The organism is Pseudomonas sp. A125 (assembly GCF_055409485.1).
Window position 1 is genome coordinate 55,338 of sequence record NZ_JBUZVP010000017.1, and the last position, 56,320, is coordinate 111,657.

Consider the following 56,320-nt stretch of genomic DNA (forward strand, 5'->3'; position numbering starts at 1 on the left):
GTCCCGCAGGTCGGCGATCACCGCTTCGCGCTCGTGGGTCTTCTTGATCTCGGTACGGGCACCGTCGAAATCATTCAGCGCCAGCAGGTTCAGGGCCATTTGCGTGGTGAGCATGACTTTTTCGTAGTCGTAGCCTTCATAGCGGCGGACCTTGTCATTGACCAGAAAGGCGCCGAACTGCGCGAGGTACTTGTCGGTGTCGAACTTGACCGACTCTTCCCATTTGTAGACTTGCAGGTCGGCACTGCGCCAGGCGTTCTGGCTGCCAGTCAGGTCGCCTTTGGCGCGCAGCAACTCACCTTTTTCGAAGTAGTAGAGCAGGTCCTTGTCGTCGCCGGTGTTGTTCTTCTCCAGCAGGGTCAGTGCGCCGTCGACATTGCCGGTGGCCAACTGCTGATTGGTGGCTTGCAACTCGGTGTCGTAGCTGCGAAACATCGAACAACCGGACAGCGCGGTGACTGCCGCGAGCGCGAGCGAGGTAAAGGCGCGAGATGCCATCGAGGAGCTTCTTCCCTGAACGTAATCGGCCGAATGTGCTGGCTGGGCCGAATCACCAATGGCAGGAATAGGTTGCGGTCCTGTCAATTCCTCATAAAAAGAGGAGCATAGATGCCAATTCGCGATAACGAAGGCGCGGCATTATAAGCTGCATTGCTGGCAAAACAATGGCCTTTTGGTTCCATTTTTTAGAGGTGGTGCCACTATCCAGGCCTTGGGATTCCCTGCGCCAAATCACTAACGCCTTGAGTCAAAACCCTTAAGGTTTGACAATGTGTTACTTCGTATTTCCCTTTGAGATTCATTCATGATTGCCCCGTCCCGTTTTCTTGCCTGGCTGGTGCTGCCGGCGTTGATGTCGTGCAGCTTCAACCTGCTGGCCGCCACAGCCGAGGGTGCGCCTCAAGCCCTGCATTTGCTGGACTACATCGGCGCGGACTATCCACCGACGGTGAAGGCGGGCAACGTCATTGATGATTCGGAATATCGCGAACAGGTGGAGTTTCTCGGGGTTCTGCAAGGCTTGGTGGCTGAACTACCGGAGAAACCCGAGCGCGCCGAGTTGATAACGGGCGTGGATGAACTGCTGGCAGCCGTGACGGCCCATCAGGATGGGGTGGCAGTTGCGCACCAGGCCCGGCAATTGGGCGCCCGGCTGGCGGTGGCCTATGAGGTCAGCCAGGCCCCGGCCATTACGCCCGACCCAACCCGTGGCGCGCCGCTATACGCCCAGAACTGCTCGGTGTGCCACGGCGCCACCGGCGCCGGCGATGGCCCCGCAGGCGTCGGCATGACCCCGCCGCCCGCCAACCTGCGGGACGCTGCTCGCCTGGACCGCCTGAGCCTCTATGCGATCTACAACACCCTTGGGCTGGGCGTCGAAGGCACCGACATGCCGTCTTTCGCCGATCAACTGGACGACCGTCAGCGTTGGGACCTGGCCACCTACATCGCCGGCTTCACCGCCGACCCGGCTGCGGCAAAAAGCGAAAAGTCCTTCAACCTCGCCGACCTCGCGCGCCAGACCCCCAACGAAGTGCTGGCCGCCGAAGGCCCGGACGCCGTCGCGACCTTCCGTGCCCAGCGCGCCCAACCGCCACAGGTCAAGCGTGGCCCGGCGCAGTTGCTCGATTACACCGCCGCAACCCTGGACAAAAGCCTCGCCGCCTTTCGCAATAACGAACACGAGCAAGCCTATGACCTCTCGGTAGCGGCTTACCTGGAGGGTTTCGAGCTGGTCGAAAGCTCCCTCGACAACGTTGACGCCAACGTGCGCAAGGACACCGAAAAGGCCCTGATGGCCTACCGGCAGTCGTTGCAGGACGGCTTGCCGATCGAACAAGTGCAGCAGCGCCTGGACGTGGCCAAGGGCAAGCTCACCGAGTCGGCCGGCCTGCTGGGCAGCGATGGCTTGAGCTGGTCTTTGAGCTACATCTCTGGCTTGTTGATCTTGCTGCGCGAAGGCCTGGAAGCGATCCTGGTGCTGGCGGCGATCCTCGCGTTCCTGCGTAACACCGGGCAGCAATCGGCGGTGCGCAGTGTCAACGCCGGCTGGGGCCTGGCGCTGTTGGCGGGCTTGGCTACCTGGGCGTTGGCAGCTTATGTGATCGATGTGAGCGGCGCCCAGCGCGAATTGCTCGAAGGCTGCACCGCGCTGTTTGCCAGCGTAATGGTGCTGTGGCTCGGGGTGTGGATGCACGACCGTCGCCACGCCGCGGCCTGGCAGGACTACATCAAGAGCAGCCTGGTGGGCGGTGGCGGGCGCTTCGGCTTTGCAATGCTGGCGTTCTTCTCGGTGTACCGCGAGCTGTTCGAAGTGATCCTGTTCTACGAAACCCTGTGGCTGCAGGCAGGTCCCGCCGGGCATAACGCGGTTTTGGCCGGTGGCGCCACGGCGCTGGTGCTGTTGGTGGGCCTGGCCTGGGTGATTCTGCGGGGCTCGGCGAAACTGCCGTTGGCGCTGTTCTTCGGTATCAATGCCGCACTGCTGTGTGCGCTGTCGGTGGTGTTCGCCGGGCATGGCGTCAAGGCGTTGCAGGAAGCCGGGATCTTCGGCACCCGGCCGGTGGCGTTCTTTGACTTCGACTGGCTGGGCATTCACGCCGATGCGTATTCGTTGAGCGCCCAGGCTGTGGCAATCCTGGCAATTGTGGTGCTGTACGGCCGCAGCCGGCTGGCAGAAAAGCGCCGGGTGGTGGCATAGCCATGCGCGTGTGGATCGATGCGGACGCATGCCCACGGGCAGCCAAGGATCAGGTGGTGAAGTTCGCCCTCAAGCGCCAGTTCGAGGTGGTGCTGGTGGCCGGGCAGAGCCAGATCAAGCCGAGCTTTGCGTGTGTGAAGCTGATCGTGGTACCCAGCGGCCCGGACGCGGCTGATGACTACCTGGTGGAACACGCGGTGCCCGGCGAATTGGTGATTTGCAGCGATGTACCGCTGGCCGACCGTCTGGTGAAGAACGGCGTGGCGGCGCTGGACCCGCGAGGCAAGGAGTTCAGCCCGCAGAACATGAGCGAACGGCTGGCGGTGCGCAACCTGTTCACCGATCTGCGCGAGCAAGGCCAGATGGGCGGCGGCCCGCCGCCCCATGGGGACAAAGAGAAGCAGGCGTTTGCCAACTCACTGGATCGGATTCTGACCCGGCTGATGAAGGCCTAATCGTTCTCGTGGGTCAGTTCCAGTACCCGGTCCACCAGCTTGTTGATGCCTGATGCCACGTCGCTGATGCGCTTGCCCAGCATGTAGGCCGGGGTACTCACCAGTTTGCGCGCCTTGTCTTCGACGATGTCGTCGACCGCGCATTCCTGGTGGGTGGCGCCCATCTTGTCCATGGCGGCTGCGGTGTCGGCGTCGTTGCCGATGGTGCAGGTCACGCCCGGGCCATAGATCTTCGCCGCCAGGGCCGGCGAGATGCAGATCAGCCCGACCGGCTTGCCGGCTTCGGCAAACGCTTCGGCCAGTTCGAGCACCTGCGGGTTGACGCTGCACCCGGCGCCTTCGACGGCAAAGTTCGACAGGTTCTTCGCCGCGCCAAACCCCCCGGGCACGATCAGCGCATCGAAATCCTCGGCGTTGGCGTCGCGAATGTCCTTCACCGCACCACGGGCAATGCGCGCCGACTCCACCAGCACGTTACGCGACTCGGGCATTTCTTCGCCCGTCAGGTGGTTGATCACATGCAGTTGGGCGATATTCGGTGCAAAGAACTGCACCTCGGCGCCGCGCTGGTCCAGGCGCAGCAGGGTAATCACGCTCTCATGAACTTCTGCACCGTCGTACACGCCACAGCCGGAAAGTATCACTGCAATCTTTTTGCTCATGGGCATTTCTCCTGATTCATGGCGTTAAATGTCTACTCATTTGTCACTCATTGCCAATGGGATATCCAGCCTCTCCACCTACTCTAGATGTAACAATAATTGACCGGACTTGCCCATGGACTTCGTCCCTTACGCGGTACCGTTTTTCATTGCCTTGATCGTGGTCGAGCTGCTGGCCGACTACCGGCGCGGCCAACGCAACTACCGGGTGGCCGACGCCATCAACAGCCTCAGCACCGGCGTGCTGTCCACCACCACGGGGCTTTTGACCAAAGGTGTGGGTATCCTCACCTACGCCTTCGCCCTCAAGCACCTGGCGATCATCGAACTCTCGGCCCAAAGCGTCTGGACCTGGGTGTTCGCCTTTGTGTTCTACGACTTCTGCTACTACTGGCTGCATCGCTGTGGCCATGAGCGCAATATCCTCTGGGCCGCGCACTCGGTGCATCATCAGAGTGAGGACTACAACCTCAGCACCGCACTGCGTCAGACCAGCACGGGCTTTCTGCTGAGTTGGATCTTCTACCTGCCGCTGGCCGTACTGGGTGTGCCGCTGGTGGTGTTTATCAGCGTGGCATCCCTTAACCTGCTGTATCAATTCTGGGTGCATACGCGTCATGTGCCGAAGCTCGGCTGGTACGAGTGGTTCTTCGTCACGCCGTCCAATCACCGCGCCCACCATGCACAGAACGCTCTCTACATGGATCGCAACTACGGCGGCGTGTTCATTATTTGGGACCGCCTGTTTGGTACCTTCCAGGAAGAAGACGATAACGAGCCGGTGATCTTTGGCGTGACCACGCCGTTGGCCAGCTGGAACCCGCTGTGGGCCAACCTGCAGTTTTATGCACAGCTGTGGAGTGACGCGCGGCGCACCGAGAGCGGGTGGGACAAGCTGCGTATCTGGTTCATGCGCACCGGCTGGCGCCCGGCGGACGTGGCGGCGAAGTACCCGATGGCCAAGCCCGACTTGAGCCAGTTCCGCAAATTCGAAGTACCGCTGGATGGGCGCCAACAGATTTACGTCGCGCTGCAGTTTGCCGCGTATGTAGGGTTTGGCAGCTACCTGATGAATTTCGGCGAGGGCCTGCCAACCGCCGCCCTGGTAGTGGGCTGGAGTGCGATGGCATTGGGGTTGTTCACCCTTGGGGTAGCGCTGGAGAATCGCCCGTGGGCGTTGAAGGCTGAACTGGTGCGCCTGGCGCTGAATGTGCCACTGGTGTGGCTGGCGCCGCTGCTAGGGCTGTGGCCGGCCAGCTCGTTGGGCTGGCTGGGCCTGGTCAGTTACAGCTTGTTCAGCGGCATCGGCCTCTACTGTTGCAGAGGCCGGCTTACTCGGCTGGCGTCGTAGGTTTTTCGGCTTTTTCAGGTTCGCCTGCCGCCAGGCGAACCTTTTCAGCGGCGCAGGCTTCGCGGGTCAGGCGGGCGTTCTTGATGCGCCGGCGGATCCACAGGCCCAGGCCCAGCACCAGCAGTGCGCCCAGCACCCACAGCTCATACTTCTTGACGCTGCCCAGCATGCCTTCCAATACCGCGCCGAAATGGTAAGCCGCAGCCCCCAGCGCAGCGGCCCACACAGCCGCGCCAATCCCGTTGAGCAACAGGTAGCGCCCCGGTGGGTAGCCCGACAGGCCAATGGCTACCGGCATCACCGTGCGCAAACCGTAGACGAAACGGAAGCTCAACACCCAGATGTCCGGATGCTTGCGGATATGTTCCAGGGCCTTATCGCCCAGCAGTTGCCAACGCGGCTTGCGCGCCAACAGTTTGCGGCCGTGCTTGCGCCCCAGGAAGTACCACAACTGGTCGCCGGCGTAGCTGCCGAAAAAGGCAACGACCACCACCAGGTTGATATCCATGTATCCACGGAACGCCAGGAAGCCTGCGAGAACCAGAATGGTTTCGCCTTCGAAGAAGGTGCCTAGGAACAGCGCAAAGTAGCCGAAGTCATGCAGAAATTGTTGAAGCATGGTCTGGGTGCTGGCGAAATGAACGCGCAGCCTACGCCTTCGCGAACATTCATGAAAGTATCGAGATGTGTCACGAAGTGAACAATTCCTACATAAACGACGAATGCGACTACAAGTCGCACGGCGGTTGCCTTACCGCGTATGAGCTAACCACAACTGTAATTCCTTCGTCATAATGGCCGCTTATAACTGTCACGCTCGCCCGTCAAGCCGGGCTCAGGAGTCTGCCGTGAGCTTTACCCCCGCCAACCGCCTGTTTCCCGCCACCCGTCTGCGTCGCAACCGTCGTGATGATTTTTCCCGTCGCCTGGTACGTGAAAACGTCCTGACGGTGAATGATCTGATCCTGCCGGTGTTTGTGCTGGACGGTGAAAATCATCGGGAAGCCGTGGCGTCGATGCCGGGCGTGGAGCGCTTGACCATTGATTTGCTGCTGGTGGAGGCCGCGAAGTGGGTCGAACTGGGAATTCCGGCGCTGGCGCTGTTCCCGGTCACGCCCACCGGGCTCAAGTCCCTGGACGCCGCCGAAGCCTGGAACCCCGAGGGTATCGCCCAGCGCGCCACCCGCGCCTTGCGCGAGCGTTTTCCCCAGTTGGGGGTGATCACCGACGTGGCCCTGGACCCGTTCACCACCCACGGTCAGGATGGCATTCTCGACGAAGAAGGCTATGTTCAGAACGACATCACTGTTGATGCCCTGGTGAAGCAGGCCTTGTCCCACGCCGCCGCGGGTGCCCAAGTGGTGGCACCGTCAGACATGATGGACGGGCGCATCCAGGCGATTCGCGAAGCCCTGGAGCTGGCCGGCCACGTCAACGTACGCATCATGGCCTACTCGGCCAAGTACGCCAGCGCCTATTACGGCCCGTTCCGCGATGCAGTGGGCTCGGCGTTGAACCTGGGCAAGGCCAACAAGGCCTCGTACCAGATGGACCCGGCCAACAGCCACGAAGCCCTGCACGAAGTGGCCGCGGACCTGGCCGAAGGCGCCGACATGGTCATGGTCAAGCCCGGGATGCCGTACCTCGACATCCTTTATCGGGTCAAAGAGGAATTCAAGGTGCCGACCTTTGTCTATCAGGTCAGCGGTGAATACGCCATGCACATGGCCGCGATCCAGAATGGTTGGTTGAGTGAAGGGGTGATCCTTGAATCCCTGACTGCCTTTAAACGCGCGGGTGCCGATGGCATCCTGACTTACTTCGCCGCCCGCGCCGCCCAATTGCTTAGAGAGCAACACTAGCCCTCACAGGAACACTCGATGAATACCGAAGGACTCACAGAAGTTGCCGTAAAAGACGCTCACCCGGTGGTCGAACAAGCCACCGAGACCCCGCCGGAGCTGGAGCCGGCACCGCCTGCCGTGGTGGCCGAAGCGCCAGCCGCCGCGCCGGCGCCGGTGGTCGCGATTACCAACCTGGATGACAGCAGCCTGTACATCCACCGCGAGCTGTCACAACTGCAATTCAACATCCGCGTGCTGGAACAGGCGCTGGATGAGTCCTACCCACTGCTGGAGCGGCTGAAGTTTCTGCTGATCTTCTCCAGCAACCTGGACGAGTTCTTCGAAATTCGTGTTGCCGGCCTTAAAAAGCAGATTACCTTCGCCCGTGAACAAGCCGGTGCCGACGGCCTGCAGCCGCATCAGGCGCTGGCACGTATCAGTGAGCTGGTACACGGCCATGTGGACCGCCAATACGCGATCCTCAATGACATCCTGCTGCCGGAACTGGAAAAACATCACGTGCGCTTCATCCGGCGCCGTCATTGGACCACCAAGATCAAGACCTGGGTGCGTCGCTACTTTCGCGACGAGATTTCGCCGATCATCACGCCCATCGGCCTGGACCCGACGCACCCGTTCCCGTTGCTGGTGAACAAGAGCCTTAACTTTATCGTCGAGCTGGAAGGTATCGACGCCTTCGGTCGCGACTCGGGCCTGGCGATCATCCCGGCGCCGCGCTTGCTGCCACGGATCATCAAGGTACCGGAAGAGGTGGGGGGTGCTGGCGATAACTATGTATTCCTTTCGTCGATGATCCACGCCCACGCCGATGACCTGTTCCAGGGCATGAAGGTCAAGGGCTGCTACCAGTTCCGCTTGACGCGCAACGCCGACCTGGCGCTGGACTCCGAAGACGTCGAAGACTTGGCCCGTGCCCTGCGCGGCGAGCTGTTCTCCCGGCGCTATGGTGATGCGGTGCGCCTGGAAGTGGCGGACACCTGCCCGAAACACCTGTCGGACTACCTGCTCAAGCAGTTCAACCTGAGCGAGACCGAGCTGTACCAGGTCAATGGCCCGGTGAACCTGACGCGCCTGTTCAGCATTACTGGCCTGGACAGCCACCCAGAGCTGCAATACACGCCGTTTACCCCGCAGATCCCGAAACTGCTGCAAAACAGCGAAAATATTTTCAGCGTGGTGAGCAAGCAGGACATTTTGCTGCTGCACCCGTTCGAGTCTTTCACGCCGGTGGTCGACCTGCTGCGCCAGGCTGCCAAAGACCCGCATGTGCTGGCCGTACGCCAAACCCTGTACCGCTCCGGCGCCAACTCGGAAATCGTCGATGCGCTGGTAGACGCCGCGCGTAACGGCAAGGAAGTGACGGCGGTGATCGAACTGCGCGCACGGTTCGACGAAGAGTCCAACCTGCAACTGGCCAGCCGCCTGCAAGCGGCCGGTGCGGTGGTGATCTACGGCGTGGTCGGCTTCAAGACCCACGCCAAGATGATGCTGATCCTGCGCCGCGAAGCCGGCGAGATCGTGCGTTACGCCCACTTGGGCACCGGCAACTACCACGCCGGCAACGCCAAGCTCTACACCGACTACAGCCTGCTGACCTCCGACGACGCCTTGTGTGAAGACGTCGGCAAGCTGTTCAGCCAGTTGATCGGCATGGGCAAGACCCTGCGCATGAAGAAACTGCTGCACGCGCCGTTCACCCTGAAGAAGGGCATGCTCGACATGATTGCCCGCGAGACCCAGTTCGCCCTCGAAGGCAAGCCGGCGCACATTATCGCCAAGTTCAACTCGCTGACCGACCCGAAGATCATCCGCGCGTTGTACAAGGCCAGCCAGTCGGGTGTACGTATCGATCTGGTGGTGCGTGGCATGTGCTGCCTGCGTCCGGGCATCGCCGGGGTTTCCCATAACATCCACGTGCGTTCGATCATCGGGCGCTTCCTGGAGCACACGCGGGTGTTCTACTTCCTCAATGGCGGCGAGGAGCAGATGTTCCTGTCCAGTGCCGACTGGATGGAGCGCAACCTCGACAAGCGTGTAGAGACCTGCTTCCCGGTGGAAGGCAAGAAGCTGATCATGCGGGTCAAGAAGGAGCTGGAGAGTTACCTCACCGACAACACCCACAGCTGGAGCCTGCAGTCGGACGGGCGCTACGTGCGCAACACGCCGACCGGCAACCAGAACCCGCGCAGCGCCCAGGCGACGTTGCTCGAAAAGCTGGGCAGTCCGATTCTGACGGTGAATTAAGCAAGGTATACGCGGGCCCATGTGGGAGCTGGCTTGCCTGCGATGCAGACGCCTCGGTGTACCAGTTGCACCGAGGGGATGCTATCGCAGGCAAGCCAGCTCCCACACAATCCCACACATTTGTTTTGTGGCGTTATATAGACCGTTTTAGCGCACGTTCAACGTCAACCCAACCCGCGTCAGCCACTCGGCTTCCTGGGCGAAATCGGCCTGGGTCAGCTGGTTTTCATCCAGCCAGTTCTTCGGGAATACCACGTCCAGGCTGTCGGCATTGGCACGCAGCACCACTTGCGGCATTTCCCGGGTACCACGGATATGGTGGAACAGGATCGCAAAGCGCAGCAGTGCACACAGGCGAATCAACTTGATTCCCTCGGCGCCGAACTCGGCAAACTTGTCCCGGGGGATATTGCGACGGTGGCCGCGCACCAGCAGTGCGAGCATCTGCTGGTCTTCACGGGAGAAACCCGCCAGGTCCGAGTGCTCGATCAGGTAGGCGCCGTGCTTGTGGTAATGGTAGTGGGCGATGTCCAGCCCTACTTCATGGACCTTGGCCGCCCAGCCCAGCAGTTCACGCCATACGCCGTCTTCCAGGTCCCAATCGGCTGCGACCTGGTCGAAGGCGTGCAGCGCCTTGCGTTCAACCCGCGCGGCTTGTTCCAGGTCGACGTGGTAGCGCTCCATCAATGAACTGAGGGTGCGTTCGCGCACATCTTCGTGATGATGGCGGCCCAGCAGGTCGTACAGCACGCCTTCACGCAGGGCGCCGTCGCAGTGGTCCATGCGTTGCAGCTCGAGGGCGTCGAAAATCGCTTCGAGGATCGCCAGGCCCGCCGGGAAAATCGTGCGGCGGTCAGGCTTGATGCCGTCGAAATCGATTTTTTCGGCATCCCCCAGCTTGAACAGCTTGCGCTTGAGCCACGCCAGGCCCTCGGCGTTGACCTCGCCAGTGCCGTGGCCACCAGCCTTGAGCGCCAGGCCGATGGCACGGATGGTGCCGGACGAACCGATGGCCTCATCCCAGGTCAGGCGGTGCAGGGCGTGCTCGATGCTCATGATCTCCAGCCGCGCCGCCGTGTAAGCCTGGGCGTAGCGGGCCGGGGTGATCTTGCCGTCCTTGAAATAGCGTTGGGTGTAGCTGACGCAGCCCATCTGCAGGCTTTCGCGCAGCAACGGTTCGAAGCGCTGGCCAATGATGAACTCGGTGCTGCCACCGCCAATGTCGGCCACCAGGCGCTTGCCCGGTGTGTCGGCCAGGGTGTGGGACACGCCGAGGTAGATCAGGCGCGCTTCCTCACGACCGGAGATGACCTCTACCGGGTGCCCGAGGATCTCCTCGGCGCGGCGGATGAATTCGCCTCGGTTGCGGGCTTCACGCAGGGCGTTGGTGCCGACGATTCGTACGGCGCCCAGGGGCATGCCGTTGATCAGTTGGGCAAAGCGCTTCAGGCAGTCGAGCCCGCGCTGCATGGATTCTTCATTGAGCTGGCGCTCATCGTCGATCCCGGCAGCCAGTTGCACTTTTTCGCCGAGCCGCTCAAGGATGCGGATTTCGCCGTTCTGGGCCTTGGCCACGACCATGTGAAAGCTGTTGGAGCCCAGGTCGATGGCGGCGATCAGGGACAGATTCTTGGCTTGGGATTGCGGCATGGTAAGGGGTCTCGGTCGATAACCTCGCCATCGTGCCACGATCAACCGCTGACGCCAACGCGTAGTGCTTCGGGAATTCTCCTATAGCTGTCTTGGAGCAGGATTTGTAGGAAATGTAGGGCGATTCCTTTTGTGTCTGACGTTAAGTCTTCGAAGCAGATAGGAAATAATTAGTTTTCTAAAACTGGCTATGTTTACTGAATTTGCCTACGTTGGCGTATTACTTGTCTGGCCGATATGTTGTTCTGGACTACCCGCAGGTTGGTTTGGAATGACAATTACTTTTTACTGTTCTGACGATAGTTAAGGTTTGGTCTTATTCTTTCTTTGGGTATTAAAGAGCGAGACTGTCACTCGGCAATCAGGCCGTGGTGTTATTTATTTATGGCTTTGTTGTGTCAGGGAAGAAGACACGTAGGGCAATGGAAGTGCCCGGGTTATATATGAGCAACACCTGATAACTTTTAGTGACAGGTTGAGCATGAAAAAAATATTGGTTTTGACGATGGGTGTTGTGTGTCTGGCTGCAAGTATCGCTGCTCAAGCAACTACTACGGCGCAGTTGTCTGTCCGGGGCACGATCACACCTGCCGCCTGCAATCTGAGCCTGGGCGGTAGTGGCACTATTACCTATGATCCGATTGCTTCCGGTTCGCTGTCCCAGACCGCTTTCAATCCCCGTGAAGAGAAGACCACTACCCTGGTCGTAAACTGCGGCAACTCACCTGCAAAATTCGGCCTGTCCCTAAAGGACCTGCAGGGGCACACCAAGGTCGCGGGCATATTGGGCACGGGCTTCACCGAAGCACAAAATTACGGCCTGGGCGGCGTAGGTAACCGCCACACTGGTGGGTATTCGGTCACCCTTCGGGACTTGAGAGCAGCCGGCACGGTACTGAGCCCGATCGTACGAGTCGGCGCAGGCGCCTGGCAGAACAGTGATGGCCGAGTGGCTCAGTCCCCTAGCCAGTACTCGTGGCGTACTGGCGTCACCGTCGCCCCCGCCTCTATCGCCCAGCTGACGGGTGTTATTGCAGTGAGGGCGGTAATCAACCGTGGCCAGGCTCTGGACCTTACCCGTGACATTACGCTGGATGGGCGCGCCACGCTGGAATTGAGTTACATCTAAACAACTAACAGGCAGCCGATATTGATACAGAAGCATTCAAGGCCTCTGTTTCTTTTCGGCTGCCCTCGTGTGGGTGTTTGTTTGATAACGGTTGGCTTTTATGTCCTGGAGAAAAAGCGGTGAGTGGTCGTTCAAGAATAACTAAGGCGCTACTGTGGTCTGTCGGTTTGTTTTTATATGTGACCACCCCGGTAATGGCAGATGGCATGCAGCCTGAAACAACGGTTGTTGTGCTCTACGAGGAAGATGGCGAGGCAACCATCAACGTCAAGAATACGGACATGGGCCCGGCACTTCTTCATTCGGTTATAGAAAACGTGCCTGAGGACCTCGAGTCGTTATTAATCGTCACTCCGCCGATTACCCGCGTGGAGGCTGGTGATACCCAGCTCGTGCGTTTCATCAGCACCTTGAAGGCACCCCTCAAGACCCAGCGGTTAAAACGGGTTTCCTTCGAAGGCATTCCCCAGGCGCGTGCCCCGGGGGGTGCGACTATTGGTATCAGTATCCGGCAGAATCTGCCGTTGATCCTGCATCCCCAGGGTTTGCCGAGGCACCACACGCCTTGGGAGTTGCTGAAATGGAAGCGCGACGGTGAACAACTGAGCGTTCACAACAACAGCGCTTACGTCGTGCGCCTGGCGCTGGATGTGCAACTGCTGCCGCACAAACGCGTAGCCACGCTGCCGCGCACCTACATCCTGGCGGGCGAAGTGCTGGTGGCCAAGGTCGCCGGCTCCCTTGAAGGTGCGGTGTCGGTCGAGATTCAACCCGCCACGGTCTATGGGTTTTCGGTAGAGCACTACCTGGCACCAGTCATTGCTGATGAACGTTGAACGGCCCATGAAAAAGAAGAACACGGGCCGTGGGCCAAAGGGTGTGTCGGGTTTCAGGGCCGGGGCGTTCATGCCGTGCCGCTCAAAGGTGTTCATGGGGCTTGCGACGTTATGCGGGTTGCCTGCCAGCGTGTCGGCCATGAGCCTGGGTGAAGGCTTTGACCTTGCGGCGCTGACAACTCACGGGATTGACCCGAAGGTCTCCGAATACTTTCGCACGGCGGCGCGCTTTCGCGAGGGTGTGCATGTGGTGGGGTTGCGGGTAAATGGCAGCCCGTTGGGGCTGGTGGATGCGCGTTTCGACTACCAGGGGCAACTGTGTTTTACCCCCGGGTTACTGGAGAAAGCCGGGCTGCTGAAGCCGTCCGCAATCCTTCGTGCCGGCATTACACCGGACCAGGCCTGCCATGATTTTATCGGTGAGTACCCGGCCACCATGGTGAGGCTGCGGCCTGGCAGTGATGAGGTCACACTGGTGGTGCCTACCCAGTCATTGCGGGAGCCTGAATGGGAGGCCGGGCATTTTTCCCAGGGCGGGGCGGCAGCCTTGTTCAACTATGACGTGCTGGGGTTCGATACCCGCTCGCGCGATGCGCCCAGCCGTTTTGTGTCGGCCTACACCGAGGCCGGGTTCAACTTGGGTAACTGGATTGTTCGGAGCCGCCAGTTCCATATCTCCGACAATGGCAAGTCGCGTACCGAGCACGTCCATGCTTACGCCCAGCGTGATATCGCCGGGTTGCGGGCAACGTTTCAGGTCGGTCAGATTTCCAGCAACAACCCGGTATTCGGCGGTATCCAGCTGTCGGGCCTCCAGTTTTCTCCCGACGGTCAGTCGCGAACGCCTGCGGGTAGCAACGACGTGGTGGTCGAAGGCCTCGCCCAGGGTCAGTCCCGTATCGAGGTGCGCCAGGCGGGTGCATTGATTCATAGCACGCTGGTGCCGGATGGCCCTTTCAGGTTGACCGGGCTGCCTTTGCTCAACGGCACCAATGACCTGGATGTGAGCGTGATTGATATCCGAGGGGCAGCCCGCCGCTTTGTGGTGCCGGCGGCCTCCTTTCGCGGAGTGGCTCCGGTAGCGTCCGGCTATTACTTTTCCCTTGGCAAAGTGCGCGAGTCCTCAAGCGATCGTATCGAGCAGCCAGTGGTAGCCATGGGTAGCGGGTCGTGGGGCTTGGGGCGTGGGTCGTCGGTGGGTTTCGGGTTATTGAGCACGGACGACTATCAGGCAGCCGGTGGCGCGATGGGCAGCATTTTTTTCCAGCGGGTCTCGGTGGGCGTACGCCACACCCATTCCCGTGATGCGCTGGCCGGTCTTTCCGGCGGGCGCAGCACGCTGTCCCTGAGCAGCCCGCTGGTTGCCGACATCGACATGAACCTGAGCGCCACGAGCCAGAGCCGTGGGTACCGTGACGTGCTTGAGGCCAGTCAGTCCTCGAAGCTTGATGATTTCGGCGCACGCTTCAAAAACCAGTACACGGCGGGCTTCAGTTGGGTCGAGCCGTCGCTTGGAGGCTTTTCGATCAGTTATACCCTCAGTTCACAATTTGACGGACGTGCCAGCGAGCACCTGTTTGCCTCGTGGAACAAGTCGTTCAGCGGCGCCGATGTGGCGTTGATCGCCGATTCTCGGGTCGGTGGCTCGCGGCCGCGTAGTCAAGACAATCGCGTGGGAAGGGGGCGCAATGAGCGAGAGGACCAGGGTGTGTCCATTCGGCTGCAGGTCAGCGTCCCACTGGGCGGGGACCGCCGCCTGACATCCTATGCCAGCCGCCGGGGTGACAGGCTGGATGCCGGTACGGCGTTCAGTGAACGGGCCAACGAGTATGTGGACTATGAGGTAGGCGTCGAGCGCGACCTGGCAGAGCGCCAGCAAACGGTGCGCGGCCAGGTGAACGTGATGCCGCGCTATACCCGTGTCGGCCTGGGTGTAAGCCGTGCCCCGTCGGGCACCAGTTACACCGGGCAACTTCAAGGCGGTATCGTCGCCCACTCGCGTGGGCTGACGTTCTCGCCTTATGCAGTGCAAGACACCTTCGGCATCCTTTCGGTGGGCGACGTAGGCGCTGCCAGGGTCTCGACCCCTCAAGGCCCGGTATGGACCGACTACCGCGGCCATGCGGTGATTGCCAACCTGCCGGCCTATACCGACAGCCGCATTGAAGTGCAGACCCAGTCTTTGCCCAAGCGCGTTGACCTGAAAAACGGCACCAAAATGCTCACTGCAGGGCGCGGCTCATTCAGTACCGTGGAGTTCGAAGTGGTGAAGGTGCGTCGCGTGTTGCTCGTGGTGCAAGACGAACAGGGCCGCTCCCTGCCTCAAGGCGCTTCAGTGTTCGATAAGGACAACACGTTCATCGCCAGCGTAGTGGGCGAGGGAATGATCTTCCTGAACGACCTGAGCCAGCAGCAAACCCTTAAGGTTTCACTCCCGGACGCCAAGTCCTGCCTGCTGCACCTGAACCCGCAACAAGAGAGCAACGATGACAAACTTTACGAAACCGCCGCGGCGGTGTGCCGTGCCCAGTGAGCCAGGTGGCTTGCGCCTTGGGCTATTGCTGTACCTGCTGCTGGTGGTGGTGACAATGGCAAGTGAAGCGCGTGCCGATACCTGTCGGCTCTCCGTGAGCCAGTCTCGGGTGGAATATGGCGTTATCCGCCAGAGTGAACGAAGCGATGGGGCGCTGGATCTGGGAACGCGCACGCTGCATCTGAGCATCGTCTGTGCGGACCCATCGGTCATGGCGCTACGATTCAACGGTGCGCCGGCAGGAGGCCAGGGCTTCCGCTTCGGGCGGCAGGGGCAGTTCACCCTGAACCTCAAGCACGCCCAGGTTGATGGCCAGGTTGTAGAGTGGGCAGTCGCGCTCTTGCCCGGCGAACCCGTCACCGCGCGCCTGTCGCCTGGCCACACGCTGGTTGCGCGAGTGGCGGGCGTGCCGGTGGCGGGCCGGCGGTTGACTGCCCAGGTTGAGGTTGATGCCCGCCTGCCTTCCGCGGCTCTTGGGGTGCGCAGCGAAACGCTGCTGGAGGGCCTGGGAAACTTTGAGCTGGTCAGCCTGGCTGTTCCACCGAGCCGATGAAGTTGGCCAGCTCGGCAGTCTGAGGGTTGGCAAACAGGGTTTTCGGGTCGCCGACCTCGTGCACTTTGCCTTGGTGCATGAACACCAGCTTGTCACCCACTTCCCGGGCAAAACGCATCTCGTGGGTGACCATGATCAACGTCATGCCATCCTTGGCCAGTTGGCGCACCACGCTGAGCACTTCGTTTACCAGTTCAGGGTCCAGGGCCGAGGTGATTTCATCGCACAGCAACACTTTGGGCGACATGGCCAGCGCCCGGGCGATGGCAACGCGCTGCTGTTGGCCGCCGGACAAGCGATCGGGGAAGGCGTCGAATTTTTCTCCCAGCCCAACCCGCTCGAGCATTTGTCGCGCCAGTTGCGCAGCCTTGGCTTTGGGCACTTTTTGCACCACCTGCGGGGCGAGCATGACGTTTTCGCCCACGGTCAGGTGCGGGAACAGGTTGAACTGCTGGAACACCATGCCGACTTTCTGGCGCAAGGTGCGCAGGTCGGCGCGGGCGGCGTCGAGGTATTCGCCGTCAACTTCAATTACCCCGTCGTTGATCGACTCCAGGCCGTTAAGGGTACGCAGCAAGGTGGATTTACCCGAGCCACTGCGGCCGATGATCGCCACCACCTGGCCTTCTTCGACCGTCAGGTCGATGCCCTTGAGTACATGGTGATCGCCGTAATACTTATGCAGGGCGGAAATTCTAAGCAGAGGCATGCAGTCTCCTTTCCAGGTAGCGCGCACTGAGGGACAAGGGGTAGCAGAGCAGGAAGTAACCGAGCGCCACCAGGCCATAGACCATGAAGGGTTCGAAGGTCGCGTTGGCGAGCATGCCGCCGGTCTTGGTCAGCTCGGTGAAGCCGATAATCGAGGTGACGGCGGTGCCCTTGACCACTTGCACCGAGAAACCCACGGTTGGCGCCACCGCAATGCGCAGCGCCTGGGGCAGGATCACGTAGCGCAATTGCTCCAGCGGGTTGAGGGCCAGGCTTGCGGACGCCTCCCATTGCCCGTGGGCGATGGAGTCGACGCAACCGCGCCAGATTTCAGCCAGATAGGCGCTGGTAAACAGGGTCAAGGCAATCGCTGCCGCAAGCCAGGGCGAAATGTCGACGCCGAGCAAGGCCACGCCGAAGAACACCAGGAACAGCTGCATCAACAGCGGCGTGCCCTGGAACAGTTCGATGTAAGTACGGGCGACGTTGCGCGCGAAGGCCTTTTTGCTGATACGCATGGTCATCACCAGCAAGCCGATCACACTGCCGCCGATAAATGCCACCAGCGACAACAACAGCGTCCACTGCAAGCCGGTGAGCAGGTTGCGCACGATGTCCCAGAAGGAAAAATCACTCATCGAGCGTTCCTCATCACATAGCGCCGGCCGATCCAGTTCAGCAATTGGCGGATCATCAGTGCCATACACAGGTAGACCAGAGTCGTCAGTGCATAGGTTTCAAAGGCGCGGAAGTTACGCGACTGGATAAAGTTGGCGGCAAAGCTCAACTCCTCGGTGGCGATCTGCGAGCACACCGCCGAGCCGAGCATCACGATGATGATCTGGCTGCTCAAGGCCGGCCAGACCTTGCCCAGCGCCGGTAACAACACCACGTGGCGGAACGCCTCGAAGCGCGTCATTGCCAGCGCGGCCGCAGCTTCCAATTGCCCGCGAGGGATCGCCTGGATCCCGGCACGGATGATCTCGGTGGAGTACGCACCCAGGTTGATCACCATCGCCAGCACTGCCGCCTGCCATTCGGTGATTTTCAGGCCCAGGGACGGCAGGCCGAAGAAGATGAAAAACAACTGCACCAAAAACGGCGTGTTGCGGATCAACTCGACGTATACCCCGAAGACCCAACTGAACGGCTGGATCTTCCACGCCCGAACCACGGCGCCGACGATTCCCAGCGCCACACCCAGCACAGCACCGATGGCGGTCAGTTCAAGGGTGAACAACGCGCCGCGCAGCAACAGGTCGGTATTGGCCAGCACCGGCGCAAAGTCGAATTGATAGGCCATGTCTAACCCTCGTAGCCGTGATCAGAGATCAGCCGGCAGCGGCTCTTTAAGCCACTGCATTGCATTTTTTTCCAGGCTGCCGTCGGCCTTGGCCGCGACCAGGATCTGGTTGACCTTGTCCAGAAGCGCAGGCTCGTTCTTGTTCACGCCTACGTACACCGGCGAGTCCTTGAGCTTCACTTTAAGTGCTGGCACACGCTTGGGGTTGCGCTCGCTGATGGCCACCATCACCACGTTGCCGCTGGCAATCAGGTCCACCTGGCCGGCGAGGTAGGCGGCGATGGTTGAGTTGTTGTCTTCAAAGCGCTTGATCGTGGCTTCCTTGGGGGCCACGGCGGTCAGCTCGATGTCTTCGATGGCACCACGGGTCACGCTGATGGTTTTGCCCTTGAGATCGTCAACGGTGCTGATCGGCGCGTCCGGCGGGCCGAACACGGCGAGGTAGAAAGGCGCATAAGCCTTGGAGAAGTCGATGACCTTCTCGCGCTCGGCGTTCTTGCCGAGGCTGGAAATCACCAGGTCGACCTTGCCTGTGGTGAGGAACGGGATGCGGTTGGTGCTGTTGACCGGGGTCAGTTCAAGCTTGACCTTGAGCTGGTCGGCCAGCAGTTTTGCGGTGTCGATGTCCAGGCCGCGAGGCTTCATGTCCGGGCCCACCGAGCCGAACGGCGGGAAGTCCTGAGGCACGGCCACCTTGAGGGTGCCACGGGCGACGATATCGTCCAGACCGTTGGCCTGGGCGGGCGCCAGGTTCAGCATGAGGCTGGCAAACAGGGCAGTGAGCAGGACGCTGCAACGCTTGGTCATGGCAACTCTCCGAAAAGGACGAAAGGATTTTCTGGGTTTTGCCAGTGCACAGCCCATGCCAGTAGCGCCCTAATGCGCTGGGAGGCCGGTAGTTATTGAGTCTTGGCGGTCTTACTGGTCTGAACAGTTGTTGCGCTTTCTGCACCCTTTTCGAGCGCTGCCAAAACCCCGCGAGCCCCTTTGGGGCGTGGCTTGCCGGGCGCCGAGAATAGCTTTACAACTAGCCGCTCAGTTGACTGGAAACTTGAGTTTTTATGAATTCCATCGCCCAAGCCGTACCGGAAGTGGCGCTACAGGCCATCCGCAAATTGATCGCTGACGAGGGCTTCGGGCCGGGCGATGCATTGCCCTCCCAGCGCGATCTGGCGCTGCAATTGGGCGTGAGCCGGGCCTCATTGCGTGAAGCCTTGTCGTCACTCAGTGCGTTGGGCGTGGTGAGTGTGCAGCCGGGCAAGGGCGTGTTCGTCCAGGCCGTGGAAGAACCGCTGGGGTTGGCCTGGCCGTTTACAGCACAGGCCACGCCGCTGGATATCTTTCAGCTGCGCTACGCGCTGGAAGGGTTTGCAGCGGGGCTGGCGGCGGTGACCCTGACCACCGTAGAGCTGGACTTCCTGGAAGATAACGTCGAAGCGATGCGCAAAGAGCTCAAGGGCGGCGACTTTGAGGCGGCGGCGCAGCTGGACTTCGAATTTCACCAGCGCATCCTGCTGGCCAGCGGTAATCAGGCGATGGTGAGCATCCTCAGCGCCAGTGCCGAGGTGTTCCTGGAGAGTCAGAAACTACCGTTCATCCGGCCGGAGCGGGCCATGGAAACCTGGCAAGAGCACCGCAAGATCCTGCGCGCCCTGGCTCGGCGCGCCAGCGGGGCGGCGCAGAAAAACATGCAGGAACACGTGCGCAATGCGGCATTGCGCACAGGCATTGCCTTCATCACTCCCGTGGGGCCGTGAATTGGGCTATACCCAAACTCATGCATCACCATAGCAAGAGTCAATCAGCTGCAGCTTCCTGAACGCGGGAAGGGCGGCTATGATGGGCAACGTTTTTTTTGCTTACAACCCGGAGACATCCATGAGCAACGATCTTATCAAGCACGTCACCGACGCGACCTTTGAGGCCGAAGTACTGAAGGCTCAGGGCCCGGTGCTGGTTGACTACTGGGCTGAGTGGTGCGGTCCTTGCAAAATGATCGCTCCTGTCCTGGACGACATTGCTACCACTTATGAAGGCAAGCTGACCATTGCCAAGCTGAATATCGACGACAACCAGGAAACCCCGGCCAAGCATGGCGTGCGCGGTATCCCTACGCTGATGTTGTTCAAGGACGGCGAAGTCGCTGCCACTAAAGTGGGCGCGCTGTCGAAGTCCCAGCTGCAAGCTTTCCTCGACGCCAATATCTAAGCGTCCTTAAAAGGCCCCGCAAATAGCGGGGCTTTTTCGTGATACAGGGCTAGACGCTCTGAAACTCAGGTGGTACATTCGGCCCCGCACTGGTTTCTCCAATGCCCCCTGCAAGCCGTCGCCGACGCTCTCCTTTTCGATTAGTACGCGATCCTGTCGCCTTCTCTGCGGCGCGGCCTCATTAAGCCAAAAGCTTAATTTCCCCCCCTCCATAAATGATTACGTCATTCCTATATGAATCTGACTGAACTCAAGCAAAAGCCGATTACCGAACTGCTCGAATTGGCCGAACAGATGGGCATAGAAAATATGGCCCGTTCGCGCAAGCAGGACGTGATTTTCTCCCTGCTGAAAAAGCACGCGAAAAGCGGCGAGGAAATCTCCGGTGATGGCGTGCTGGAGATTCTCCAGGACGGCTTCGGCTTCCTCCGCTCTGCAGACGCTTCCTATCTTGCCGGCCCAGACGATATCTACGTCTCGCCGAGCCAGATCCGTCGCTTCAACTTGCGCACCGGTGACACCATCGTTGGCAAGATCCGACCGCCCAAGGAAGGCGAGCGTTATTTCGCCCTGCTCAAGGTCGACACGATCAACTACGATCGTCCCGAGAACGCGAAAAACAAGATTCTCTTCGAGAACCTGACGCCGCTGTTCCCGACCGTTCGCATGAAGATGGAAGCCGGCAACGGTTCCACCGAAGACTTGACCGGTCGTGTCATCGACCTGTGTGCCCCGATCGGCAAAGGCCAGCGCGGCCTGATCGTTGCCCCGCCGAAAGCCGGCAAGACCATCATGCTGCAGAACATTGCAGCGAACATCGCTCGTAACAACCCTGAAGTTCACTTGATCGTGTTGCTGATCGATGAACGTCCGGAAGAAGTGACCGAAATGCAGCGCACCGTGCGCGGCGAAGTGGTTGCCTCGACGTTCGATGAGCCGCCAACCCGCCACGTGCAGGTTGCCGAAATGGTGATCGAGAAGGCCAAGCGCCTGGTCGAACACAAAAAAGACGTGGTGATCCTGCTCGACTCCATCACCCGTCTGGCCCGCGCCTACAACACCGTGATCCCGAGCTCCGGCAAAGTGCTCACCGGTGGTGTCGATGCCCACGCCCTGGAGAAACCGAAACGTTTCTTCGGCGCTGCGCGGAACATCGAAGAAGGCGGCTCGCTGACCATTATCGCCACCGCGCTGGTTGAAACCGGCTCGAAGATGGACGAAGTGATCTACGAGGAGTTCAAGGGTACCGGCAACATGGAACTGCCCCTGGACCGTCGTATCGCTGAGAAGCGTGTGTTCCCGGCCATCAACATCAACCGTTCCGGCACACGCCGTGAAGAGTTGCTGACCGCCGACGACGAACTGCAGCGCATGTGGATCCTGCGCAAGCTGCTGCACCCGATGGATGAAGTGGCTGCCATCGAGTTCCTGATCGACAAGCTGAAAACTACCAAGACCAACGACGAGTTCTTCTTGTCGATGAAGCGTAAGTAACACGACACTTCTGGTCCAAAAAAATGGCGCCCTACGGGGCGTCATTTTTTTTGTGTCTGAAAAAGAAGATTTGGCTTTAGTGTGTGTCTGTTTAGTAACAAAATGCTTTATGTGACTACACTCGCTGTCAATCTGATCAGGCTAATTACAAGATTTATGACCACTCTCGCTTATCGCAGGGACATTGATGGCCTGCGTGCCATAGCTGTGCTTGCTGTTGTGCTGTTCCATTTTGGCGTGCCGGGATTCACCGGCGGTTTCGTCGGCGTCGATATTTTTTTCGTGATTTCGGGCTATTTGATCACCTCGATCATCTGGCGCCAGCGCGAGGCCGGACGCTTCAGTTTCGTGGAGTTCTGGGCCAGGCGCGCCCGGCGGATCCTGCCGGCGCTGTGCGTGATGATGCTCGGCGCCCTGATGGTGGGCTGGTTTTTACTGGCGCCCAAGGACTACAGCGAGTTGGGCCGCTCGGTGCACAACCAGGCGGTGTTTATCTCCAACCTGTTTTTCATGCGCCAGGACGGCTACTTCGATGTGGCCTCCGACCTCAAACCCTTGCTGCATACCTGGTCGCTGTCGGTTGAAGAACAGTTCTACATTATTTTCCCGCTGCTGCTGACGCTGCTGTCCAGCCGGCTCAAATACTGGCGCACGGCGCTGTTTGTGTTGTTGCTGGTGTCGTTCGCACTGAGTACCTGGGCGGTTGCCCATCACCCGGAAAAAGCCTTTTTCCTGCTGCCGATGCGTGCCTGGGAGCTGTTGGCTGGCGCAATGCTGGCGGTCATCCCGGCGCGCGAGTACCGCGCGAGCCTGGCGCTGGCGCAAGGTGTGAGCCTGGCCGGCCTGGGTTTGATCCTGCTGGCGGTCTTCGCCTATGACCCGGGCACTCCGTTCCCCGGCGTGGCAGCCCTGCTGCCGGTGACGGGCGTGGTGTGCCTGATTTGGGCCAACGGCCAGCAAGCAACCCTGGCGGGCAAGCTGCTCGGCAGCCGCCTGCTGGTAGGCGTTGGGTTGATCTCCTACTCCTGGTACCTGTGGCATTGGCCGGTGTTTGTGTTCGGCAAGTACGCCAGTGTCGATGGCCTGGGCCCCTGGGAACTCGGCGCTCTGTTTGTGTTGAGCCTGGTGTTGGGGTATGCATCGTGGCGGTTTGTCGAGGCGCCGTTTCGTGAGCGCCGGGTGTTGCCCGGGCGCAAGCAAATTCTGGCGGCAGCGGGCGTGGCGCTGCTTGGCCTTGGGCTGGTGGGCAAGAGCCTGGTTTGGACGCAAGGCCTGCCCTGGCGCCTGTCGCCTGAGGCGTTGCAATACGCCCAGGCGCGTACATGGAGCCCGGAGTTGATGGCTTGCCTGTCGGATGAGAAGAAAAACGACCACCGCAAGTTTTGTCATTTCGGGCCTGTGTCGGGTGCCAGGCGCGCGTTGGTCTGGGGGGATAGTCACGCCTCGGCGCTGGTGCCGGCGCTGGAAGACGGCGCGAGCAAATACGGGATCAGCGTCACTCAGGCGGGTTACTCGGGTTGCCTGCCGTTCAACCGCAAGGAAAGCACCCCAGGTTGTATAAGGTTTAACCAGCGCGTCGCCCAGACGCTGGCCAAGGAAACGTTCAGTGACGTGGTGTTGGTGGCGCGCTGGAGCCTGTACGTCTATGGGCAGCGTGACGGAGACACCGAGGCCTCGCTGCTGGATCCGGCAACAGGCCAATACGACCGCGCCTTCGCCGAGCAGCGCTTCGCCGAAAGCTTGCGTGCCCTGGTGCAGCAATTGCGCGCAGGCGGCCATCGGGTGTGGCTGGTCAAGGAAATACCCCTGCAGGAATTCAGCGTGCCTTACCGCCTCAGTCGCCTGGCGATGCTGGGTCGGCCCACCGACAAAGAAGGCATGCCGCTGGCAGACCATCTCAAGCGACAGGCCTACATCAGCCAAGTGTTCGAGCAAATAGCTGCTGCTGATCCAGGTGTGAAAATGCTCGATCCTGCACCGAAGTTATGCAGTTCGAACGATTGGTGCCGGGTGGAATTGGACGGGCACGCGCTGTATACCGACGACAATCACCTCTCGGCGGTCGGTTCGCGGTATGTCGAGGCGTTCCTTGAGCCGTTGTTCAAGACCTTGCGCAATCAAAGCCAGGCATCGGCGCTCTGAGTCTGTGTCGTCGGCAATGCTGCTCAATAAGCTGCCAGCGACCGTAAGAGCAGGTAGGATGTACGCCTATTTTACGGGTGGCATGGTTAATGAAATTCAAGGATCTTCGGGATTTCGTGCAGCAACTTGAGCAGCGCGGAGAGTTGAAACGTATCCAGGTGCCGATTTCCCCGGTCCTGGAAATGACTGAGATTTGCGACCGTACCTTGCGCAACAAGGGCCCGGCGTTGCTCTTCGAAAACCCGGTGGGCTTTGATATCCCGGTGCTCGGCAACCTGTTCGGCACCCCCGACCGCGTTGCGTTTGGCATGGGCGCCGAGTCCGTCAGCGAGCTGCGCGAGATCGGCAAGCTGCTGGCGTTCCTCAAGGAACCCGAGCCACCCAAGGGCTTGAAGGATGCCTGGTCGAAGCTGCCAATCTTCCGCAAGATCATCGCCATGGCCCCCAAGGTCGTCAAAGACGCGGTGTGCCAGGAAGTGGTCATCGAAGGCGATGATGTCGACCTCGGCATGCTCCCCGTGCAGACCTGCTGGCCCGGCGACGTCGGCCCGCTGATCACCTGGGGCCTGACCGTCACCAAAGGCCCGAACAAGGACCGCCAGAACCTCGGCATCTACCGTCAGCAAGTGATCGGCCGCAACAAGGTCATCATGCGCTGGCTGAGTCACCGTGGCGGCGCCCTGGATTTCCGTGAGTGGTGCGAAAAGCACCCTGGCAAACCATTCCCGGTGTCTGTGGCCCTGGGCGCCGACCCTGCGACCATCCTCGGCGCCGTGACGCCAGTACCTGACAGCCTGTCCGAATATGCCTTCGCCGGCCTGTTGCGCGGCAACCGTACCGAACTGGTGAAATGCCGCGGCAACGACCTGCAAGTGCCGGCCACCGCCGAAATCATCCTTGAAGGCGTGATTCATCCCGGCGAGATGGCCGATGAAGGCCCGTACGGCGACCACACCGGTTACTACAACGAAGTGGACAGCTTCCCGGTGTTCACCGTCGAGCGCATCACCCACCGCATCAAACCGATCTACCACAGCACCTACACTGGCCGTCCGCCGGATGAGCCGGCGATCCTCGGCGTGGCACTCAACGAAGTGTTTGTGCCGATCCTGCAAAAGCAGTTTCCGGAGATCACCGACTTCTACCTGCCGCCTGAAGGCTGCTCGTACCGCATGGCCATCGTGACGATGAAAAAGTCGTACCCGGGCCACGCCAAGCGGGTAATGCTCGGTGTGTGGTCGTTTTTGCGACAGTTCATGTACACCAAGTTCGTTATTGTCACCGACGACGACATCAATGCCCGGGACTGGAACGACGTGATCTGGGCCATCACCACGCGCATGGACCCCAAGCGCGACACGGTGATGATCGACAACACGCCGATCGACTACCTCGACTTTGCCTCGCCGGTCTCGGGCCTTGGCTCGAAGATGGGCCTGGATGCCACCCATAAATGGCCGGGTGAAACTACCCGCGAATGGGGCCGCGTGATCGTCAAGGACGAAGCGGTAACTGCCCGTGTCGATGCGCTCTGGAAAGAATTAGGAATAGATTGATGCGTGTAACCCTGCAGCCTTCCGGTGCGGTACTTGAACTGACGCCCGGCGAGCGGATCCTCGAGGGCGCGCGGCGCCTGGGCTACGATTGCCCCCAGGCTTGCCGCAATGGCGTGTGCCACGTGTGTGCGGCGCTGCTGGTGGAAGGCCGGGTGCAGCAAGCCGGTGAGGTGCGTGACCATGGTGAGTTCTACACCTGCATCGCCGAACCGCTGGAAGATTGCATTGTGTTGTGGGATGGCGTGCTGGCGCCGGGAGAGTTGCCGTTGCGCAAGTTGTCGTGCCAATTGAGTGAGTGCGTGGATGTCGGTGGCGATGTGTGGCGCGTGCGCCTGCGGGCGCCGGCCGGCAAGGCGGTGCGCTACCACGCCGGGCAATACCTGATGATCGAGCGGGAGAACGGCGAGAAGTCGGCGTTCTCCCTGGCCTCGGCGCCCCATGCTGGACGCGAGCTGGAGCTGCACGTACTGGCCCGGGAAGACAGCGCCCGCAGCCTGCTGGAGCAGTTGCAGCGCAACCAGATGGCGCGCATCGAGCTGCCATTCGGCGATACCCACCTGGCAGAGCTGCCCGACGGGCCGCTGGTGTTGATCGCCGCCGGTACCGGCATGGCGCAGATGCACAGCCTGATCGAGCATTGCCGTGCCAACGGCTTCAAGCACCCAGTGCACCTGTACTGGGGCGTGCGTCGGCCCGAAGACTTCTACGAGATCGAGCACTGGGACCAGTGGCTGCAACTGCCCAACCTGTACCTGCACAAAGTGGTCAGCGACCTGTGTGGCTGGGAAGGGCGCTGCGGGTTGTTGCATGAAGCGGTGTGCGAAGACATCAGCGACCTCAAGGCCGTGCACGTCTACGCCAGCGGTTCACCGGCGATGATCTACGGCACGCTGGATGCGTTGGTCGAGGCCGGCATGGACGCGCACCAGATGCGCGCCGACGTATTTGCCTACGCGCCCCGTCCGTAACGTGTGGCGAGGGAGCTTGCTCCCGCTGGGCTGCGCAGCAGCCCCAAGACAGTTACCGGGGCCTGTCTGAAGGACCGCATGAGCTTTTGGGCCGCTTCGCGACCCAACGGGAGCAAGCTCCCTCGCCACAAAGGCCATTCGGCGGTTCAATCAGAACCGCACGCCCGTCGTCACCATCGCCGCATTGAACCCCAGCAACACCAGCTCGGCGGCGACCGGCCCGTAGTGAGTGCCCACCGACGGGATGATCACCGGCGCCACGCCCAGCCCATTCAGTGGAATCTTGTCGCGGTACTGGCCGCGATAGCCCTGGATCACGCCGCCTGTCAGCTTCAGGTACACCGGGTAATCGGTCATGTCGTAACGCTTGCCGGCATAGGCATAGTACGAGCGTTGGCTGAACGAGTTGCGAAACGTCGCCCCGCCATACACCAGGCCTGACGCTTCATTGCGCTCCAGACCGATCAGATCCTGATGGTTGTTGTGGTCCTTGTCTGGCGCAAAGTGCCGGGTGTAGACGCTAGTCTGGGCGTACCAGAAACCTTTGTCGTCCTGGGTCGGTGTTTCCACCGCCAGGGCGGTAGTGGCCTGTGCCAGGAGCAGCAGGCTGGAAAGTCGGTATTTCATGGTGCGACCTCGATAGTCGATTTGATGGGCGGCTAAGTGGGTCGTGACAAGTGCCTATTTTGAAGGCTCGACGCGCCCTCAGGCTGAACGTGCGCTGAAACTACCGGGATTGAGGCGATCAATCCTGACGAGCGGAGCGGCCCGGGCTTATGCATTCGCTTATTCCTTAAAGGTATTTAATTTGTTACATAAATATCATTAAGCTATATGACAACGGACTACCGACTTTCTGCCAATAACCAATAAATGACCGCCACCGTCCGCCACACGGATCGATCGTACGAGCTCAGAGCATGACGTTCTGGCTTTTGATTCCAAGGGGAGCGGTATGGGGAGCAACAAGCAGCACCTGCTGTACACGGCGATTTTGTCGGCTAATTTGCTGACCGCCGTAGGATTCAGCCCAGTGGCCGCCGCCGAAACGGCCACTGCCGATGTACCCAAGCTCGATACAGTCATCGTCACTGGCACCCGCGCCCAAGAGCGCACGGCCAGCGCTTCGCTGTCACCGATCGATGTGATTTCCGGCGAAACGTTGCGCAGCACCGGCTCCGATGAGTTGGGCGCGGTATTGGCCCGTTTGATTCCTTCCATCAACTTCCCACGCCCAAGCCTGGTAGACGGCGCCGAACTGGTGCGCCCGGCGCAACTGCGCGGGTTGTCACCGGACCAGGTGTTGGTACTGGTCAACGGCAAGCGCCGCCACACCAGCGCCTTCGTCAACCTGGGCGGCGCGGTGGGACGCGGCTCGGCACCGGCAGATTTGAATGCCATCCCGTTGTCGGCGGTCGATCATATCGAAGTGCTGCGTGACGGCGCATCGGCCCGTTACGGCTCTGATGCGATTGCCGGGGTGATCAACGTAATCCTCAAGCATGACGACCACGGCGGCTCGATCACCAGCAAGTTCGGTGAGTACAAGAAGGGCGACGGTATTCAGCGCAATCTCAGCGGCAACACCGGTGTGGCGCTGGGGGATAATGGTTTTATCAACATTTCGGCCGAAGGTGCCGACAATGATTACACCAACCGCGCCGGTGATGACTTTCGTCCCGGCAGCGTCGGTTCGACGACCTATGGCCAGCGGGTGTTCCGTCAGGGCGAACCGGCGACCAATCAGGGCAAGCTGTTTCTCAACTCGGAATATTCCTTCAGCGAAGCGGCTGAAGTCTATGCGTTTGGCGGCTACAGCAAGACTCGCGGCGAGACCGCGGCGTTCTACCGGGCAAGCAACGCGAGCAACAACATTGCGGCTCTCAACCCCAACGGTTACCTGCCACTGATTCGCGGTGACGTGGAAGACACGTCGCTGGCGGTCGGTCTGCGCGGGTTGCTGGCCTATGACTGGCACTACGATGTGTCGGTCAACTATGGCAAGAACCAGTACCAGATCGGTACCGAAACCATCAACACCTCGCTGGGCCTGGCGACGCCGCGCAAGTTCGACAATGGCACCCTGGTCAATGACCAGAAGCAAGTCAGCCTGGACCTGTCGCGCGAATTCAGCCTGGGCTGGTTGCCGTACCCGGTGTCGGTGGCGTTTGGTGGCGAATACCTGGACCAGGGTTATCAAATCAAGGCTGGCGAGCCGGCGTCCTACTACCAGACCGGCAGTTCGGGCCTGGGCGGTTTCCGTGATTCCGACGCCGGCACCAGCACGCGCCATAACTGGGCGCAGTACCTGGACCTGGAAACCAACTTCACTGAAAAACTCAGCGCCTCGGCTGCCGTGCGTCATGAGGATTACAGTGATTTTGGCTCCAACGTCAGCGGCTCGCTCTCGGCCCGTTATGACTTCACCCCGCAAGTGGCCTTGCGCGGCAGTGTTTCCAACGGTTTCCGTGCGCCGTCCCTGGCGCAGCAAAACTTCGCCTACACCTCGTCGCAACTGATCGGCAACACCATTCAGGAGGCGGGCACCTTCCCGGCCAACAGCCAGGTGGCGCGCTTGCTCGGCGCTGACGACCTTAAAGCCGAGAAGTCCCGCAACTACAGCCTCGGCCTGGTACTGGAGCCAACTGACAACCTGACGGTGACGGCCGATGTCTACCGTATCGACATCAGCGACCGCATCAGCCTGTCCTCCAACCTGGACTTGAGCAAAAACCCGGCTGCACTCGCGTACCTGAAGGCCAACGGCGTCGGTGACATCAACTACACCACGTTGCGCTACTTCACCAACGCTACCGATACCACCACCAATGGCATCGATCTGGTGGCCAACTATCGCTACCAACTGGACAACGGTGTGCGCTGGAACAGCACGGTGGGCTACAACTACAACCACACCAAGGTCACCGACGTAAAAGCCAACCCGGCAATCCTCGATAGCCTGGGTGCGAGCCTGGTTCGGGTGGATCGTCGCGAGCGCATCGGCCTGCTGGGCGACACCACGCCCCAGCACAAACTGAGCCTGGGCAACGACCTGAGTTTCGGCAATTGGGCGCTGCACAGTAATTTGGTGCGCTATGGTTCATTCACCAGCTATCAAGCCGACCCGGCTAACGACCAGAGTTTCAAGGCCGCCTGGCTGCTGGACCTGTCGGCCGACTACAAGCTTAAAAACTGGACCTTCACCCTCGGCGGCGACAACGTCACCGATAAATACCCGGAAAAGCTCAATGCCTACGCCAGCAGTGGTGGCAATTTGGCCTATAGCACTTTTTCGCCGTACGGTTACAGCGGCGCGTTCTATTACGGTAAAGTTGCTTACAACTGGTAACAACAGACGGGAGTCCTAGTCGATTTGCCATGACCGCCATTGAATCTGATCTTTTGCAATTGGCTTACCCTCCGCGGCTCGATCTGGGGCCGCAACTCACTCACGAACAGTTGATGAGCTCGATGCAGGCCACCATGGCTCGGCATAAGGGTGGGCCGGTCTGGCTATTCGCTTATGGCTCGCTGATCTGGCGGCCGGAATGTTCGTCCACACAACGGATGCGGGCTCGGGTCCACGGTTATCACCGGGGCTTGTACCTGTGGTCCCATGAGCACCGGGGCACGCCGGAAATACCCGGGTTGGTGTTCGGCCTGGACCGTGGCGGCTCATGCAGCGGGTTTGCCTACCGTTTACCGGAAGATCAACTGGAGGCCTCGCTTTATGCCCTGTGGCAGCGCGAAATGCCTTACCCGTCCTACCGGCCACACTGGCTCACCTGCCGTCTTGAAGATGGCAGCCAGGTGCAGGCATTGGGATTTGTTCTGGAGCGACACCTGCCCAGTTATGCCGGGAACTTGCCCGACATCGTGCTGAACCACGTGTTGCAAAGCGCTTGCGGGCGTTACGGCACTACGCGCGATTATGTCGAGCAGACCGTCAACGCCCTGCGTAGCCACGCCATGCCAGACAAGAATCTGGAGGCGCGGCTCAAGCGGTGTTCCAAAGGCTCTGCCTGCGATTAACGCGCAGTGCTGACGCTATTGGTGTGCCACAAGGTGGGGATCAGGAACGCAATCGCCAACAGGCACGCGCCGATCAGCAGCACAAAGCCGCCATCCCAGCCGAAATGGTCAACGGTGTAGCCCATGGCCGCACTCGCCGCCACTGAACCCCCCAGGTAACCGAACAGGCCCGTAAAGCCCGCTGCGGTGCCGGCGGCTTTCTTCGGTGCCAGTTCCAGTGCCTGCAGGCCGATCAGCATCACCGGGCCGTAGATCAGGAAGCCGATGGAGAACAGCGCGATCATGTCGACCATCGGGTTGCCCGGCGGGTTGAGCCAGTAAACCAGGGTCGCCACCGTTACCAATGCCATGAACACAATGCCGGTCAGGCCACGGTTGCCCCGGAAGATCTTGTCCGACATCCAGCCGCACAGCAGCGTGCCCGGAATGCCCGCCCACTCATAGAAGAAGTACGCCCACGAGGTTTTATCCACGTCGAAGTGCTTGGCTTCCTTGAGGTACGTCGGCGCCCAGTCCAGCACGCCGTAGCGCAGCAGGTAGACGAACACGTTGGCGAAGGCGATGTACCAGAGCATTTTGTTACGCAGCACGTACTTGACGAAGATTTCCTTGGCGCTGAATTCGTCTTCGTGGCTGGCGTCGTAGCCTTCCGGGTAGTCGTTCTTGTATTGCTCGATAGGCGGCAGGCCCACCGATTGCGGGGTGTCGCGCATGGTGATGAAAGCAAACGCCGCCACCAGCAGGGCCACGGTAGCCGGGACATAGAACGCTGCGTGCCAGTCGTTGAACCAGGCCATGCCGAGCAGGAACAACGGGCCGATCAAGCCACCGCCGACGTTATGCGCCACGTTCCATACGGAAACGACGCCGCCGCGTTCCTTCTGCGACCACCAGTGCACCATGGTCCGTCCACTTGGCGGCCAGCCCATGCCCTGGGCCCAGCCGTTGATGAACAGCAATATGAACATCATGGTCACGCTGGACGTCGCCCAAGGTGCGAAACCGAAAATGAACATTACCCCGGCGGACACCAGCAGGCCGAAGGGCAGGAAGTAGCGCGGGTTGGAGCGGTCGGACACCAGGCCCATGAGGAACTTGGACAGGCCGTAGGCGATTGCAATCGCCGACATCGCCAGGCCCAGCTGGCCACGGGTGTAACCCTCGTCGATCAGGTACGGCATGGCCAGGGAGAAGTTCTTGCGCAGCAGGTAGTAGCCCGCGTAACCGAAGAAAATCCCGGCGAAGATCTGCCAGCGCAGGCGTCGATAAGTGCTGTCTATTTTTTCTTCAGGCAGGGGCGCCTGATGTGCGGCAGGACGGAAGAAAGCAAACATTCAAGAGCTCCAGATTTCTTGTTTTGACTGCGGATGCGAATGTTACAGTTTCGTTACCGAAAATAGCACCGCCTCTTATCTGCGGGCATAGGAATTGAGTGCAATTGCATGTTCTTTTACGAACATGTCGCTTACGGGCAAGTGGGGGGCGTTTTCAGGCGGGGTATCACGAACGTGTGGCGAGGGAGCTTGCTCCCGCTGGACTGCGCAGCAGGCCCATCTTTTGGGGCCGCTTCGCGACCCAGCGGGAGCAAGCTCCCTCGCCACAGACAGCGATCCGGTTCAGCTGCCGTTGGCGGCTGCGATATCGCCCGGTAGCAGGTGTTCCTGGACCTTCTGGCTGCGGGACTCCACCAGTTGGCCTTGTTCGTCGAAGCGCAATACGATCAGCCAGTCATACACATTTTCCGGCCATTTTTGCATGCCGGTCAGCGCCTGTCCGTCGCCACCAAAGGCTTCAATCAATTTGTCGATATGCCCGTGGTGCCAGGCGATCAACACGGTCTGGGCCTGGTTGGACTTGCGCAACGACTTCACCAGCTTGCCCACTTCATTGTCGGCGTAGGGGGTTTCAAGCGGGAGTTGCAGGCGCTGGGCAAGCGGCGTCAGGGTCAAGCGTGGGCGGGAGCTTTGCTTGCTGTCGCTGGTGGCGATCAGCCGCTGGGGCATCACGGAAATCCCGTTCAACAGCAAGGGGTCGAAATAGCTGGCATAGGCTGCCGCCCTTTGTTCGCCCTTGGGGCTTAACAACGGGCCTTCGTCGGGTTTTTCGGCATGGCGCACGATCAGCACCGTTACATCGTTCAGCCCGCGTACATTCTTGTCCTCTTTATGAGCAAAAGCTTGGGCCGATATCACCATCAATACCCCCAAAAGCAACGCGCGCAACTGGGTGACCATTATTTTTCCTGCCAATGAATGAGTGCCTGGGCCGATCATGGGCCCAGGCACCTCGCGGACAAAATGAAACAATCGTCAGCGTAGCTGCACCACCACCTTGCCGACAGCTTTGCGCTGGCCGAGGTCATTAATCGCCTGCGCCGCCTGCTCCAGCGGGTACACCTGGGACACCAGCGGCTTCAGCTTGCCGTCGGCAAACCAGCCGAACAGTTGCTGGAAGTTGGCTGCGTTGTCCTGCGGCTGACGTTGGGCAAACGCGCCCCAGAACACCCCGACCACCGCCGCGCCCTTGAGCAGCGCCAGGTTGACCGGCAGCTCGGGAATGCGCCCGCTGGCAAAACCAACCACCAGCATCCGGCCATTCCACGCGATGCCACGAATGGCCTGGTCGAACAGGTCGCCGCCCACCGGGTCGTAGATCACATCCACACCGTTGCCGTCGGTGAGGCGCTTGATTTCGTCTTTCAGGCTGGCTTCGCTGTAGTTGATCAACTCATCGGCACCGGCTGCCTTGGCCACCGCGAGCTTGTCGGCGCTGCTGGCGGCGGCGATCACCCGGGCGCCCATGGCCTTGCCGATTTCCACGGCGGCCAGGCCGACACCACCGGAAGCGCCGAGCACCAACAGGGTTTCGCCGGGTTGCAGGTTGGCCCGCTGCTTGAGGGCGTGCATCGAGGTGCCGTAGGTCATGCTGAAGGCGGCGGCGGTATTGAAGTCCATGCTCGGCGGGATCGGCAGCACGTTGTAGCCCGGTACCGCGACCTGCTCGGCAAAGCTGCCCCAGCCGGTCAACGCCATCACCCGGTCACCGACTTTCAGGTGAGTGACCTTTTCCCCGACTTCGCTGACCACGCCCGCCGCTTCACCGCCTGGCGAAAACGGGAAGGGTGGCTTGAACTGATATTTACCCTCAATGATCAGGGTATCCGGGAAATTCACCCCGGCCGCATGCACGTCCAACAGGATTTCGTTCTTCTTGATCGCCGGGCTTTCGACGTCTTCCAGCACCAGGGTTTCGGCGGGGCCGAAGGCTTTGCACAGCACAGCTTTCATCGGACTATTCCTTTTGGCGTGTTGGCCGATAAGTGTAGGTGGGCGGGGCGACGGGTCAACGAGCATGCCCCGGCCTGATAAGCCGCCATAAGCTTGTGCTCAGGGCTGCTAGCGTTATGCTACTGGGCAACCGAATTGAGGAATGAACTGTGAAAGCGTGGATCCTGTTGATGCTGGCCCTGACACTGCCGACGGCAGCCCTGGCCGAAGAAGCCAAAGAAGGCGACGCGCCGAAGGTCAGCTATATCAGCCTGAGCCCGCCGTTCGTCGGTAACTACGGCCTGGACGGCACTGCGAAACTGCGGGTGTTCAAGGCGGATATCGCCCTGCGGGTGACGGGCCCCGAAGCGGCCGCAGCGGTCAAAGCCAACGACGCATTGATTCGCAACCAGTTGGTGGCGCTGTTTACCCAGCAAACCAGCGACGCCATGAGCAGCGTCGACGGCAAGGAAAAACTGCGCCAGGAAGCCCTCAAGCAGACTCAGCAAGTGATGAACGATGAGACCGGCAAACCGGTGGTTGAGGATTTGTTGTTCAACAACCTGATCATTCAGTAACACATTCCACTCTTGTAGGAGCCGGCTTGCCGGCGATGACGACCGAATGAGCGCCGCAATTCTTTAGGGCCTCATCGCCGGCAAGCCGGCTCCTACAGGTGATGTGTGTATCAAGAGGCAAGGCTTTTCCTGAACCGCGCCAACGCCACCGCAAAAAACAACAGCCCAATCCCCGCCAGCGCCAGCAAGTCCGGCCACACCACGCTCACGCCCGCATCCCTGAACAGGATCGCCGCACTCAGGCTCACAAAGTGCGTCGACGGCGAGCCCAGCATCACCCATTGCAGCCATTGCGGCATGCTGTCCAGCGGCGTGCTGCCGCCAGACAACAACAGCATCGGAATAATCACCGGAATCGCCAGCAAGCCGAACTGGGGCGTCGAGCGGGCGAGGGTGGCGAGGAAGATGCCGAGCGCGGTACTGGCAAACAGGTACAGCGCCGTCACCAGCAGAAACAAGCTCAACGACCCGGCCAGCGGTACGCCGAGCAAGCCTTTAACCACCACTTCCAGCGACAGCCAGGTGCACAGCACCACCACCAGCATGTTGCTCCAGATTTTCGCCAGCATGATTTCCAGCGCCGTCAGCGGCAGCACCAGCAGATGGTCGAGGGTGCCGTGTTCGCGCTCGCGCAGCAGTGCGGTGCCGGTCAAGACGATGGCGAGAATAGTGATGTTGTTGACGATCTGAATCACTGCCAAAAACCAGCCACCTTCCAGGTTGGTATTGAACAGCGCCCGCGTGGTCAACAGCGCCGGTGTCTTTTGGGCGGCATCGGCCTGGCCGCCATAGGTCAGCAACTCACGCTGGAAAATCCGCCCGATGTACCCGGCCCCCATGAACGCCTGGCTCATGGCCGTGGCGTCGACATTGACCTGTACCCCCGGCTGGCGCCCGGCCAACAGGTCGGCCTGGAAATTCGCCGGCACGTTGATCACAAAGGTGTACTGGCCGCTGTCCATCACCTTGTCCAACTGGTCATACGGCAACGGCACCGCTGCCTGGAATTCCGGCGGTTGCAGCGCTTCGGCCAGTTGCCTGGACAGCGCACTGTGGTCTTCATCCACAAAGGCCACGCTGGCGTTGTGCACGCCGATCACAGAGCCTGCGGCGGGCATATAGATGGCGACGGTGAAAGCGTAGAACAGGAACAGCAGCAACACGCTGTCGTGGCGCAGGCTGGTCAGTTCCTTGATGCCAAGGCGCAGGATATGGGCGAACTTATGCATCAGGCCTCCTGCTTCTTGAGCATGATCAGGCTAAACCCGGTGAACCCCAGGAAAAACCCGAACAACGCCAGGCACTGCGGCCATAGTTGGCGCAGGTCCAGGGCCTTGGTAAAGGTGCCCACTGCAATGTCGAGGAAGTAGCCCGCCGGGAACAGCATGCCCATCAACGCGGCGGCGCCTTCCAGGGACGAACGCGGCACGATCAGCCCGGAGAATTGGATGGTCGGCAGGCTGGTGATGATCATGGTGCCGAGGATCGCTGCGATCTGGGTGCGCGTGAACGCGGAAATCAACAGGCCCATGCTGGTGGTGGCCAGCACATACAGCAGGCCGCCGAAGGCCAGGGTCAGGCCGCTGCCCTTGAACGGCACGCCGAACAACCAGCGGTTCATCGCCACCAGCAGCCCCAGGTTGATCAGGCTTACGGCCAGGTACGGTGCCTGTTTGCCCAGCAGGAATTCCAGGCGGGTTAGCGGTGTGGCGTAAAAGTTGGTGATCGAGCCCAACTCCTTCTCCCGCACGATTCCCAGCGCGGTCAGCATCGCCGGGATGAACGCGAGGATCAGCGCCATCACGCCGGGGCCGATGGCATTGACGCTGACCACGTCCTGGTTGTAGCGAAAGCGGGTTTCCAATTTGGCGGCGGCTTGCAGGTTCGGTGGCGTGCTATTCAGTTCGGCCAGTTGCTGGAGATTGGCCTGGTGTACTGCCTCTACATAGTTGCGGCTGGTTTCTGCGCGAAACGGCATGCCGCCATCGAGCCAGGCGGCCACGGCGGGTTGGCGTCCGGCGTAGAGGTCGCGGCCGAACCCCGGCGGAATCTCCAGCGCCAGTTTGATTTCCGAGCGTTGCAGGCGTTTGTGCAGTTCAGTGGAGTCGGTGATCGGTGGCTGTTCGGCGAAGTAGCGCGAACTGCGGAACGCTTCCAGATAGGCCCGGCTTTGCGGCGTCTGGTCCTGGTCAAAGACGGCAAAGGCGAGCTTTTCAACGTCCAGGGAAATGCCGTAGCCGAATATCACCATCATGAAAATCGCACCCAGCAGGGCGAAGGCCATGCGCACCTTGTCCCGTAGCAGTTCCTTGCCTTCGCGGCTGGCGACGGCGAGCAGGCGGGCGACGCTGAACCCACGTTTGCTGACAGGCGCCGCCGTGGGTTCGCTGACGGTTCCGGTGGGGGCGGTCGCGGCTTCGGGCGCCCCTTGGGCCTGTTCCAGGCAGGTGACGAATGCGGCCTCCAGCGTCTCTCCGTTGAACTGCTGTTGCAGCGCGTCCGGCGTGTCGCACGCCAACACTTTGCCCGCGTGCATCAGCGAGATGCGATCGCAGCGTTGGGCCTCGTTCATGAAGTGGGTGGACAAGAAGATCGTCACGCCCTGTTCCCGGGACAGCTCGATCAGCAACCGCCAGAAATCATCCCGCGCAGCCGGGTCGACGCCCGAGGTCGGCTCATCGAGGATCAGCACTTCCGGGCGATGCAGCACCGCCACGGCCAGGGACAAGCGCTGGCGCAGCCCCAGCGGCAACTCGGCGGAAGGCTGCTCGGCGACATCGCCCAAGTCAAAACGCTGGATCAACTCGTCGATGCGCTGGCCGCTCTCGGCCTTGGGCAGGTCGAACAACTGCGCATGCAACACCAGGTTCTGGCGCACGCTGAGTTCGCCATACAGCGAGAAGCTTTGCGACATGAAGCCCACGCGCTTGCGGGTGGCCAGGTCCTTGGCGTTCACCGGGTTGCCCAGCAGCGTGGCGGTGCCTTCGGTGGCCGGCATCAGCCCGGTGAGGACTTTCATGGTGGTGGTCTTGCCGCAACCGTTGGAGCCGAGGAAGCCAAAGATCTCGCCTCGGCCAATCGCGAAGCTCACCTTGTCCACCGCCGTGAAGTCGCCGAAACGCAGGGTCAGGTCGTGGGCTTCGATGGCAATGTCGGTGTTGTCGCTTTGCCGTGGCGGAATCACCAGTGGCTGGTTGTTGTGGGCGCTGTCGCCCTGGAAATGGGTGAAGGCTTCATCCAGTTTGCCGCTGGGCGTAGCCGCCGCCAGTTCGCTGCTCAGGCCGTCGGCGATCAACTTGCCACGGTCGAGCATCAGGCAGTGTTCGAACTGCTCGGCTTCTTCCATGTAGGCCGTGGCTACCAGCAGTGTCAGTTGCGGGCGTTCGCTGCGTACGGTGTCTACCAGCTCCCAGAAGCGCCGACGGGAGAGCGGGTCGACGCCAGTGGTCGGCTCGTCGAGGATCAACAAATCCGGGTCGTGGATCAGCGCGCAGCACAGGCCGAGTTTCTGCTTCATGCCGCCGGAGAGTTTGCCGGCAGGGCGGTCGGCAAAGCGTGCAAGGTCGGTGGCCAGCAGCAGGTTGTGCATGCGCTGGTCGCAATCGGCTTTCGACAGGCCAAACAATGTGGCAAAAAACCGGATGTTTTCGCTGATAGACAGCTCGGGGTACAGGTTGCCACCCAGGCCTTGGGGCATAAACGCGATGCGCGGGTACAGGCTGTTGCGGTGGCGGCGGTCTTCGATGGCGCCGCCGAGTACTTCCAGTTGGCCTTGTTGAAGCTTTTTAACCCCGGCAATCAGGCCCAGCAGGCTCGATTTGCCGGCGCCATCCGGGCCGATCAGCCCGCAGCGGGTGCCAGCGGGCAGGCTGAAGGCGATGTCGATCAGCGCCTGTTGCTTGCCGTAGCGATGGTTGATGCCCGTGGCGTGCAGCGCCAGGCCACTCATTGCAGGTTGGCCGGCCAGTCCAGGTCAGTGGTGCGCACATAGCCGGCGCCGGGCATGCCCGGCTTGGCTTGCGGCACGGCGCTTGGTTGGGTGAGGCGCAGTTTGACCCGGAACACCAACTTCTGGCGCTCGTCGCGGGTTTCCACTTCTTTGGGCGTGAACTGCGATTTGGCCGCGACAAAGCTGATTTTTGCTGGCAACGGTTGATTCGGCAGGGCATCGAGGACGATTCGCGCTTCGCTGCCGACGGTCAGGGCGCCGGTTACCGAAGCGGGCAGATACAGGTTCATGTACTGGTCGTTGGGGTCGATCAGCAGCAGCACGCGGCCACCCGCGCCGAGCACCTCGCCGGGTTCGGCCAGGCGCAGCTGGATGATCCCGTCGATGGGCGCCCGCAGGCTGCTGTCTTCGATTTCGCTGGTAAGTTGCGCGACCTGCGCCTGGGCGGCGCCGATGGCGGCCTTCACCGAATTGACCTGGGCTTGGGCGGCGATCACGCCCGCGTTGCCGGTGTTCTGTTTGGCTTGTTGTTGGTCGATCAACTGGCCGCTGGCGAAGCCGCGTTTGTACAGTTCCTGGGTGCGCTTGAGTTCCTGGCTGGCCAGCAGTTGCTCGCTCTGGCGCAGTTGCACGTTGGCTTCGGCGGCAGCGAAATTTTCCCTGGCCCGCAGCACTTCGGCTTCGGCCTGGGCGCGCTGGGCTTCCAGGGTGCGGGTGTCCATGCGTGCCAGTAGTTGGCCCTTGAGCACCTTGTCGCCTTCGTCCACCCGCACTTCGGCCAGGCGCCCGGGGATCTTGGTGGCGATCTGCACTTCAGTCGATTCCAGCCGACCATTGCCCATGCTCAGGCCTTCGGGCAGGCGGTCCTGGGTGGATTGCCAGTAGCCGAAGCCGCCGGCGGCCAGCAGTAAAACGATCAGCGGAATGGCGAAAAGATGGGAGGTGCGGTGGTTCGTCGACATGGGTGCATCCTGCGGCGTTAGCGTCCTAGTTTGACCGATCCTGCCCGAAGGCTCTTGATGCGGGTCAAATGAAGGGCCAGCCTAACCCGGTTGGCGTGCAGATGCATGCGCCATGGGCGTGACCGCAGGGTTCTGCTGTTTAGCGCAGGCCGAGTACGGCGGCCCACTGTTCGGCGGTGACCGGCATCACCGAAAGGCGGCTGCCCTTTTGCACCAGGGGCAACTCGGCAAGGGCGGTTTGCTGTTTTAGATACCCCAAGCCCAGGACCTTGGGGAAAGTCTCGACGTGGGCGACATTGATCGCGCTCCAGGGGTTTTTCTCAGGGCTGGCCTTGGCGTCGAAATAATGGCTGTCGGGCTCCAGTGCGGTGGGGTCCGGGTAGGCGGCCTCGACGATTTTGCCAATGCCGGCAATCCCCGGTTCCGGGCAGCTGGAGTGGTAGAAGAAGAACTGGTCACCCACCGCCATCGCCCGCAGGAAGTTCCGCGCCTGGTAGTTGCGCACCCCGTCCCACCGGGTCTCGCCGAGCGTTTCCAAGCCCTTGATGGACAGTTCATCGGGCTCGGATTTCATCAGCCAATAGGCCATGTTTTCGCTCCTCAAAAGGCGACTGGGAAAGTTGTCCTGCAATTTTATGACAAACCGACAGTCGGTTGGCGTCAAGGTTTGCGTGTTGGTTCACGTTAACGCAGAATGCCGGGGTTTTGAGCTTGACGCAGCTGGCACGGACTACTAATGGAACGTTGCTCATCGTGTGCAAGATGCCTGAAGGGGGGCAATCGATGAAACGCAAACCTGATTTACTATGGATATTGGTTATTTTGTTCGGTCTGGGCGTCGTGACCACCGGCTATGCGCAGAGCTTGTGGTCGAACAAGACTGACGCACCGATTGAACTCGCACAGCAACAGCCGCAGCCATTCAAGCGCTGACCCGTCTTTAAGACGCTGCTGATTCCAGTAGCGTTTCTGCTATATACCAATCCTTATCGGTGACAGTGCCCTCAAGCGGTACGTCCCAGCTCGCCTGCGCCAATCTATCGACCTTCTGGCATTCATGGGCCAGGCCCAACAGTGTCGGCTTGCGCCAGGATTTCCGGCGGGCCATGTAGGCCAGGCTGCGGTCATAAAAGCCGCCGCCCATGCCGAGACGTCCACCGGCATCGTCAAACCCAACCAGTGGCAACAGCACCAGGTCCAGCGCCCAGACCTTGCGTTGCCGGCTGACATTCACTTGTGGCTCAAGGATGCGAAAACGGTTGGGCTTCAGCTTCTCGCCGGGCCGCACCCGCTGGAACATCATCTTGGTTCGCGGCCACGCGCTGAGTACCGGCAGGTACGTGGCCTTGCCCCGGCGCTGTGCAGCGCGCAGCAGCAGGCGCGGGTCGATTTCACCGTCCGTCGGTAGATATAAAGAGATGTGCTTGGCCCGGCGAAACAGCGGGTGCTGTGCCAGTTGCCGATACAGGCCTTGGGCGGCCTGGCGCTGCTCGCTGGCGGTAAGGGCGCGGCGGGCTTTGCGCAGCATGCGTCGAAGTTGCGGGCGGGAAACCGGCGCAGGTTCGGTCATGGTTTTCGGCTCATAAAACAATGCCAGTCCTGGGACTGGCATTGGATTTGGGAATCAGGCTCCCCGACAGAACCGCTGTCGACTTAGCCCTTGAACCCGAAAGTTCAAGGTGGAAGAAACAGTAGGCTTTAAGGCTTTCCGTCTAGCGGACATGCACACCAGCCCAACGTGTAACTTCCAGGGTAGTGCGAATCGGCTCAGGGACATCGCCGACTGGCAAGCACGCCAGGGAGTGAGGCGAGTATACCCGAAACCGACGCCGCAATCAGCCCTTGGGTGGCTCTGGATCGGTAGAAAGTACCAGATCAACCCGCTCCAGCAGGTCGCGCACCTGCTCACGCGTCGAGCCGCTGGCCTGCACGTCAGGCCGTTCCTGCTTGTGCAGCAAATCATGGGTAATGTTCAGGGCGGCCATCACGGCGATGCGATCGGCACCGATGACTTTGCCGCTGCTGCGGATTTCACGCATCTTGCCGTCCAGGTAGCGGGCAGCGCTCACCAGGTTGCTGCGTTCTTCCTGCGGGCAGATGATCGAATATTCTTTGTCGAGAATCTGCACGGTGACGCTATTGCTTGAACTCATGAGTCTTGCTCCAGGGCCTTCAGGCGCGAAATCATCGATTCGACCTTACGCCGGGCGATTTCGTTTTTTTCAATGAGGTGAGCGCGTTCCTCGCGCCAGGTCTTTTCCTGAGCTAATAGGAGTCCGTTTTGGCTCTTAAGTTGCTCGACCCGGTTAATTAGCAGCTCGAGTCTGGCCATCAGCGCTTGCAGGTCGGTGTCTTCCATTGGGTTCCACTGGTTTTGTCTGATGAATGGCAACTGCTGGATAAACGATCTGACGCCCTCGATAGTCTTGGTACGTCTGCCGATGCTAGGATACAGCGCTTCATTCTAGACATTGCGCCGTCTGGCGCCTAGCTCACCATGCCCATTCAGAACTCCCCGTACGATGCTTTTTCCAAACTGCTGAGTTCCAGCGGTCATCCTTGCTCGCCTGCCGAACTGCACGGCGTGCTGCTGGGCCGCAGCTGCACCGGTGTTGGCTTTGATGCCGACAACTGGCTGGCCGACGTCGCCGAGCTGCTGGAAACCGAGCCTACCGAAAACGTGCGCAATGCGCTCATCGGCCTGCAAGAGATGGTCAAAGGCGAGCTGACCGGTGATGACGTCACCGTCGTCCTGCTGCTGCCTACCGATGACGCGCCGCTCACCGAGCGCGCCGCCGCGTTGGGCCAATGGTGCCAGGGCTTCCTCCACGGTTTCGGCGTGAACGCCGGCGGCCTCGACTTGAGCACCGATGCCCAGGAAGTGCTGCAGGACCTGGCGGCCATCTCCCAGGTGCAAGATGCCCTGGAAGAGTCCGAAGACGGCGAAAGCGACTACATGGAAGTGATGGAATACCTGCGTGTCGCGCCGCTGTTGCTGTTCACCGAGACCCGTAAATCGGCTGAACCCGCTGCGCCCAAGCCGTCGCTGCACTAAGAAAGGAAGCCCGTCTGCCCATGATCCATATCCCCAAAGCGGAATACACGAGGCGCCGCAAGGCGCTCATGGCGCAGATGGAACCCAACAGCATCGCCATCCTGCCGGCGGCGGCGGTGGCGATTCGCAACCGTGACGTCGAGCATGTCTACCGCCAGGACAGCGACTTTCAATACCTGAGCGGCTTCCCGGAACCGGAAGCGGTGATCGTGCTGATGCCCGGTCGCCAGCATGGCGAGTACGTGCTGTTCTGCCGCGAACGCAATGCCGAGCGCGAACTGTGGGACGGCCTGCGGGCCGGCACCGAAGGCGCGATCCGCGAATTTGGCGCCGATGACGCATTCCCGATTACCGATATCGACGACATCCTGCCCGGGCTGATCGAAGGCCGCGACCGGGTGTATTCAGCCATGGGCAGCAATGCCGAATTCGACCGGCACCTGATGGAGTGGATCAACGTGATCCGCTCTAAAGCGCACCTCGGCGCCCAGCCGCCGAACGAATTTGTTGCCCTGGATCACCTGCTTCACGACATGCGCCTGTATAAATCGGCAGCAGAAGTGAAGGTGATGCGCGAGGCCGCGCGGATTTCCTGCGCGGCCCATGTGCGGGCGATGCAGGCCAGCCGTGCCGGGTTGCATGAGTTCAGCCTGGAGGCGGAGCTTGATTACGAGTTTCGCAAGGGCGGGGCGAAGATGCCGGCCTATGGCTCCATCGTCGCCTCGGGGCGCAACAGCTGCATCCTGCATTACCAGCAGAATGACGCGGTGCTCAAGGACGGCGACCTGGTGCTGATCGACGCCGGCTGCGAGATCGACTGCTACGCCAGCGACATCACCCGCACCTGGCCGGTGAGCGGCAAGTTTTCCGCCGAGCAGAAGGCGATTTACGAAATCGTGTTGGCTTCCCAGGAAGCCGCCTTTGCCGAAATCGCCCCAAGCAAGCACTGGAACCAGGCTCACGAGGCGACGGTGCGCGTCATCACCGCCGGGTTGCTGAAGCTGGGCTTGTTGCAGGGTGACGTCGACGAGCTGATCGCCAGCGAAGCGTATAAGGCCTTCTACATGCACCGCGCCGGCCACTGGCTGGGGATGGATGTGCACGATGTGGGCGAATACAAAGTGGGCGGCGAGTGGCGGGTGCTGGAAGTCGGCATGGCGCTGACGGTGGAGCCGGGGATTTATATCTCGCCGGACAACCTGAACGTGGCGAAGAAATGGCGTGGCATTGGCGTACGCATCGAGGACGACGTGGTGGTGACCAAGCAAGGCTGTGAAATTCTGACCGGTGGCGTACCCAAGGCCGTTGCCGAGATTGAAGCGCTGATGGCGAGCGCCCGATGAGCCGGGTCAATCTGGCGATTATCGGCGGTGGCCTGGTGGGCGCCAGCCTCGCGTTGGCGTTGCAGGCCGGGGCCAAGGCCCGCGGCTGGAAGGTCGTGCTGATCGAGCCGTTTGCCCCGGGCGACAGTTACCAGCCGAGTTATGACGCGCGTTCTTCAGCGCTGTCGTTCGGCGCGCGGCAGATTTATCAACGGTTGGGCGTATGGCAGGAAATCTCGCGCCGCGCCGAGCCGATCAAGCAGATTCATGTATCGGACCGTGGCCGCTTCTCTACCGCGCGCCTGTCGGCCATGGAAGAAGGTGTGCCGGCGCTTGGCTACGTGGTGGAAAACGCCTGGCTGGGCCAATGCCTGTGGCAAGGCCTGGACAGGGACGTGGTCAGTTGGCGTTGCCCGGCGGAAGTCACCCGCATGGAGCCGCTTGCCGATGGCTACCGCCTGACCCTCAATGATGAAACCGTGCTGGAATGCGACCTCGCCGTACTGGCCGATGGCGGCCGCTCCGGCCTGCGCGAACAACTGGGCATCGACGTGAAAACGCGGCCGTACAACCAGAGCGCGCTGATCGCCAACATCACCCCAAGCGAAGCCCACAACGGCGAGGCGTTCGAGCGTTTCACCGACGAAGGGCCGATGGCCTTGCTGCCGTTGCCGGACAACCGTTGCGCCTTGGTCTGGACCCGCATCGGCATGGACGCCCAGCGTTTGGCCGAACTGGACGAGCGCAGTTTTCTCAGTGAATTGCAGGGTGTGTTCGGCTACCGCCTGGGCACCCTGAAGCAGGTCGGTGCGCGTCATCTGTACCCGTTGACCCTCGTGGAAGCGCAAGAGCAAGTGCGTTCCCATCTGGCCGTGCTTGGCAATGCGGCCCACAGCCTGCACCCGATTGCCGGCCAGGGTTTCAACCTGTCCCTGCGCGATGCCTACGCCCTGGCCGAGGCGTTGCTGGCCGGGCCTGCGATCCCGGGTGACCTGGCGACATTGCAGGCGTACCGCGAGCGTCAGCGCATGGACCAGAAACTCACCGTCGGCTTCTCCGATCAAGTCACCCGGCTGTTTGGCAGTGCCCAACCGCTGGTAGCGCTGGGCCGGAACATGGGCTTGCTGGGCCTGGACTTGCTGCCGCCAGCCAAGCGCTGGTTCGCACGCCAGGCCATGGGCCTGGGCACCCGTCCCGATGCGTGAGTGGCTGACCCAACGCCTGGGCAAGGCGCGGCTGTTGCGCTGGATCATGACCCTGTACCCGCCGTACCTCGGGGCCGGCGTTCGGGTGTTGCACATCGGCAGCGATTTTCGCGAGGTCAAGGTGCGTATGGGCCTGGGCTGGTACAACCGCAATTACGTCGGCACGCAGTTTGGCGGCAGCCTGTATTCGATGGTCGACCCGTTCTACATGCTGATGTTGATGGAGAACCTGGGGCGCGACTACATCGTCTGGGACAAGGCGGCTGCCATCGACTTTATCTCGCCGGGCAAGGGCCCGGTGTTTGCCGAATTTTCAATCGACCAAGCGTTGCTGGACGAGATTCGCCAGCACACCGCCAGCGGCGACAAGTACTTGCCGCAGCTCCAGGTGCAGATTCATGACGGCTCCGGCACCCTGGTGGCGCGGGTCGACAAAACCCTTTATGTGCGGCGCAAGCCGCAATCAAGACAGGCTTAAAGCATGGACATGCGCGCAGATGTGCTGATTGTCGGGGCCGGAATGGTCGGAAGCGCCCTGGCGCTGGCGTTGCAGGGCAGTGGCCTGCAGGTGCTGCTGCTCGACGGCAGCCCGCTGAACGTCAAGCCGTTCGATCCTGACGCCGCGTTCGAGCCGCGGGTGAGCGCCTTGTCGGCGGCGAGCCAACGTATCCTTGAGCGCCTTGGCGTGTGGGACGGCATCGTTGAGCGACGTGCCAGCCCTTACGGCGAGATGCAGGTGTGGGACGGCAGCGGCACCGGGCAAATCCACTTCTCGGCTGCCAGCGTGCATGCCGAAGTGCTGGGGCATATCGTAGAAAACCGTGTGGTCCAGGACGCCTTGCTCGATCGCCTGCACGACTGCGACCTCGGCCTGCTGGCCAATGCGCGCCTGGAACAGATGCGCCGCTCCGGTGATGACTGGCTGCTGACCCTGGCCGATGGCCGTACCTTGCGCGCGCCGCTGGTGGTTGCGGCAGACGGTGCCAACTCGGCCGTGCGCCGCCTGACCGGCACCGCCACCCGCGAGTGGGATTATTTGCACAACGCCATCGTCACCAGTGTGCGCAGCAGCCAGGCGCACCAGAAGACGGCTTGGCAGCGTTTTACCGACAACGGTCCGCTGGCGTTTTTGCCACTGGTACGGGACGGGCAGGAAGATTGGTGTTCGATCGTCTGGTCGACCACCCCGGCTGAGTCCGAGCGCTTGATGGCGCTGGACGATGAAAGCTTCTGCCGTGAGCTGGAGCGTGCGTTCGAAGGGCGTCTGGGCAGCGTGTTAAGCGCCGATCCACGGCTGTGCGTGCCGTTGCGCCAGCGCCATGCCAAACGTTATGTGGCCGAAGGCCTGGCGTTGATTGGTGATGCGGCCCACGTCATTCATCCGTTGGCGGGGCAGGGTGTGAACCTGGGCTTCCTCGACGCGGCGGTGCTGGCCGAGGTGCTGTTGGCGGCCAACGAGCGTGGCGAGCGGCTGGCAGACGTGAAGGTACTCAGCCGTTACGAGCGCCGGCGCATGCCGCACAACCTGGCGCTGATGGCGGCGATGGAAGGCTTTGAGCGGTTGTTCCAGGCCGATCAACTGCCACTGCGTTGGTTGCGTAACGCCGGGTTGAAGGTGGTCGAGCAAATGCCGGAGGCCAAGGCGTTGTTTGTGCGCCAGGCGTTGGGTTTGACGGGGGATTTGCCGGAGCTGGCCAAGGCCTGAGGGCGCTGTGCAACATCTGGTAACGGCTCCGTTAAGCGCTACCAAATGTGAGTCCTTATCATTTGCCCTCTTTTTGCAAATGAGAGACCGCACCCATGTTGGCACCCAAGCGCCTCCTGACTGCCCTGGCACTTACCCTTATCGGCAGCACCACCGTGCAGGCGGCCGACGAAGTCGTGGTCTACTCCTCGCGTATCGACGAACTGATCAAGCCGGTGTTCGACGCCTACACCAAGAAGACCGGTGTGCAGGTGAAGTTCATCACCGACAAGGAAGCGCCGCTGATGCAGCGCATCAAGGCCGAAGGTGAAAACGCCACCGCCGACCTGCTGCTCACCGTCGACGCCGGCAACCTCTGGCAGGCCGAGCAGATGGGCATCCTGCAACCGTTCACCTCCGAAGTGATCGACAAGAATATCCCCCTTCAATACCGTTCTTCGGCCCATGCCTGGACCGGCTTGAGCCTGCGCGCGCGGACCATCGCCTACTCGACGGATCGCGTGAAGCCGGGCGACCTGACCACCTACGAGGCCCTGGCCGACAAACAGTGGGAAGGCCGCCTGTGCCTGCGCACGGCGAAGAAGGTCTACAACCAGTCGCTGACCGCCACGCTGATCGAAACCCACGGCGCGGCCAAGACCGAAGAAATCGTCAAGGGCTGGGTGAACAACCTGTCCACCGACGTGTTCTCCGATGACATCGCGGTGCTGGAGGCGATCAACGCCGGGCAGTGCGACGTCGGTATCGTCAACACCTACTACTACGGCCGCCTGCACAAGCAGAAGCCGGAACTGGCGGTGAAACTGTTCTGGCCGAACCAGGGCGACCGTGGGGTGCACGTCAACCTGTCGGGCATCGGCCTGACCAAACATGCACCGCACCCGGAAGCGGCCAAGGCGTTGGTTGAGTGGATGACTACGCCGCAAGCACAGAAGATCTTTGCGGATGTGAACCAGGAGTTCCCGGCCAACCCGGCGGTGCCGCCGTCGGCGGAAGTCGCGACCTGGGGCAAGTTTGTGGCCGACACATTGCCGGTGGAAGTGGCGGGCAAGCGTCAGGCCGAGGCGATTCGCTTGATGGATCGGGCTGGCTGGAACTAAGTACACTTTTCAAAGCGCCGCAAGACAGTGTGGGAGCTGGCTTGCCTGCGATAGCATCACCGCGGTTGTGACTGACACACCGAGGTGCCTGCATCGCGGCGGTGCGACGGTTCGACGAGCCCGGCTCCCACGCTGTTTTGTGGCGAGTTAAAAATATTACCCCCAGAGAACTGTTCCTTGGCCCATCCCGCCCAACGCCGCTGGTACCTGCCGGTCTTCACCGTCGCCGCCCTGGTGCTGCTGCCACTGAGCGTGCTGTTGCTGTCGTGGCAGAGCATCGATCAACAGATCTGGTCCCACCTGTGGGAAACCCAGATGCCGCGCCTGCTGGGCAACACCCTGACCCTGGTGCTGGGCGTCGGTGTGGGCGTCACGCTGCTGGGCGTCAGCCTGGCCTGGCTGACCAGCCTCTGCGAATTCCCTGGCCGGCGCTGGCTGGACTGGGCGTTGATGCTGCCTTTTGCGATTCCCGCCTATGTCCTGGCCTTCGTCTTCGTTGGCCTGCTGGATTTCGCCGGCCCGGTACAAACCCTGCTGCGCGATTGGTTCGGCACGGGGCTGCGGCTGCCGCGGGTACGCTCGACCAGCGGCGTGATCATCGTGCTGGTGCTGGTGTTCTATCCCTACGTTTATCTGCTGGCGCGCACCGCGTTTCTTGCCCAGGGCAAAGGGCTGATGGAGGCTGCTCGGGTATTGGGCCAATCACCGTGGCAAGCGTTCTGGCGCGTGGCCTTGCCCATGGCACGTCCCGCCATTGGTGCGGGCGTGGCCCTGGCGCTGATGGAAACCCTGGCGGATTTCGGCGCCGTTTCGGTGTTCAACTTCGACACCTTCACCACCGCCATCTACAAGACCTGGTACGGCTTTTTCAGCCTTTCCAGCGCGGCGCAACTTGCCAGCCTGTTGCTGTTGGTGGTGATGCTGGTGCTCTATGGCGAGCGCCGTGCCCGGGGCGCCAGCCGGCCGAGCAACGAGCGGCCACGCGCCAAGGCGCTGTACCACCTGCGCGGGTTCAAGGCGGTGGCGGCCAGCGGTTGGTGCGGCTTGGTGTTTGCCTGCGCGTTCGTGATCCCGATGCTGCAACTGGTGGCCTGGTTCTGGCAGCGTGGCCGCTTCGATCTGGATGAGCGCTACGCCGGGTTGATCGTCCATACCCTCTACTTGGGTGGCATGGCTGCCTTGATCACTGTCAGCGTGGCGCTGGTGCTGGCATTCGCTCATCGCCTGGCACCCACACGGGCCATCCGCTCAGGCATCAGCCTGGCAAACGTGGGCTACGCGCTGCCGGGCTCGGTGCTGGCGGTGTCGATCATGTTGGCGTTCAGCTACCTCGACCGGGAATGGGTGATTCCGTTGTCAGGCTGGCTGGGCGGGGCAGGCAAGCCACTGTTATTGGGCAGTTTGTCGGCCTTGTTGCTGGCTTATCTGGTGCGTTTCATTGCAGTGGCGTATGGGCCGCTGGAAAACAGCCTGGCGCGAATCCGCCCGTCCTTGCCTGAAGCGGCCCGCAGTCTGGGGGTCAGCGGCCCACGACTGTTTTGCAAAGTGTATCTGCCACTGTTGCTGCCAGGCACCCTGAGCGCGGCGCTGCTGGTGTTTGTCGATGTGCTCAAGGAAATGCCGGCGACCTTGCTCATGCGCCCGTTCGGCTGGGACACGCTGGCGGTGCGGATTTTCGAGATGACCAGTGAAGGGGAGTGGGCGCGGGCTTCGCTGCCAGCCTTGACCCTGGTGTTGGTGGGCCTGTTACCGGTCATCGGGCTGATCCGACGTTCGGCGCGACGAATCGGCTAGGTGCCAGTCCTACGGCTTGAGGCTACAATGCGCGGCATTCGGTGCGGTCGATCGTTCAGGTCGGGTCGCTGAGAGCGGCTACAGGCCTTGTATTTAAAGGCGTGTGGCCCGAACGGCAACCGTCCGCACCTTCGCCACGCCCGGAAGGAGAAACCCATGGGACAGCGCACGCCTCTGTATGACCTGCATCTCGCCCTAGGCGCGAAAATGGTCGATTTTGGCGGTTGGGATATGCCTTTGCACTACGGCTCGCAGGTTGAGGAGCACCATCAGGTGCGACGCGACTGCGGGGTGTTTGATGTATCCCATATGACCGTGATCGATATCACAGGCCCCCAGGCCAAGGAATGGCTCCAGTATTTGCTGGCCAATGATGTTGACCGCTTGCACAGCTGCGGCCGTGCGTTGTACAGCGCCATGCTCAACGAGCAGGGCGGCGTGGTGGACGACATGATCGTGTACCGCACCGAGGGCGGTTACCGGCTGGTGGTCAACGCCGCCACCCGTGACCAGGACATGGCCTGGATGCAGGCCCGGCTCGACGGCTATCAGGTGCAGCTTCACGAGCGGCCCGAACTGGCGATGCTCGCCATCCAAGGCCCGCATGCCCGGCAAAAGATCGCCGAGCTGGTGACCCAGTCCCGCGCCACCCTGATCCATCAGCTCAAGCCTTTTGAAGGCCTGGCTGACGGCGACTGGTTTATTGCGCGCACTGGCTACACGGGCGAAGACGGCCTGGAAATTGTCCTGCCGGCCGATCAGGCCCCGGCGTTTTTCAACGATCTGGTCGGCGCAGGCATTTCGCCCATCGGCCTCGGCGCCCGCGACACGCTGCGCCTTGAGGCCGGCATGAATCTCTACGGTCAGGACATTCACCAGGACGTATCGCCCCTGGCGGCGAACATGGCCTGGAGCATCGCCTGGGAGCCCGCCGCGCGCAATTTTATCGGCCGCGCTGCCCTGGAGGCTGAAAAAACCTCGGGTGTGAAGTTCAAGCTGGTGGGCCTGGTGCTGGAAGAACGCGGGGTTTTACGCGCTCATCAAGTGGTTCGCATCGCCAATGTTGGCGAAGGAGAGATCACCAGTGGTAGTTTCTCTCCTACGTTAAGCAAATCCATTGCCCTGGCGCGTGTGCCATCGGCGACTGCTGACCGGGCCGAGGTGGAAATCCGCGGCAAGTGGTACCCGGTTCGGGTGGTCAAGCCGACCTTCGTGCGCCATGGCAAAACATTGATTTAACCTTTCCGGCGGGCCAATGGCCGCTGACATTTTTCCTTGAGGACACAGACTATGAGCGATATCCCTGCCGACCTGCGTTTTGCCGAAAGTCACGAATGGGCCCGCCTGGAAGCTGACGGCAGCGTGACCGTCGGCATCTCGGACCATGCCCAGGAAGCATTGGGGGATGTGGTGTTTGTTGAGTTGACCGAAGTCGGCAACGTGTTCAAGGCGGCTGACCAGGCCGGCGTGGTTGAATCGGTGAAAGCCGCTTCGGATATCTACTCGCCAATTGCTGGCGAAGTGATCGCGGTGAACGACGCCTTGGGCGGCGAGCCCGAGCTGTTGAACTCCGACCCGTACGGCGCCTGGATCTTCAAGCTCAAGCCAAGCAACCCGGCTGACCTGGAAAAACTGCTGGACGCGGCCGGTTACAAGTCCGCCATCGGCGAGTGATGCCGTTGCGGGAGCCGGCAGCCGGCTCCCGCACAGGTTTTATCCGCGCTTCAATACCGCTTTGACCGCCGCTACCGAACGCTCTACGTCCGCTTTCGTCATCGCCGTGAACATCGGCAACGACACAATCAAACGCCCCACTTTTTCGGCTACCGGGAACATCCCTTCCTTGAATCCCTGCGCCTTGTACAAGCTCAACAGGTGGATCGGTGGGTAGTGATAGCCAATGCCGACACCATGGGCCTGCATCTGCTCCATGAACGTGGCGCGTGCCGGCAACCCGTCCTGGCGCTCCGGCAATACCAGCTGGAACAGGTGCCAGTTGCTGTTTTCGAAGTCTGCCGGTGGCAATTGCGCACCGTACTGCGCTTCAAAGTCACTGCCAAAGCATTCGAAGTAGTGCCGCGCCAGTTCCTGGCGATGAGCAGTGATCTTCTCGATATGCGCAAACTGCCCCAGGCCGATGGCCGCTGCGATATCAGTCATGTTGAACTTGCCGCCAAGCACATCCACGTCCAGGCCGTCGAAGCCGGTGCGGGTCACGCCTTGCAGGCGATATTTCTCGGCCAGGCGTGCTTCTTCAGCGTTGTTCAACACCAGGCAGCCGCCTTCAGACGACGTGATGTTCTTGTTCGCCTGGAAGCTGAACGATACGAAATCACCCGTGGCGCCAATCCGCTTGCCGTCCCAGCTGGAACCCAGGGCTTGGGCAGCATCTTCGACGATGCGCAGGTTGTACTTGTTGGCCAGCGCATACAGCAACGGCATGTCCAGCGGCAGGCCGGCCAGGTACACCGGGATAAGCGCCTTGGTGCGCGGCGTGATTGCTGCTTCCACCTGGGCCAGGTCGATGTTGCGGGTGACCGGGTCGATATCGGCGAACACGGGCGTGGCGCCGACCTCAAGAATCACGTTGGCAGTGGCAACCCATGAAATCGGCGTAGTGATGACTTCATCCCCAGGCCCGATACCGGCGATGCGCAAGGCAATCTCCATGGTGCAGGTGCCCGAGTTGAAGGTACGCACCGGGCGCCCGCCAAAGTATTCCGACAGCTGCGCTTCAAACGCCTGCACTTTCGGCCCGCTGGTGATCCAGCCGGAACGCAGGACATCGCCCACCGCCGAGATGGTGGCTTCATCAATGGTGGGCTTGGAAAACGGCAGAAAGGGCAGTTGGCTCATGACGTTGAAGGCATCCGTTTCAGAAAGGCGATGAGAAAAAAGCATAATTAATGCCGGGCATGGTTGCACGGCTCGACTGAATATAGCCTGTCGCCTGTGAATGAATCGTCGCCCTTTAAACAAAAATGCCGCCTGGAGAGCGGCATTCCCAGCGTCTGCGTCAGAAGGAAACGCGGGCCTCAAGAAACACATTCTGTTCCTTGAGCTTGCCTTTAAGCTGCTCGTCCCGGGCGTTTATCCGATTGGCGAAGGTGTTGTAGCCGGTTTCAATCCCGCCCATGTCCACATAACGCCAGCCGGTGCCGAGGGTAAGCGTTTCGCTGACCTTGGCGTCCAGCCCCAGGCCGACGCTGTAGGCAAAATTGTACTGGCGGTTGCTGGCGAAGCGACGGGTGTTATTGGTCTGGTAACCCTCGGCATCAATTTGCGCCAGGCCCACGCCGGCTGTGCCGTAAAACGATAACCAGTCGTTGATCGGGATGTTTTTATAACCATTTAGCATCAAGCGCTGGCTGTCGGCCCGCAGGCTATTGACGTTGGCATTGAACGGCGCCCAACGGGATTTGAAATTCGAATGGCTCGGCATGGTGTATTCCCCTTCCAGGCGCCAGCCATCGGCAAAGGCATAACCCACGGCGAATGAGCCGGTGAATGTCTTGCTGCTGTCGGGCGCTTCTACCCGGTCGGTGACGCGTGGGCTGGTCAACAGCGAGCTGGAGAGATTCTGGCGGGCGCTGTTGAGTTTTGCCGACCCATACCAGCCTTCCGCTTGGGCATAAGGGGTAGCAATTGCGGCGAGCAACAGGGCGCAAGATAGTTTTTGCATGGTCATCGATTCACTCGGTCTAAAAGGAATCGATAGCTTGTTGCTGGGGGCGCGGGCTGCTCGACAGGACTTTTCCTGTTTGAGTACTGAATCGCCAATGCTGGCTGTAGGAAAGCCGGGCAAAAAAATGCCGCTCTAAAGGAGCGGCATTTCTTACACAGCGATATTACTCGGAAGCAATGGCGTTTTTCGCCAGGATCGCGTTGGCCAGGTCCATGTCCGTGGCTTTGAGGCCAGGGTTATCGGCGCGAACCTTCTGCATTGCAGCTTCCAGGTACGGACCACGGATGCTGCCGTCGCTGGCGACGAAGCTACCGGCGTCGTCCTGCGCGGCGACCACCATTTTGTGGTCCTTGAAGGTCAGGTACGTCGAGCCGGTGGTGGCACCCGATGAGATGACGTTACGCCAAAAGCTGTCGGCCATGGCTGAACCGACAGGAAGGGAAAGCACGGCGAGGGTTGCGACAGCATATTTTAGACGCATGATGGGTGACTCCGACTGGGTTATCTGAACAGTTTGATTGTAGATAACCCAGCCGAGTTCCATGGCTGACTAAACAGTTTCGACCTTTAGAATGACGCCGTCCTGACCAGTGACACGTACATGTGCCCCGACAGGGGCGTCTGGCCCTGCCGCCATCCACACGCCATCGCCCACCTTGATCTTGCCCCGGCCCTCGATAATTGCCTGATGCACTACAAAGGTGCGGCCGATCAGCTCTGAGCCACGCATGTTTAGCCCCGGCTGGTCGCTGACCTTGGCGCTGCTGCGCTGGCGTCGCCACCAGTACACCGCCGTCAGGATCGACAACACCGCAAACAGCAGCAGTTGCCACTCCAGCCCCAGGCTGGGTACCAGGAACTTGATCACGCCCACGGCGGCGGCGGCGATGCCCATCCACAGCAGATAACCACCGGCGCCGAACACTTCAAGGATCAACAGCACCGTGCCCAGTGCCAGCCAGTCCCAAAACGACAGGTGCTGCAGGAATTCCCACATGGTGCGTGCCTCAGGCTTTCTTGTTGTCGAAGGTGGCCTTGACGATCTCGCCGATGCCGCCGACAGCGCCAATCACCTGGCTGGCTTCCAGTGGCATCAGGATCACCTTGCTGTTGTTGGCCGAGGCCAGCTTGCCCAGCGCGTCGATGTATTTCTGGGCGACAAAGTAGTTGATGGCCTGCACGTTACCGGTAGCGATCGCTTCCGATACCACTTGAGTGGCGCGGGCTTCTGCCTCGGCCTGACGTTCGCGGGCTTCGGATTCCAGGAACGCGGCCTGACGACCACCTTCGGCCTCCAGGATCTGCGCCTGCTTCTTGCCTTCGGCGGTCAGGATCGCGGAGGCGCGCAGGCCTTCGGCTTCGAGGATCTGCGCACGCTTGATCCGCTCGGCCTTCATCTGGCCGGACATGGCGGCCATCAGGTCGGCAGGCGGGCTGATGTCCTTGATCTCGATCCGGGTGATCTTGATGCCCCACGGTGCGGTGGCTTCGTCGACGGTGCGCAGCAGTTTTTCGTTGATGCCGTCACGCTGGCTGAGCATCGCGTCCAGCTCCATGGAGCCGAGTACGGTACGGATGTTGGTTTGCAGCAGGTTGCGGATGGCGTGTTCGAGGTTGTTCACCTCGTAGGCGGCCTGGGCGGTATTGACCACCTGGAAGAAGCACACGGCGTCGATCTGTACGGTGGCGTTGTCGGCGGTGATGACTTCCTGGGGCGGAATATCCAGCACGCTTTCCATCACGTTGATCTTGCGCCCGATACGGTCCATGACCGGAATGATGATGTTCAAGCCCGGCTTGAGGGTGTTGGTGTAGCGGCCGAAACGCTCGACTGTCCACTGGTAACCCTGGGGGACCACCTTGAACCCCATGAAGAGGATGGCAACGGCCAAGCCTACAAATAGAAGCAGTACGGTTCCGATCTGCATAACGATTCCTTGTCTGGTGTTGGCGATAAAGCGAGGTTTGGCCGAGTGTAACGGTGTTGTCACGGATAAGAACGGTTTACCGGCCCATCCATCAAGGGATTTGTTTCTGAATCCCCAGGCGTCACTCGCAGCACCTCCTCCAGTGTTGTCAGCCCGGCCATTACCTTGCGGATACCGGCAGCCCGCAAGCTGCACATTCCTTGCTCAAGGGCCATATGGCGCACGGCCTGGATGTCGGTGCCCGAGGTGACCAATGACTTGAGCTGGTCATTCATCAGCATGACCTCGTAGATCCCGGCGCGGCCCCGATAACCGCTCTCCCGGCAGTCTGCGCAACCTACGGCCTGGTGAGCCTGCCCGGCGGGCCGCTTGCAGTGCGGGCACAACAGCCGTACCAGGCGCTGGGCCATCACCCCCAGCAACGTTGCATTGATCAGGTAATGAGGGATGCCCAGTTCCAACAAGCGAGTGATGGCTCCGGGCGCATCGTTGGTGTGCAGCGTGGACAACACCAGGTGCCCGGTCAGCGCCGCCTGGATGGCCATTTCTGCCGTTTCCAGGTCGCGAATCTCGCCAATCATGATGATGTCCGGGTCCTGGCGCATCAGGGCGCGGACGCCGCTGGCAAAGGTCAGGTCGATGTTGTACTGGACCTGCATCTGGTTGAAGGCCGGCTCGACCATTTCGATCGGGTCTTCGACGGTACACAGGTTGACCTCCCGGGTCGCCAGTTGCTTGAGCGTGGTGTACAGCGTGCTGGTCTTGCCCGAACCGGTGGGGCCGGTGACCAGGATGATGCCGTTGGCCTGGCCGGTCATGGATTGCCAGCGTTGCAGGTCGTCGCTGGAAAGCCCCAGCTGCTGGAAATCCTTGTGCAGCACCTGGGGGTCAAAAATTCGCATCACCAGCTTTTCGCCGAAGGCTGTGGGCAAGGTCGACAGGCGCAGTTCCACTTCACCGCCCGCCGGGCTTTTGGTCTTCACACGGCCGTCCTGGGGTTTGCGTTTTTCCGCTACGTTCATCCGGCCCAGGCTTTTCAGGCGGCTGACCACCGCCACCGTCACCTGGGACGGGAATTGATAGACGTCGTGCAGCAGGCCATCGATGCGAAACCGCACGCGACCCTGATCGCACCCGGGTTCGATATGGATATCACTGGCCCGCTGGCTAAAGGCGTACTGCAACAGCCAGTCGACAATATTGACGATGTGCGCGTCGTTGGCGTCTGGCTCCTGGTCGCTGGCGCCGAGGTTGAGCAGTTGCTCGATGTTGGATGTGCCGGACGTTTTTTGATCAATGGCGCCACTGACCGATTTCGCCAGCCGGTAAAACTCGACGGTGCAGCGCTGGATATCCCTGGGGTTGGCCAGCACCCGCCTGA

General features: G+C 61.0%; 53 protein-coding genes and 1 other RNA gene (2 of these 54 only partly in view). 28 read left to right on the top strand and 26 right to left on the bottom strand.

Annotated elements, in window-relative coordinates; all coding sequences use genetic code 11:
• Positions 1 to 498: the beginning of a COG3014 family protein gene (locus ACZRN6_RS22270; protein ID WP_464008854.1), read on the bottom strand. Its footprint begins 900 nt before the window's first position; the window shows 498 of its 1,398 coding nt (coding positions 1–498); the start codon lies at positions 496 to 498; the stop codon falls past the left edge of the window.
• Positions 499 to 805: 307 nt separating this feature from the next.
• On the opposite strand from ACZRN6_RS22270, the gene ACZRN6_RS22275 reads away from it, so the two are divergent.
• Entirely contained in the window at positions 806 to 2,701 is a 1,896-nt protein-coding gene (locus ACZRN6_RS22275) for an FTR1 family protein (RefSeq protein WP_464008855.1), read from the top strand.
• A gap of 2 nt (positions 2,702 to 2,703) precedes the next feature.
• A complete protein-coding gene (locus ACZRN6_RS22280; protein WP_322148283.1) occupies positions 2,704 to 3,156 on the top strand; it encodes a YaiI/YqxD family protein in 453 nt (150 codons plus the stop codon).
• On the opposite strand, the gene elbB is transcribed toward ACZRN6_RS22280, so the two are convergent.
• A complete protein-coding gene (gene elbB / locus ACZRN6_RS22285) occupies positions 3,153 to 3,818 on the bottom strand; it encodes an isoprenoid biosynthesis glyoxalase ElbB (protein WP_464008856.1) in 666 nt (221 codons plus the stop codon). The genes ACZRN6_RS22280 and elbB overlap by 4 nt on opposite strands.
• 115 nt (positions 3,819 to 3,933) lie before the next feature.
• Between elbB and ACZRN6_RS22290 the strand changes: the two genes are divergently transcribed.
• The gene (locus ACZRN6_RS22290) at positions 3,934 to 5,169 is read left to right on the top strand and encodes a sterol desaturase family protein (protein WP_322148279.1); all 1,236 of its coding nucleotides are present in this window, start codon (positions 3,934 to 3,936) and stop codon (positions 5,167 to 5,169) included.
• Here ACZRN6_RS22290 and ACZRN6_RS22295 read toward each other — a convergent pair.
• Positions 5,150 to 5,788: a DedA family protein gene (locus ACZRN6_RS22295; RefSeq protein WP_322148278.1), complete on the bottom strand. Its 639-nt coding sequence runs from the start codon at positions 5,786 to 5,788 to the stop codon at positions 5,150 to 5,152. The genes ACZRN6_RS22290 and ACZRN6_RS22295 overlap by 20 nt on opposite strands.
• Positions 5,789 to 6,017: 229 nt before the next feature.
• Between ACZRN6_RS22295 and hemB the strand changes: the two genes are divergently transcribed.
• Both hemB and ppk1 read left to right on the top strand, forming a co-directional pair.
• Positions 6,018 to 7,031: a porphobilinogen synthase gene (gene hemB, locus ACZRN6_RS22300; protein ID WP_322148277.1), complete on the top strand. Its 1,014-nt coding sequence runs from the start codon at positions 6,018 to 6,020 to the stop codon at positions 7,029 to 7,031.
• An 18-nt stretch (positions 7,032 to 7,049) separates the two neighbouring features.
• Complete coding sequence (gene ppk1 / locus ACZRN6_RS22305) at positions 7,050 to 9,278, top strand: polyphosphate kinase 1 (protein ID WP_322148276.1); 2,229 nt, start codon at positions 7,050 to 7,052, stop codon at positions 9,276 to 9,278.
• A gap of 147 nt (positions 9,279 to 9,425) precedes the next feature.
• Here the strand turns inward: ppk1 and ppx are convergent, their stop codons facing one another.
• The gene (ppx, locus tag ACZRN6_RS22310) at positions 9,426 to 10,928 is read right to left on the bottom strand and encodes an exopolyphosphatase (protein WP_322148275.1); all 1,503 of its coding nucleotides are present in this window, start codon (positions 10,926 to 10,928) and stop codon (positions 9,426 to 9,428) included.
• Positions 10,929 to 11,409: 481 nt separating this feature from the next.
• Here ppx and ACZRN6_RS22315 point away from each other — a divergent pair, with 481 nt between their 5' ends.
• From ACZRN6_RS22315 to ACZRN6_RS22330, 4 genes are all read left to right on the top strand, one after another.
• On the top strand, positions 11,410 to 12,057 hold the full coding sequence (locus tag ACZRN6_RS22315; protein WP_322148274.1) for a DUF1120 domain-containing protein: 648 nt from the start codon (positions 11,410 to 11,412) through the stop codon (positions 12,055 to 12,057).
• 137 nt (positions 12,058 to 12,194) lie between these two features.
• A complete protein-coding gene (locus tag ACZRN6_RS22320) occupies positions 12,195 to 12,893 on the top strand; it encodes a fimbria/pilus chaperone family protein (RefSeq protein WP_464008886.1) in 699 nt (232 codons plus the stop codon).
• A gap of 94 nt (positions 12,894 to 12,987) precedes the next feature.
• Positions 12,988 to 15,426 carry a fimbria/pilus outer membrane usher protein gene (locus ACZRN6_RS22325; RefSeq protein ID WP_464008887.1) on the top strand — a complete coding sequence of 813 codons (2,439 nt, stop codon included), beginning with the start codon at positions 12,988 to 12,990 and terminating at the stop codon, positions 15,424 to 15,426.
• The gene (locus tag ACZRN6_RS22330) at positions 15,416 to 15,979 is read left to right on the top strand and encodes a DUF1120 domain-containing protein (RefSeq protein WP_464008857.1); all 564 of its coding nucleotides are present in this window, start codon (positions 15,416 to 15,418) and stop codon (positions 15,977 to 15,979) included. The genes ACZRN6_RS22325 and ACZRN6_RS22330 overlap by 11 nt, the downstream gene beginning before the upstream one ends.
• On the opposite strand, the gene ACZRN6_RS22335 is transcribed toward ACZRN6_RS22330, so the two are convergent.
• The 4 genes from ACZRN6_RS22335 to ACZRN6_RS22350 are packed head-to-tail and all read right to left on the bottom strand — an operon-like array spanning position 15,951 to position 18,797.
• Positions 15,951 to 16,688: an amino acid ABC transporter ATP-binding protein gene (locus ACZRN6_RS22335; RefSeq protein ID WP_322148270.1), complete on the bottom strand. Its 738-nt coding sequence runs from the start codon at positions 16,686 to 16,688 to the stop codon at positions 15,951 to 15,953. The two genes, ACZRN6_RS22330 and ACZRN6_RS22335, sit on opposite strands and share 29 nt — an antisense overlap.
• Positions 16,675 to 17,325 carry an amino acid ABC transporter permease gene (locus ACZRN6_RS22340; protein ID WP_322148269.1) on the bottom strand — a complete coding sequence of 217 codons (651 nt, stop codon included), beginning with the start codon at positions 17,323 to 17,325 and terminating at the stop codon, positions 16,675 to 16,677. The genes ACZRN6_RS22335 and ACZRN6_RS22340 overlap by 14 nt, the downstream gene beginning before the upstream one ends.
• Entirely contained in the window at positions 17,322 to 17,990 is a 669-nt protein-coding gene (locus ACZRN6_RS22345) for an amino acid ABC transporter permease (protein WP_464008858.1), read from the bottom strand. The genes ACZRN6_RS22340 and ACZRN6_RS22345 overlap by 4 nt, the downstream gene beginning before the upstream one ends.
• Before the next feature lie 21 nt (positions 17,991 to 18,011).
• Positions 18,012 to 18,797, bottom strand: coding sequence for a transporter substrate-binding domain-containing protein (locus tag ACZRN6_RS22350; RefSeq protein ID WP_323570935.1), 786 nt, complete (start codon positions 18,795 to 18,797; stop codon positions 18,012 to 18,014).
• A gap of 254 nt (positions 18,798 to 19,051) precedes the next feature.
• Between ACZRN6_RS22350 and ACZRN6_RS22355 the strand changes: the two genes are divergently transcribed.
• The 6 genes from ACZRN6_RS22355 to ACZRN6_RS22380 all read left to right on the top strand — a co-directional run bounded on the left by ACZRN6_RS22355 (position 19,052) and on the right by ACZRN6_RS22380 (position 26,358).
• Positions 19,052 to 19,747 carry a FadR/GntR family transcriptional regulator gene (locus tag ACZRN6_RS22355; RefSeq protein ID WP_464008859.1) on the top strand — a complete coding sequence of 232 codons (696 nt, stop codon included), beginning with the start codon at positions 19,052 to 19,054 and terminating at the stop codon, positions 19,745 to 19,747.
• A gap of 121 nt (positions 19,748 to 19,868) precedes the next feature.
• Positions 19,869 to 20,198, top strand: a complete 330-nt coding sequence (gene trxA, locus ACZRN6_RS22360) for a thioredoxin TrxA (RefSeq protein ID WP_060753581.1) — start codon at positions 19,869 to 19,871, stop codon at positions 20,196 to 20,198.
• A gap of 234 nt (positions 20,199 to 20,432) precedes the next feature.
• Positions 20,433 to 21,692: a transcription termination factor Rho gene (gene rho, locus ACZRN6_RS22365; RefSeq protein ID WP_008438874.1), complete on the top strand. Its 1,260-nt coding sequence runs from the start codon at positions 20,433 to 20,435 to the stop codon at positions 21,690 to 21,692.
• 156 nt (positions 21,693 to 21,848) lie between these two features.
• The gene (locus tag ACZRN6_RS22370) at positions 21,849 to 23,834 is read left to right on the top strand and encodes an acyltransferase family protein (RefSeq protein WP_322148265.1); all 1,986 of its coding nucleotides are present in this window, start codon (positions 21,849 to 21,851) and stop codon (positions 23,832 to 23,834) included.
• Between the two features lie 89 nt (positions 23,835 to 23,923).
• Positions 23,924 to 25,390, top strand: coding sequence for a 4-hydroxy-3-polyprenylbenzoate decarboxylase (ubiD, locus tag ACZRN6_RS22375; RefSeq protein ID WP_017476626.1), 1,467 nt, complete (start codon positions 23,924 to 23,926; stop codon positions 25,388 to 25,390).
• Complete coding sequence (locus ACZRN6_RS22380; RefSeq protein WP_322148263.1) at positions 25,390 to 26,358, top strand: CDP-6-deoxy-delta-3,4-glucoseen reductase; 969 nt, start codon at positions 25,390 to 25,392, stop codon at positions 26,356 to 26,358. Before ubiD ends, ACZRN6_RS22380 begins: the two co-directional genes overlap by 1 nt.
• A gap of 150 nt (positions 26,359 to 26,508) precedes the next feature.
• Here ACZRN6_RS22380 and ACZRN6_RS22385 read toward each other — a convergent pair whose 3' ends face one another.
• Positions 26,509 to 26,985, bottom strand: coding sequence for a sn-glycerol-3-phosphate transporter (locus ACZRN6_RS22385; protein ID WP_322148262.1), 477 nt, complete (start codon positions 26,983 to 26,985; stop codon positions 26,509 to 26,511).
• 328 nt (positions 26,986 to 27,313) lie between these two features.
• Here ACZRN6_RS22385 and ACZRN6_RS22390 point away from each other — a divergent pair, with 328 nt between their 5' ends.
• Together ACZRN6_RS22390 and ACZRN6_RS22395 are read left to right on the top strand one after the other, a co-directional pair.
• Positions 27,314 to 29,707: a TonB-dependent receptor plug domain-containing protein gene (locus tag ACZRN6_RS22390; RefSeq protein ID WP_464008860.1), complete on the top strand. Its 2,394-nt coding sequence runs from the start codon at positions 27,314 to 27,316 to the stop codon at positions 29,705 to 29,707.
• Between the two features lie 29 nt (positions 29,708 to 29,736).
• Positions 29,737 to 30,390: a gamma-glutamylcyclotransferase gene (locus ACZRN6_RS22395; protein WP_322148260.1), complete on the top strand. Its 654-nt coding sequence runs from the start codon at positions 29,737 to 29,739 to the stop codon at positions 30,388 to 30,390.
• Here the strand turns inward: ACZRN6_RS22395 and glpT are convergent.
• From glpT to ACZRN6_RS22410, 3 genes are all read right to left on the bottom strand, one after another.
• Complete coding sequence (gene glpT / locus ACZRN6_RS22400; RefSeq protein ID WP_088422139.1) at positions 30,387 to 31,724, bottom strand: glycerol-3-phosphate transporter; 1,338 nt, start codon at positions 31,722 to 31,724, stop codon at positions 30,387 to 30,389. The two genes, ACZRN6_RS22395 and glpT, sit on opposite strands and share 4 nt — an antisense overlap.
• A gap of 282 nt (positions 31,725 to 32,006) precedes the next feature.
• Positions 32,007 to 32,624, bottom strand: coding sequence for a flagellar basal body-associated protein FliL (locus ACZRN6_RS22405; protein WP_464008861.1), 618 nt, complete (start codon positions 32,622 to 32,624; stop codon positions 32,007 to 32,009).
• A 75-nt stretch (positions 32,625 to 32,699) separates the two neighbouring features.
• Positions 32,700 to 33,677: an NADPH:quinone oxidoreductase family protein gene (locus tag ACZRN6_RS22410; RefSeq protein ID WP_464008862.1), complete on the bottom strand. Its 978-nt coding sequence runs from the start codon at positions 33,675 to 33,677 to the stop codon at positions 32,700 to 32,702.
• Positions 33,678 to 33,826: 149 nt separating this feature from the next.
• Here ACZRN6_RS22410 and ACZRN6_RS22415 point away from each other — a divergent pair, with 149 nt between their 5' ends.
• Entirely contained in the window at positions 33,827 to 34,234 is a 408-nt protein-coding gene (locus ACZRN6_RS22415) for a flagellar basal body-associated protein FliL (protein ID WP_322148256.1), read from the top strand.
• 110 nt (positions 34,235 to 34,344) lie between these two features.
• Here ACZRN6_RS22415 and ACZRN6_RS22420 read toward each other — a convergent pair whose 3' ends face one another.
• From ACZRN6_RS22420 to ACZRN6_RS22435, 4 genes are all read right to left on the bottom strand, one after another.
• Positions 34,345 to 35,463 (bottom strand): ABC transporter permease, encoded by a 1,119-nt coding sequence (locus ACZRN6_RS22420; protein WP_464008863.1) that lies wholly within the window; start codon positions 35,461 to 35,463, stop codon positions 34,345 to 34,347.
• Entirely contained in the window at positions 35,463 to 38,183 is a 2,721-nt protein-coding gene (gene rbbA, locus ACZRN6_RS22425) for a ribosome-associated ATPase/putative transporter RbbA (protein ID WP_464008864.1), read from the bottom strand. Before rbbA ends, ACZRN6_RS22420 begins: the two co-directional genes overlap by 1 nt.
• Entirely contained in the window at positions 38,180 to 39,145 is a 966-nt protein-coding gene (locus ACZRN6_RS22430; RefSeq protein WP_322148251.1) for an HlyD family secretion protein, read from the bottom strand. Before ACZRN6_RS22430 ends, rbbA begins: the two co-directional genes overlap by 4 nt.
• A gap of 139 nt (positions 39,146 to 39,284) precedes the next feature.
• Complete coding sequence (locus ACZRN6_RS22435) at positions 39,285 to 39,734, bottom strand: EVE domain-containing protein (RefSeq protein ID WP_464008865.1); 450 nt, start codon at positions 39,732 to 39,734, stop codon at positions 39,285 to 39,287.
• Between the two features lie 194 nt (positions 39,735 to 39,928).
• On the opposite strand from ACZRN6_RS22435, the gene ACZRN6_RS22440 reads away from it, so the two are divergent.
• Entirely contained in the window at positions 39,929 to 40,078 is a 150-nt protein-coding gene (locus ACZRN6_RS22440) for a hypothetical protein (protein WP_003213959.1), read from the top strand.
• A gap of 7 nt (positions 40,079 to 40,085) precedes the next feature.
• Here the strand turns inward: ACZRN6_RS22440 and ACZRN6_RS22445 are convergent, their stop codons facing one another.
• From ACZRN6_RS22445 to ACZRN6_RS22460, 4 genes are all read right to left on the bottom strand, one after another.
• Positions 40,086 to 40,715 (bottom strand): 5-formyltetrahydrofolate cyclo-ligase, encoded by a 630-nt coding sequence (locus ACZRN6_RS22445; protein WP_464008866.1) that lies wholly within the window; start codon positions 40,713 to 40,715, stop codon positions 40,086 to 40,088.
• 56 nt (positions 40,716 to 40,771) lie between these two features.
• Positions 40,772 to 40,950: non-coding RNA, 6S RNA (gene ssrS / locus ACZRN6_RS22450), on the bottom strand.
• 30 nt (positions 40,951 to 40,980) lie between these two features.
• Complete coding sequence (locus ACZRN6_RS22455) at positions 40,981 to 41,298, bottom strand: cell division protein ZapA (protein WP_003213956.1); 318 nt, start codon at positions 41,296 to 41,298, stop codon at positions 40,981 to 40,983.
• Entirely contained in the window at positions 41,295 to 41,504 is a 210-nt protein-coding gene (locus ACZRN6_RS22460) for a TIGR02449 family protein (RefSeq protein WP_003213954.1), read from the bottom strand. The genes ACZRN6_RS22455 and ACZRN6_RS22460 overlap by 4 nt, the downstream gene beginning before the upstream one ends.
• Positions 41,505 to 41,642: 138 nt before the next feature.
• On the opposite strand from ACZRN6_RS22460, the gene ACZRN6_RS22465 reads away from it, so the two are divergent.
• The 9 genes from ACZRN6_RS22465 to gcvH all read left to right on the top strand — a co-directional run bounded on the left by ACZRN6_RS22465 (position 41,643) and on the right by gcvH (position 51,000).
• A complete protein-coding gene (locus ACZRN6_RS22465) occupies positions 41,643 to 42,200 on the top strand; it encodes a YecA/YgfB family protein (protein ID WP_003213952.1) in 558 nt (185 codons plus the stop codon).
• 20 nt (positions 42,201 to 42,220) lie between these two features.
• Positions 42,221 to 43,543, top strand: a complete 1,323-nt coding sequence (gene pepP, locus ACZRN6_RS22470; RefSeq protein ID WP_464008867.1) for a Xaa-Pro aminopeptidase — start codon at positions 42,221 to 42,223, stop codon at positions 43,541 to 43,543.
• A complete protein-coding gene (ubiH, locus tag ACZRN6_RS22475; protein ID WP_322148240.1) occupies positions 43,540 to 44,727 on the top strand; it encodes a 2-octaprenyl-6-methoxyphenyl hydroxylase in 1,188 nt (395 codons plus the stop codon). The genes pepP and ubiH overlap by 4 nt, the downstream gene beginning before the upstream one ends.
• Positions 44,720 to 45,205 carry a DUF4442 domain-containing protein gene (locus ACZRN6_RS22480; RefSeq protein WP_322148239.1) on the top strand — a complete coding sequence of 162 codons (486 nt, stop codon included), beginning with the start codon at positions 44,720 to 44,722 and terminating at the stop codon, positions 45,203 to 45,205. Before ubiH ends, ACZRN6_RS22480 begins: the two co-directional genes overlap by 8 nt.
• A 9-nt stretch (positions 45,206 to 45,214) precedes the next feature.
• Complete coding sequence (locus ACZRN6_RS22485) at positions 45,215 to 46,432, top strand: 2-octaprenyl-3-methyl-6-methoxy-1,4-benzoquinol hydroxylase (RefSeq protein WP_464008888.1); 1,218 nt, start codon at positions 45,215 to 45,217, stop codon at positions 46,430 to 46,432.
• Positions 46,433 to 46,527: 95 nt separating this feature from the next.
• A complete protein-coding gene (locus tag ACZRN6_RS22490) occupies positions 46,528 to 47,532 on the top strand; it encodes an extracellular solute-binding protein (protein ID WP_322148238.1) in 1,005 nt (334 codons plus the stop codon).
• A 177-nt stretch (positions 47,533 to 47,709) separates the two neighbouring features.
• A complete protein-coding gene (locus ACZRN6_RS22495; protein WP_464008868.1) occupies positions 47,710 to 49,326 on the top strand; it encodes an ABC transporter permease in 1,617 nt (538 codons plus the stop codon).
• 156 nt (positions 49,327 to 49,482) lie between these two features.
• On the top strand, positions 49,483 to 50,565 hold the full coding sequence (gene gcvT / locus ACZRN6_RS22500; RefSeq protein ID WP_464008869.1) for a glycine cleavage system aminomethyltransferase GcvT: 1,083 nt from the start codon (positions 49,483 to 49,485) through the stop codon (positions 50,563 to 50,565).
• A gap of 51 nt (positions 50,566 to 50,616) precedes the next feature.
• Positions 50,617 to 51,000, top strand: coding sequence for a glycine cleavage system protein GcvH (gcvH, locus tag ACZRN6_RS22505; protein ID WP_322148234.1), 384 nt, complete (start codon positions 50,617 to 50,619; stop codon positions 50,998 to 51,000).
• A 39-nt stretch (positions 51,001 to 51,039) separates the two neighbouring features.
• Here gcvH and ACZRN6_RS22510 read toward each other — a convergent pair whose 3' ends face one another.
• The 6 genes from ACZRN6_RS22510 to ACZRN6_RS22535 all read right to left on the bottom strand — a co-directional run.
• Positions 51,040 to 52,182 (bottom strand): DegT/DnrJ/EryC1/StrS family aminotransferase, encoded by a 1,143-nt coding sequence (locus ACZRN6_RS22510; protein WP_464008870.1) that lies wholly within the window; start codon positions 52,180 to 52,182, stop codon positions 51,040 to 51,042.
• A gap of 160 nt (positions 52,183 to 52,342) precedes the next feature.
• Positions 52,343 to 53,014, bottom strand: coding sequence for an outer membrane protein (locus ACZRN6_RS22515; RefSeq protein WP_322148232.1), 672 nt, complete (start codon positions 53,012 to 53,014; stop codon positions 52,343 to 52,345).
• 160 nt (positions 53,015 to 53,174) lie between these two features.
• Positions 53,175 to 53,492: a DUF2388 domain-containing protein gene (locus ACZRN6_RS22520; RefSeq protein ID WP_010167882.1), complete on the bottom strand. Its 318-nt coding sequence runs from the start codon at positions 53,490 to 53,492 to the stop codon at positions 53,175 to 53,177.
• 69 nt (positions 53,493 to 53,561) lie between these two features.
• A complete protein-coding gene (locus ACZRN6_RS22525; protein WP_322148231.1) occupies positions 53,562 to 54,008 on the bottom strand; it encodes an NfeD family protein in 447 nt (148 codons plus the stop codon).
• A gap of 10 nt (positions 54,009 to 54,018) precedes the next feature.
• Positions 54,019 to 54,939, bottom strand: coding sequence for an SPFH domain-containing protein (locus ACZRN6_RS22530; RefSeq protein WP_003213925.1), 921 nt, complete (start codon positions 54,937 to 54,939; stop codon positions 54,019 to 54,021).
• Positions 54,940 to 54,998: 59 nt separating this feature from the next.
• A protein-coding gene (locus ACZRN6_RS22535; protein WP_464008871.1) for a GspE/PulE family protein crosses the window boundary here: on the bottom strand, positions 54,999 to 56,320 show its 3' portion. It continues 382 nt past the right edge of the window; only the last 1,322 of its 1,704 coding nucleotides appear in the window; its start codon lies beyond the right edge, outside the window; the stop codon is at positions 54,999 to 55,001.

Coding starts and splice junctions, on each gene's coding strand:
- ACZRN6_RS22275 (WP_464008855.1), top strand. CDS start 806: ATGATTGCCCCGTCCCGTTTTCTTGCCTGGCTGGTGCTGCCGGCGTTG.
- ACZRN6_RS22280 (WP_322148283.1), top strand. CDS start 2,704: ATGCGCGTGTGGATCGATGCGGACGCATGCCCACGGGCAGCCAAGGAT.
- elbB (WP_464008856.1), bottom strand. CDS start 3,818: ATGAGCAAAAAGATTGCAGTGATACTTTCCGGCTGTGGCGTGTACGAC.
- ACZRN6_RS22290 (WP_322148279.1), top strand. CDS start 3,934: ATGGACTTCGTCCCTTACGCGGTACCGTTTTTCATTGCCTTGATCGTG.
- ACZRN6_RS22295 (WP_322148278.1), bottom strand. CDS start 5,788: ATGCTTCAACAATTTCTGCATGACTTCGGCTACTTTGCGCTGTTCCTA.
- ppk1 (WP_322148276.1), top strand. CDS start 7,050: ATGAATACCGAAGGACTCACAGAAGTTGCCGTAAAAGACGCTCACCCG.
- ppx (WP_322148275.1), bottom strand. CDS start 10,928: ATGCCGCAATCCCAAGCCAAGAATCTGTCCCTGATCGCCGCCATCGAC.
- ACZRN6_RS22315 (WP_322148274.1), top strand. CDS start 11,410: ATGAAAAAAATATTGGTTTTGACGATGGGTGTTGTGTGTCTGGCTGCA.
- ACZRN6_RS22325 (WP_464008887.1), top strand. CDS start 12,988: ATGGGGCTTGCGACGTTATGCGGGTTGCCTGCCAGCGTGTCGGCCATG.
- ACZRN6_RS22335 (WP_322148270.1), bottom strand. CDS start 16,688: ATGCCTCTGCTTAGAATTTCCGCCCTGCATAAGTATTACGGCGATCAC.
- ACZRN6_RS22340 (WP_322148269.1), bottom strand. CDS start 17,325: ATGAGTGATTTTTCCTTCTGGGACATCGTGCGCAACCTGCTCACCGGC.
- ACZRN6_RS22345 (WP_464008858.1), bottom strand. CDS start 17,990: ATGGCCTATCAATTCGACTTTGCGCCGGTGCTGGCCAATACCGACCTG.
- ACZRN6_RS22350 (WP_323570935.1), bottom strand. CDS start 18,797: ATGACCAAGCGTTGCAGCGTCCTGCTCACTGCCCTGTTTGCCAGCCTC.
- ACZRN6_RS22355 (WP_464008859.1), top strand. CDS start 19,052: ATGAATTCCATCGCCCAAGCCGTACCGGAAGTGGCGCTACAGGCCATC.
- trxA (WP_060753581.1), top strand. CDS start 19,869: ATGAGCAACGATCTTATCAAGCACGTCACCGACGCGACCTTTGAGGCC.
- rho (WP_008438874.1), top strand. CDS start 20,433: ATGAATCTGACTGAACTCAAGCAAAAGCCGATTACCGAACTGCTCGAA.
- ACZRN6_RS22370 (WP_322148265.1), top strand. CDS start 21,849: ATGACCACTCTCGCTTATCGCAGGGACATTGATGGCCTGCGTGCCATA.
- ubiD (WP_017476626.1), top strand. CDS start 23,924: ATGAAATTCAAGGATCTTCGGGATTTCGTGCAGCAACTTGAGCAGCGC.
- ACZRN6_RS22380 (WP_322148263.1), top strand. CDS start 25,390: ATGCGTGTAACCCTGCAGCCTTCCGGTGCGGTACTTGAACTGACGCCC.
- ACZRN6_RS22385 (WP_322148262.1), bottom strand. CDS start 26,985: ATGAAATACCGACTTTCCAGCCTGCTGCTCCTGGCACAGGCCACTACC.
- ACZRN6_RS22390 (WP_464008860.1), top strand. CDS start 27,314: ATGGGGAGCAACAAGCAGCACCTGCTGTACACGGCGATTTTGTCGGCT.
- ACZRN6_RS22395 (WP_322148260.1), top strand. CDS start 29,737: ATGACCGCCATTGAATCTGATCTTTTGCAATTGGCTTACCCTCCGCGG.
- glpT (WP_088422139.1), bottom strand. CDS start 31,724: ATGTTTGCTTTCTTCCGTCCTGCCGCACATCAGGCGCCCCTGCCTGAA.
- ACZRN6_RS22405 (WP_464008861.1), bottom strand. CDS start 32,624: ATGGTCACCCAGTTGCGCGCGTTGCTTTTGGGGGTATTGATGGTGATA.
- ACZRN6_RS22410 (WP_464008862.1), bottom strand. CDS start 33,677: ATGAAAGCTGTGCTGTGCAAAGCCTTCGGCCCCGCCGAAACCCTGGTG.
- ACZRN6_RS22420 (WP_464008863.1), bottom strand. CDS start 35,463: ATGCATAAGTTCGCCCATATCCTGCGCCTTGGCATCAAGGAACTGACC.
- rbbA (WP_464008864.1), bottom strand. CDS start 38,183: ATGAGTGGCCTGGCGCTGCACGCCACGGGCATCAACCATCGCTACGGC.
- ACZRN6_RS22430 (WP_322148251.1), bottom strand. CDS start 39,145: ATGTCGACGAACCACCGCACCTCCCATCTTTTCGCCATTCCGCTGATC.
- ACZRN6_RS22435 (WP_464008865.1), bottom strand. CDS start 39,734: ATGGCCTATTGGCTGATGAAATCCGAGCCCGATGAACTGTCCATCAAG.
- ACZRN6_RS22440 (WP_003213959.1), top strand. CDS start 39,929: ATGAAACGCAAACCTGATTTACTATGGATATTGGTTATTTTGTTCGGT.
- ACZRN6_RS22445 (WP_464008866.1), bottom strand. CDS start 40,715: ATGACCGAACCTGCGCCGGTTTCCCGCCCGCAACTTCGACGCATGCTG.
- ACZRN6_RS22455 (WP_003213956.1), bottom strand. CDS start 41,298: ATGAGTTCAAGCAATAGCGTCACCGTGCAGATTCTCGACAAAGAATAT.
- ACZRN6_RS22460 (WP_003213954.1), bottom strand. CDS start 41,504: ATGGAAGACACCGACCTGCAAGCGCTGATGGCCAGACTCGAGCTGCTA.
- ACZRN6_RS22465 (WP_003213952.1), top strand. CDS start 41,643: ATGCCCATTCAGAACTCCCCGTACGATGCTTTTTCCAAACTGCTGAGT.
- pepP (WP_464008867.1), top strand. CDS start 42,221: ATGATCCATATCCCCAAAGCGGAATACACGAGGCGCCGCAAGGCGCTC.
- ubiH (WP_322148240.1), top strand. CDS start 43,540: ATGAGCCGGGTCAATCTGGCGATTATCGGCGGTGGCCTGGTGGGCGCC.
- ACZRN6_RS22480 (WP_322148239.1), top strand. CDS start 44,720: ATGCGTGAGTGGCTGACCCAACGCCTGGGCAAGGCGCGGCTGTTGCGC.
- ACZRN6_RS22485 (WP_464008888.1), top strand. CDS start 45,215: ATGCGCGCAGATGTGCTGATTGTCGGGGCCGGAATGGTCGGAAGCGCC.
- ACZRN6_RS22490 (WP_322148238.1), top strand. CDS start 46,528: ATGTTGGCACCCAAGCGCCTCCTGACTGCCCTGGCACTTACCCTTATC.
- gcvT (WP_464008869.1), top strand. CDS start 49,483: ATGGGACAGCGCACGCCTCTGTATGACCTGCATCTCGCCCTAGGCGCG.
- gcvH (WP_322148234.1), top strand. CDS start 50,617: ATGAGCGATATCCCTGCCGACCTGCGTTTTGCCGAAAGTCACGAATGG.
- ACZRN6_RS22510 (WP_464008870.1), bottom strand. CDS start 52,182: ATGAGCCAACTGCCCTTTCTGCCGTTTTCCAAGCCCACCATTGATGAA.
- ACZRN6_RS22515 (WP_322148232.1), bottom strand. CDS start 53,014: ATGACCATGCAAAAACTATCTTGCGCCCTGTTGCTCGCCGCAATTGCT.
- ACZRN6_RS22520 (WP_010167882.1), bottom strand. CDS start 53,492: ATGCGTCTAAAATATGCTGTCGCAACCCTCGCCGTGCTTTCCCTTCCT.
- ACZRN6_RS22525 (WP_322148231.1), bottom strand. CDS start 54,008: ATGTGGGAATTCCTGCAGCACCTGTCGTTTTGGGACTGGCTGGCACTG.
- ACZRN6_RS22530 (WP_003213925.1), bottom strand. CDS start 54,939: ATGCAGATCGGAACCGTACTGCTTCTATTTGTAGGCTTGGCCGTTGCC.